This is a genomic window from Tardiphaga sp. OK245 (genome assembly GCF_900108575.1).
Classification (GTDB): Bacteria; Pseudomonadota; Alphaproteobacteria; order Rhizobiales; family Xanthobacteraceae; genus Tardiphaga; species Tardiphaga robiniae.
Genome location: NZ_FNWZ01000001.1, coordinates 57672 through 115342 on the forward strand (window position 1 = coordinate 57672; position 57671 = coordinate 115342).

A 57671-nucleotide genomic window follows, 5' to 3' on the forward strand; every position below is an offset into this window, starting at 1 on the left:
CGATGACTATCGCGCGAACCAGGACGGTTGCGCAGGCTCCGTCTCTTGGACGTGGGTCGCGCTCCGCGCTTGTCCATCGCCTGCGCCTGCGGCCCTTCATGGATAGTCGGCTCCCGCTCCAGCCCTTGAGCCTTAAGGGTCCGCCTATCTATGCGTTCGCGATGGCCCGCTCGTTCAAGAGCCCGGTTGGCGTGCTCCTCCCACTTTTGACGAAGTCGCTCGGTGCTCCCCTTTTCGCTGGTGCCGATGACCCGCCTATTGGTCTCGAAGTCCCTATCTCTCAGGACTAAGTGACAATGCGGGTTGGCCTTATCCTTACCTTTCTCATGGAAAGCAGCCAGCCAGGGCGCCCGCCCCTCGGTGATGTCCTCGGCATAACCACGGACAAGCTCCGCGCGTTGGGCACTGTCGAGCTCGCGAGGAAGGGCCAGCATGAGCTTGTCGATGACCCTGGCGTTCTTACGATCGGTGTCTTCGCACTGCCTTAGGTACGCCGCCATCTGTCGCGGGGATGCAGCTGGAATACGCTCGAAGCGCATCTGGCTCATCGCGTTCTTACGGGTGATGTAACCGATGTGGGCCGCAGCCGTGTAGGGCTGGGCCTGCGTGGACTTGCCGACAGGGCTATGGTGCAGGCTGTAGATAGCCACACGAAACTCCCTCGGGTGCGCCGGGTTTGCTTGCAAACCCATAAGTGCGCACTGCCGCCAAGCCGCCACGATAAACCACGCGCCCGCTCCACCGCAAGCCAATCGCAGAACCGCAGCCGCTGTGCCACCGATGCCGCCGCGAACGATGCTCCACGCCGCCGGTTCACCACTGTTACGCGACACCCGCCCAGAACGTTGCATCCGGCCCGACAACCTCGGATAGTGCGACTGGAATCTTCTCTTGGGGGCAAGATGAAGCACTACTCGCCAGACCGACCGGCCCGCTTCTATCAAAAGTGGCTTGGGGCAGACGATACCGAACCGCCGATTACGGACGAGGAGTTCACCCTTTTCCAACGCTATAGCGACGGCTTGCGCTTCGTCCCTAAGGACGTGGCAGATGCGCTCCCCCCATGGCCCTTCAGGGTCAAGCGCTCAACCAGGGCTGAGGTCCGGCGGTTTGTCAGCGACCCAAGGCTTCCGGCGGTACTCAAGCTCATCGAGCATGAGCGGGAGCGAGACAAACTGAACCGTAAAAAGCTGGATGAGGAGCGAGCTGCTGCCCAGGCCGCCGCAGCGTCCGAAGGCCTTCGTCACCGCCTCAAGTCCATCGACGAATTCCACGACAACCAGCTTAATGAGCGAAGCTTCCGGTTTGCCGACTTCCAGGGCTTGATAGGGTCCAGGTCGATTGAGCAAGCGACCACGCGCATGGCTTTGGATAGCTATAGCGAGCACAAGAAAAACACGCGGCAACTGAACCTCAGCCTGGCCCAACAAGGAGGCGGTCAGGCATCTTTTTGGTTTGGGATGCTGGCCAGCGCCGAAAACAAGATGCGCGATGACAGCAACGCTCGGGGCGTTGCCGCCGAACTCTCAAAGCTTGTGATACGGCGCTCCCTGGTCTCGATGGACGACAGCGAACGCGCGACGTTGCGCATGGCAGACGTCCTGGTGGCCCTCGGCCTCCTCACTGAGCAGGATTGCCTGGCTATCACGGTTCCGTTGGTCTGGAACGACGGGCAGTGCGATATCGCATTCGGGGACACCAGGACCGACTTCCGCGTCCGCGCAGCGATGCTTGAGAACCTCAAGCCGCTGGTGGCTTCCGGGCTTAGCACCGCTGCCGGTGCCCGTGAGCGCTTAAACCAGGCGGTTCGTACCGCCACGACTTCCTCAACCACACCGGCGGAGTCCCGCAATATTATTGAGCGCTATCTGTTTAGCGGCAACCGCTGGATGGCGGAAAGCGAAGGCCAAGCGCTGACTGCAAAGGCGGACTCTCCGACCGCATTGCGGCTTGGCACGTTTCCGGGTTCGCAGGTCGAGATGCTTTACGACCAGCGGGAGAGCCTGATTACCGTCGCGCCGTCCGGCGCTGGAAAATCTCAATCGCATGTCCTGCGGAACCTCCTCTATCTCCGGGCGCCCGCTGTGGTGCTCGACGTTAAGGGGGAGATGCTGCGGGGGTCTCGTGCTTGGCGTGAAAGCGCTGTCGGACCTACCTACGCATTCAACCCGCAATCTCCCGACACATCTATCCACTACAATCCGCTCGACGGCATCCGTAACGATCCGGAGCTCGCGTGGGAAGATGCACGTCGCTTGGCCGACCTGCTGGTGGTGCCTGCCTCCCAGAAGTCCGATCAGTACTTCGAAGCGCGCGCCCGCGACATGATCACCACCGCCCTGCTGCATGTCGCCCTGACGGAAGAAGGCCCGGACCGCAGCATGTCGGCGGTTCTTGACCGGCTCTACCTGTCGGACAGCGCCAAGATCAAGGAATGGTGCACGGACCTCGCCGATAGCGGCAATGCACAGCTGGAGCGGCAAGCCACCGCTCTGGAGGGAATGCCCGAGAAGCAACGCGAGAGCATTTTCGACTCCGCCCGCCGCCAGCTTGAGATATGGCAGTCACCGGCGATCGCGCGTATCAGCGCCGACTCCACCTTTGCACCCGGCGAACTGCGCGCCCAAAACGCGACCCTCTATCTTGCGGTCGCATTGGAGGACATCAAGAAGTTCGCATCGGTTCTGCGCGTCCTGATCGGCCAGACGGTGGCGGAGCTCTACCGCGAACCACCGGAGTCCAACACGGTCCCGGTTACGTTTTTCCTCGACGAACTGCCTCGGCTGGGCCGCATGGACGTCCTTGAAGAGGCGCTGGATGCCGGTCGCGGCTATGGCGTTCGGCTCTGGATGTTCTGCCAGAACACCGGCCAGTTGCAGACCACCTATCCAAATGCCCAAGGCATGATGAGCAACTGCGCGGTGCGCTGCTTCATGAATCCGGACGAGGATGCCGCCCGCTGGATCTCCGAGAACCTCGGCCAACGCCACGGCCTGCTTGATGGCCGCCGTAAACCGTTGGTCGAACCACACCAGCTCACCGGGACGGAATTCGCAAAACAGATTGTCGTTTTCTCGCGCGGCCAGCCCCCTGCCCGACTGGACAAGCGTCCCTCCTATGAAGACCCGGTATGCGTTGCCCGCATTGAAGGTGAGGACAAGCAGTCGGAGCCAGAGCGGCCGGAAATCGCCCGCGTCGCGGCCGAAGTCGAGGCGCTGCTCTCGCAAAAGGCCCCCGCTTCGGACGAGGCGACCATCTCATGGGATGCTATCGACACAGCGCCTAGCATTCAGACTGCTCCTACGCGCGCGGCAGCGCCTTTGCCGCAACAAAGCTTCCGACACCCTTTCAACAGACGCGAAATTGTCCTAGGCGCCGGTCTGCTCACGCTGGCGACCCTTACGACGGTGTGGGGGATGGTCCAGGCAGAGGAACGCCACAAGGTTCAGGCCGAGCTTGTCAATCTGCAAGCTTCGTTGGCGACGGGGCAGCAAGCCGCCTCGTCCTTCACCAATGAGCGCAACCGTATGGCGCAGAATGTCCGCATCGCTGAAGGCGAGCGCGACGAAGCCCGCCGAACGGCCGACGCCGCACGGAACGACCTCCAACGGGAAAAACAGGCTCACACCGCGACGCTCCGGGAATTGGAGTCCGAACGCAGAAGGCCGCAGGTAAGTGGCACCTCATCGTCTAGCGCGACTTCTCCATCCGGGCCGATCGTGACACTGATCACCAGAGAGACCGCCCCGGCGCCCTCGGTGTTTCCGCAGGTTGCGAACGCCGCGCCCATGGCCACGCTCCCCGCTCCCCAGGCAGCGCCTACACCTGCACCCGCCGCCGTCACGGATTGCGACCTGCTCGCGGCGAACCCCAATGACGCCCGGCGCATTGCCAACGGCGTGAAATTTCCCGAACTCCGCCGCAATCCGCAGCCTGCCATTGAAGCCTGCGACCGGGCTGTGAACGACAATCCGGGCGAGCTCCGGCTGCTTTATCAGAAGGCCCGCGCCTTGCACGCCGCCCGCGACGCGCGCGTCGTGCCAATCCTCGACCAGCTGATGGCGAGCCAATATCCATCCGCTTTCGACAACGCCGCGCAGCTTAAAGCCGACGCACAGCGATGGCCCGAAGCGGAAGTGCTCTATCGCCGTGGCATTCGTCTCGGTGACCCCGATGCGATGGTGGCTTTGGCGGATCGCATACGCGACAACAAAATTCCCACGAGGACGCCTGGGGAAGATGCCACACTCTACGACATGGCCGCCGCAGCGGGACACCAGGGTGCCAAGGATGAGGTCGCCAAGCGCAACGCTGGCAACGTCATTGGCGACGTGCTGATCCGGTCCATCTTGGGCAGATAGCCAAGGCCTCGCTTAGAGGCATGCAAGCCACCGGCGCGGACGGGCGAGCCGTCAAGGGCAGCTTGCTGCTCGTGCAACCCTTGACGGCTTGGGAAGGCCGCGCCATCCGACATCGGATATCTGTCGTATCAAACGACCTTGTTACTCGGAAGCAGGCAAAAAGGGCGGCTTGCGGCCAAACTGCGCCGTCGGGCAACTAAAGATCTTCCGCTTGCCAATTTCGGCGGCTGTCCGTTCCCGGTGTAACACTGCGGCATGATCTGGTTGGTGCTCTGGATAGTACACGCGGCGTGGCTTGCGCTGCGCATCAGCATTCTCATCCTCAAACACCTATTCCGGCTGACGCTGTCACTCTACCGCTGGGCAGGCCTTGGCACTGGCGGCGCCCTGGGCTCGGCGCGCTTCGCGACCAATTGGGAGCTGTTCTTGTCGGGCGCACGACGAGGACGTGGACCGATCGTCGGCCGGAAGGGCCGTTCTTTTTTGCGCTTCAACAGGGATGGCATGATCACTGTGTTCGCGCCTATGGGTGCGGGCAAAGGTGTCGGCGTGGTCATCCCGAACCTGCTTGAGTATCGCGGCTCGATCGTCTGCATCGACATCAAGGGCGAGAACAGCGCCATCACCCGCCGCCGCCGCGAAGAATTCGGGGGCGTCCGTATCCTCGACACCGCGAGCCCTGAAACCTCAGACCACTTCAATCCGCTGGATCCCATCCGCATCGGCACCTTCCATGAACGCGACGACGCCGAAGCGCTTGCGCGCCTCATGATTGTTCCGGATGAGAAGACCAGCCACTGGGACGCCAAGACCGAAGGATTGCTTGCCTGCCTCATTCTTTATGTGCTGCGCCTTGAGCCGGAGCGCCGCAACCTCTGCCACGTCCGCACTCTCTCCACCCTCCCACCGGAATCACTGAAGGAGCTATTGGAAACAATAAGTACCGAGGGTCCCCGCGCCGCCGCCGAAATCGCCGCCAGCTTCCTGTCGATGGATGGCAGCGAGGAATTCAGGAGTATCCTCTCCAACACGGAAAAAGCCACCCGCGTGTGGACGGCCGGTGGCCCCGCTGGCGAGATCAGCCGCGATTCCAACTGTGACCTCGGCAAACTCGTGCGTGAAACCAAGACCATCTATCTGGTCGTCGATGAAGAGAAGCTCGACATCTATGCGGGCTTCCTGCGGGTGACGGTCGGCAGCGTCATCAACGCGCTGGTGCGCGCCAAGAATCTGCCGCGCCCGAAACAGAAGGTCCTGCTGCTGCTCGACGAAGCCGCCGCCCTTGGCCACCTGGAGCCGCTGGAACGCGGCGTGGGCTATCTCCGCGCCTATTGCACGCCCCTGCTCGTGTTCCAGGACATGAGCCAGCTTCGCGCCATCTACCGCCGCGCCGGTTCGTTCCTGGCGAATGCCACCTGCAAAGTGTTCTTCAACGTCGCCGACCTCGACGCCGCCCGCTTCGTCTCCGAGATCATCGGCCAGACCACCTCGCTGTCACACAATGCGGGCACTTCTCATACTAATCTTGATCCCATCCGCCAGCAGCATTCCCTTGGACAATCCGAGACCGGCCGCTGGCTGCTTGACCCCTCGGAGGTCATGCGATTGCCGGGACGGCGCTCCATTATCATCTATCGCAGCGATATCCTGCGCTACCCGGTGCTCGCGTCGAAGGTCAACTATCGCTCGTGGCGCAACTGGCAATGGCGCGGAAAATACGACACCTGGCCTAGTCTGGCATCCAAACCCGCTCACGTCCGCGCGTGAGTCCCCGCAGGCGCCAGGCCGACACCCTGTTGGACCAGACAGTGCGCCTCACCAACTGACTCTCGCGGAATCCCAGCAACGCGAAGAAAAGAAGGTCGAGCTCGTTGAGCCAATAGGCGACCTCTGCCAACCGCTTCAGCGCATGCGCCCGCCGCGCGGCGTGGTCTGCCCGCGCTGGCGCCCGCTCCACCTCGCGGGTGATGTTCGCATAATGAATCTGCCGCTGGCGCAACTGTGCCATCTGCCGCTCGGCCCGAGCCGCCACCTTCGCATAGGACCGCGCATTGCGACTGAGCCGCTGCATGGTCCACTCCGCCCGACTGCCACGATCGAACTCGGCATAGCGTAACGCGCGTCGCTCCGCGACGCCCCCCGGCGCACGCTTCCGCTTCGGACCCACCTCACGCACCACGCTCTTCGGTGACCGTACGAGAGCAACCTTCTTGGCTTTAGGTCCGACATGAATTTCCGGCTCGCGCAGCAATGCGATGGCCTCTTTCCTGTTACCCTGATGCACAGCCTCGGCATGTCGCACCGACAAACTCCGGTGATCGACCCGCGCCGCATGCCCACTGCGCCCTAGCGCCTGGTTCTGGCACTCGGCCCACGCCTGGCGCCATGCGATCAGCATGGCATCACTGTTCCACGCGCGTGTTTTCACGCGCCGCAGGCCGTCCCTTCCCGCCTGCCGGAGGGTCAGCAGCACATGGACATGGTGATTACGCGGGTCATCCCCCTTCTCCACCACCGGCGCATGGATCGCAAAATCCGCGACCATCCCCAGCGATACAAACTGCTTCCGAACGAAGGCACGTACCAGCGCCAACCGCTCACCGTCTGTGAGCTCATGAGGCAGCGCCATGTTGATCTCTCTCGCGAGCTGCGCGTCCTTACGCACTTCCATGCGCTCTACGTAATTCCAGAGGCTCTCGCGGTCCAGCAACCATTCAGCCGCATCAGCCGGCGCGAGGATCTCGGCATGCACCACACCACGGCGGCGCCGGTAGTCAACCTCATGGCCTCGTCGCTCATCCTTCAACCGGGCCCCTGCCCGGTAGGCGGCCATGGCAACGACCGAGCGCCCCTCGGACCGTTTCACCGGCTGTGCCGAAAGATGATATGAAGCCATTCCCCTCCTAGATCCTAGTCGCGGCAGCGACCCTTACGGCCATTAGACACACATTTGTGTCGGCCGTGCACCTATGTCGCGTAGCGATGTATAAGTGCGCGTTTATACCAACGATCGTCTTTTCACCTGAATCCACCCATCGCTATTGAGTTCACGATCCGAAAGCCTAAAAAACTTATCTTCCTATCTCCGGGGCCTGACATCCACGGCGTTGCGAACGACGGTAAACAAACTGCTATTAGCTGAACGGGACTACACTCCGGTCAAGGCTTGCCAATTTGCCGTGAATACCGTTACTAGTAATCTACTCAAACCGAGCATTAACTTTGCGCTTTGATCGGACGCTAGGCCAAGTTGCGCGACGCGGACCATCCATTATGCATGGAGAGGGCTGCTCGGTCTTCGATTCCGCTGGCCGCCAATATATTGATCTATTTGCGTCAGCAGGAACGATCCTTCTGGGACACAATGCACCTGAATTCAATGACGCAGTGGCCTCCCAGCTTCGACGAGTTATCGGTAACGCCTACAGGAGCGAACTCAGGGATGAATTCATTTCAAAGCTTGCTCCGCTCATCCCTCGTGAACTTGATGAAGCCGTCCTACTAAGCACAGGCGGTGAAGCCGTCGAAGCTGCAGTTCACATAAGCCAGCTACTGACGGGCCGCATTGCTGTAGTCAGCATTGAAGGCAGCTATCATGGTCGCGGCGCGTACGCACGACACCTATCAAACCCCAAATTTGTGGGTACGCACCATCCGGAACTCGTTCCCGCATTGACCTTGCCTTGGGCCTTGATTGAGCAATCATTCGACGAGAGCCAATTTCTATTAGCCTTACATAGCTTTTTAGAAAGCGTAGAAGATCTCGGGTGCTCCAAAATCGCCTGTGTGGTCGTCGAACCAATACAAGGAACAAATGGAAATCGCCCCGTCCCGCGTCACGTGCTCCGGGGCTTAGCCAATTTTTGCCGCAGCACCGGCTCAATGTACGTCATCGACGAGTGCTTGACGGGCGGCGGACGAACTGGAAAATTCCTATCGATTGATGACGACCCAATCCCATCTGATTTTCTGCTGCTTGGAAAAGGGATCGGAAACGGAATTCCGCTATCTATCTTACTCACCCACAGCGACTACATTGACCACGTAACAAAGAATTTCACACTGGGCTTCTCCACGAGCTTTGGGGGGAACTTGCTGGCGATTAGCGCTGGAAATGTCACGCTGGACATGCTGTTTAGAAACAATCTTATTGCCAACGCTAGCGCAGTCGGAAAATTGCTACGCGATCGCCTCTCTGCGTTAATGAACGAATTCGAATTGTCGCGTGAAATCCAAGGCCGCGGCCTTATGCTCGGTTTCTGCACTAAAAATAGAAACTCTGATGCCGCTCGGTCAAGCGACGAACTTTTTCGCGCTGCAATCGAATTTGGATTATACGGAATATTTCAAAGTCCGTTTGTAAGAATTAACCCAAGTCTGACATTTGACGCGTCACTGGCTGAAGACACGACCATTCGGCTAAGAAAAGTGTTGGAGGCAATTTCTTAGAAAGCCTGGACAAAAGAGATGCTGTTGAAACCCTTAGGTAAAACCGTCCATCTGGGAATAGACTTGGGTGGCAGCGCTATCCGCGCCGCCTTGGTTCACGGAAGCGTTCTATTACCAAAGACATTCCAGCGAACTGACTACAAAGACGATGCTGCGACTGCACTCAATGACGTAATTGTTTATTATCTCGATCTCGCCAAGCGCTTAGATCTCGTCGTTGAGCAAATTGACATCGCGCTGGCAGGCAATATTGAACCAACTAGCCGCGTTATTGTTAGTTCACCAACGATCCCAAGCTTACGCGGCAGACATCTAGAAGATTTAGTCGAGAATTTTGCTGGGCTCACGATAACCGCGCATAATGATGCAAATGCACGAACGTTGGGCGAATGGCATGTTTCCGAAAGCCCGAAGACTGATAACTTCGTCGCCATATTCGTGGGCTCCGGCATAGGTGGCGGAGCAGTCTGCGGCGGAAAGCTTTTTCTGGGCGAGCACGGCGCCGCCTCCGAAGTCGGACATATCGCAGTCGAATACGAGGGATATCCATGCCCATGCGGAGGGCGTGGTTGCGTTGAACAGTATGCCTCTGGCACGGCAATTTTGCGAAGGGCCAACGACCTAGCGGGCACTTCGGACAGAGTTTCGTTTGAGACGGCACTTTCCTTGCTTCAGGCACTTAGGGTGAAGGATGCGATAGCAGTCCAAACCTATCGTGAAGCCGCTCAATGGCTATCGATGAGCTTAGCTAGCCTGATCAACCTTTATGATCCAGGGATCGTGGTCCTTGGAGGTGGCGTAATGGAATCGACCGATGGCTTCTTTGAAACTGTTGTCGAAGGCACTCGCGGGCGCCTGATGCCCTTGGCAAAGCAAGGTGCGCGATTTACACGAGCAAGCCTTGGCGACACAGGCGGAGTACTTGGTGCTGTCTTGATGTCCTATACCTAAGCCTTACTGGGTGCATTCTTAACTTTTGCGCATGGCCACGCTGATGAATCCAGAAGCCTTTAAGTATTTCGTCGCACGATTAAATGAACTTACACAAGAGCAACTTGCAACTGTCGCCAGCACATTAAGCGACATCCAAACGCCGGCGCCAACATCTGCATTTGTCTGCAAGCCATCAGCGCATGAAACGCTTGAGGACGACCCACTATTGGTGCGAGACGAATTTGAAGAACTACATTCTCCCCCGTCACATCAACCACCGCAATTACTCTTGCCGCAATCCAATGTGCATGGAAAGCGGGGCTTCACATGCGGAACGTTCGATTTATGCCACGCAGGTCATATTCTGATGTTCGAGGAATGCAAGACGGTCTGCGATTACCTAATTGTTGGACTACAATCTGACCCCACTCTAGATCGGGGAAGGGAAAAGAATAAGCCGATCATGTCAGTGGAGGAGCGTCTCATCATCCTAAAAGCAATCAGGTTCGTTGACGAAGTAATAGTATACGATACAGAAGCATCACTGCGGGAGATACTTACGCATAATACTATCAACATAGATTTACGAATTGTCGGCGCAGACTGGGATACTTCATCAATTGACCAAACTGAATTTGCATTTAATTGGTATTCCAACACGCGAAATCATAATTACTCATCGAGCAACCTCCGAAAACTTATTTATAGCTTGGAAAGCGAACGACATAGAACGGAAATAAGGGACTCAGTGCAGGAACAAAATCAGGAGAATGATTTCTGGACTATTCTTTCGGACTAGGGCGTGGACTCATAAGCCCGCAGCCAAATCCGAATGGCTGCGAGCTTTATGAAGGCGAGGTAATTTACGGCGAGCTTGTCATATCGGGTGGCGCGCCGGCATTGCTTTATCCTACTGAAGAAACGCTCCACCAAATTGCGTGCCCGATACAGATATGGGCTAAAACAGATTGGGTCCCTGCGATTTCGCTTCAGAGGAATGTTAGCCCACCGGCGAATGCCCTAATCCAGTCTGCATCGTACCCTCGATCAGCCAACAACATCGCGCCTGATTTTAGATCAGACAGCAGCTCGGTGACGAGCCGGTTGTCGTGGGCCTCACCGGTCGTCGGTTCAAGGCGAACCGGCATTCCGTTGCTATCGCCACAAGCGTGTATTTTGGTCGTCAGCCCACCTCTTGACCTGCCCATCAGCCTTGTTTCGGCCCCTCCCGCGCAGCCGCCGTGCTGATGTGCGCGGACAATGGAGGTGTCGATCACCTGGACAGACCATCATGGGTTTCCGCGAGGGCCTCCATGATCGAATCCCAGATTCCAGCTATCCGCCAACGAACAAACCGGTTGTAGCAGGTCGTGAAAGGCCAAAGGTCTCTGGAAGATCGCGCCATGGCGCTCCCGACCGCAAAACCCAAAAGATGCCGTTGAGGACCCGCCGGTCGTCGCCCCCCGGCACGCCGCGCGGCTTGTTCGAAAGGAACGGCCTGATGGCAGTCCACTCATAGTCCGTGAGTTCGTATCTCATGATTCGAGGCCCCGGTCCGGGAGCTTGAATCATGTCTATCTTGGTGTTCGTAACACCGAACTGCAGGTCGGAGATGGGTCGGATAGCGGACATGCCGCCGACATGCCAAAAGCGACGCGAATGACCCCGGGCCGACATGCTTGCCACCCCCGATACTCGCCCGCATGAACCAAACCGCAGGACCGGGCCACTAATGCACAGCAGTTTGGCCGGTTTCCATTGCCATCGCTTTCGGCTGTGGCACGGTTCGGACGTCACCTTGGCGGATTGAAATCGTCAATGCCCCTTCTCGACTTGCTCTACCTCGTTGTCGTCGAGCCGCTATTGCCGCTGCTGGCCGGCGCCGGCCTGTTCATGCTGACCCGTTCCCACTTGATCGCGGCAGGCCTTTCCGCCCTCGGCTTCGGCGCTTGGGGAGGCTTGTACTTCTCTCGCTTGTCACTAAGCGGCCCTTTGTCGGGCGCGCTCTACGGATTAGGAGTCGACGGCGTCACCAACGGGTTAGTGGCGTTGGCCGGCAGCGGCTACGTGCGCCTGATCGGAGCGGAGGCGCGACGCCTCGGCACGGAGCGGACGGCAATCGTGCACGCCGTCGGCATCGCCTTCGCCGCGACAGCATTTGTTCTGCTCTTTGTGACGCATGGCTCAGACAAGGTCGGGATCGGGCTCTATCTCTTAATGCTCGCGTGGTCGCTCGGGGCCGTGGCTGCAACCGGCAGCTTCGGCGGTGTCGTCGCCACGATGGCGTTGGTGATGGTCGCCATGGTGCATGGCATCTGGGGCGCCGCAATCGCCAGTGGTGTCCGCGATGCCGGCCAAGCCTATATCGCGATCTTTATCGTGCCGCTGATGCTGGTGCCCGTTCTCGCGACCGCCGCCTTTGGCAGGTGGCTCGGCGGCGCCCTCCAAGTGCGCGGAAGCCATGGGCGGCCAGGATAGGTGGGCCGCGCGGATTAATGTCGCCTGTTGGCACAAAAGGGGCCTGAGCCGATGTAGAGTCTGCAATGTGCCGAATACCGGAAACGGGTTGAGCTTGCTTGCGAACCTCAATTTATGAGTACACGCTCTAGACAGCCCCTTGCCTCTGTGAAACGTTAGTAGGCGTTCAGTGTACTTCAAAAAAATGGGGTAAACCGCATGTCGGGAAACGGGGCTAGTGTAGTTCAAGGGCTATCGGCATCACTCGCGCAGCAGACTGGTGTTACCGAGGCGGACGTGACGAAGGTGCTGACCGCATTGGGCGTTGATGCACTTATGACAAATATCGCTGAAACCGCAGGTCCGGAGAGACTAAAGACAATAAAGGTTGGAGAATTGCGTATCGCAGCAAAGCTGGCCAAGGGTGGCATGGCAATTTGATTGCCGCCAAGTACAACCTCGCAGCGCGGGTTATCGAAGCCGTTCCAAATGTTTTGGTTGATCTGACGTGTCCACTGCGGGCCACGTCCATTCAGCAATTACTTCGTGATCGCGACGACGGTCGCCGGGCTCGCGAAGACTTCCCGATGAACTGGGACGAGATAGAGAGTACGCTTTCAAATCCCGCTCGCTTCTCTATTCCCCTACTATCTTCTTCAATAGATCATCTGAGATCGATTACTCCGTTTGACAAGACGTTTCTTCGCAGCGCTAGGGACAGAATTATTAACGAGAAGGCCCTGCATCATCCATTGTGGGTCAAAACGACATCAGGAACGACAGGAACTCCGGTAGAAGTTCTTTTTGATGAGCTTCACTACTTCGATTATCTGCTACTGACGGCACGGAGGGTCGCCTTGCGCGCGAACGTATTCGCAGCTGAACAACCCTCAATGTTTGCAATCTATATCTCCGACAACCCAATAAGCGAAAACGAGCTTTGGCTCGATCCCTGGGGGGGAGGACTTCTCCAGTGGGTAACAGAAGCGGGATCAGTCGAAGCATTGAATGCGGTTGTCAATTTAGTGCGATGTCTGCGACCTGACGCTATTTCGCTTAGACCGAGTCTCCTAGAATTTTTACTTGAATTCGCAAGCAGCGATGATCTGTTTTCGGGATATTGCGGGGCCGCCATCGTCAGTGGCGCCAATCTGGATCCCGCCCTCAAGGCTCGATCGGCTATTTGTTTGGGAACTCCTATAATCGAAGCATACGGTTTGACTGAATTTGGGATCGTTGCATCAGAATGCAACAAAAGAAATGGAATGCATTTTGATCCAGATATCCTCGTGGAGGTGCTGGACGATAGCGGTGAGCTGTTAGACGACGGCCATGTCGGCCACATTGTCCTGACTAGCCTTCGAAATGAGGTAATGCCGTTCGTACGCTACCGAACCGGAGACCTGGGTCGTATCAGTCGAGCCATCTGCACATGCGGAAGGGTCACACCAAGACTAATCGAAGTTGAAGGGCGCACTGTCCAGAATTTTAGACTACTATCTGGCAAACTAGTTTCGCCTACTCGCTTCAACCAATTGTTCGAGATTGCACAAATTAGCGAATTCCAGCTAACTCAGCGGGGATTGAATGAATTTCACCTTCAAGTCGAGCTACACCACAACGTGGACGCCTGCTCAGACCAATTAGCATCTTTTGTTGAAGAGAAGCTCGGGGAGTCAGCCGAAATCACCGTAGCATTTGGTCCCGTTAAACTCCCTGGGGCAAAATTCGAGCGCTTTCGGGTCGAATTCGGTGGTAGCGTTTAACTAACATCCCTAGCGGCCTCGATTTTAACCGATGCATGTTTTACGGAAACTATCGGATCATGAAGATAATTGTAACAGGTGCTGCGGGCTTTGTTGGAACCAATTTTATCAGCTACGCCCTATCACACGGGGCTCAAGTTATTGGTTACGATATCAACGATGATTTTTTACGACTAAAAGATTCTGGCATCCGCGATCACATGAACTTCTCTTTTGTGCGATCAAATATCGCGATTGATCCAATTCAGATCGATAACTCGGTGACGCATGTAGTTCATCTGGCCGCGCTAGCCCACGTGGATTTCTCTGTTAGAAATCCCAATCTGACCATCGCCAACAATGTCAATTCGACTCTTACCGTGCTCGAAGCGCTTCGTAGCAACCCTCGCCCAACCATCTTTACTTCCTCTGTCGAGGTGTATGGAGGCTCAGATCATCGCATTTACACGGAGTCTGACGATCGTAGGCCCCTCTCGCCTTACGCCACCAGCAAGGTTTGTTGTGAAGACCTGTGCTCTCTATACAGAAATTCATATGGACTGAACGTAACGGTGGTCAGGTTGACCAACCTCTTCGGACCTTGGCAATCGCCAGATCGGGTAATTCCGCGCTCAATTGCACGACGTCTTTATGAGCTTCCGTTATTCGCGGATGAGGCAAGAACGCGAGATTTTCTTCATATTCATGAGGTTTGTCGCGCTTTTTGGCTCGCCCTAACGCGCAGCATACCCCACACAGTCCTGAATATCAGTTCAGGCATAGCCCGGTCGATACGAGACGCGGTCAGTCAAGTGGCCTCGCACCTTCCGGTTCAGATTTTAACGCTCGCTAATCCGGACGGACGCGGATCAAGTTTAACCTCGTCACCATCAGCAGCCGCACGCGCGCTGAATTGGAGACCGGAAGCCCAGTTCGATCGAGATCTGTTGCAAACACTGGAGTGGTACTCGACAAACACAGGATGGCTTAGGCAGTTCGAAGCGCAGATTAAGAGCAACCATGTAGGACCATTTTTGGTCGATTATCGGAGATTCGGCGATGAATAGAGCAATTGCGGTCGCCGAAGAATTGGCTCATTCAGTTCTGCGCCCAAATGCACCGCTGGTCGATCGGGCTGGCGATTTCCCGCGGATTAGCATCGACGCGATTCGAGATTCTGAACTTCTGGGGTTAATGATTCCTATCGAGCTTGGCGGCCTTGGCGCAAGCACAATGGAGTTCTCGCAGGTAATGCGCACTCTCGGCAACGCGTGCGCATCAACCGCCATGATCTTTTTGATGCACGTTACCAGCGTGAGCCCGCTAGTTGCACACTTCCGCCAAGCGCAACGAGATCGATTCTTATCCCGCATTGTCGCCGGAAAGTGTTTAGTCACAGAAGCAATAAGTGAGCCAGGATCAGGGTCGCAATGGTGGTCTCTTTCCAGCACAGCCGAAGCAATTGGAAGCGGCTATCGGATACGCGCGGACAAGAGCTGGGCCACTACAGCTGGCCACGCGGATCTCTATGTAGTCTCCACACGAGCTCCAGGCGCGGAAAGTGATAGGGATCATGCCGTATTTGTAGTCGACGCTAATCTACCAGGAATTTCTTTTGGAAGCTGGAGTGGCCTCGGTCTTTCCGGAAATATGAGCACCTGGATGAGGTTTGATACCCTCGTTGATAATGATGCCCTCGTTTTTGGGAAAGGGTCTGATGGGCTTCGCCAATACAATGAGGCGAACCAACCAATTTATCATTTGGGACTATCGTCTATATATCTCGGAATTGCCGAGGCAGCTCGTGATGCGACAATTGAGCGGGTTCGCAATCGCAAGTATCATGCCGACGCGGCGGGCTTTGGTACGAGTCTGAGTGACTATCCTACGGCCCAGACCCACGTTGGCGGAATATCGATAAAATTGTGGCAGCTTGAATCGGCCGTGACGGCACTTGCGAGATTGATGTCCACTCAATCGGACTTCGAGAAGATCGCCGTTCCTATGACCGCCACAAAAGTTGCGGCCGCAGAGACGGCCGTGGATGTTTGCAGAGAGTGCATGCTTGCGTGCGGCGGCTTGTCGTACGTCCGTAATGTTCTGCCTATCGAACGGCATTTACGCGACGCTTTAGCTGGATCGTTGATGGGCCCCACCGACGACTTTTGCAAAATGAAAATTGGAAAGATGCTTTTAAGGGATGAAAGCTATCACAAATTGTGATATAGGGAGTCTATGTCATCAATCGAAGAGATATATCAGAAGATTGAATTTGCGGGCGAGACGGCCCTGAGCAATCGTAATTTTGATATTGATCCTATCCCGACTGAAGGATCTTCTCGTTGGGGTATCAGTTTAATCTACAGACCGAAAACACTGGGAAGAGCGGTATTCGCAATTGGCGAGCAGTTAAAAGCGTCAATAGGCCCGCAATCGGTTCTCTACAATGAATCAAACATTCACCTCACGATCCGATCAATTGAAGGGTTTTCCGAGGAGACTCCTAGAGAGACGATTGCTGCATACGCCAAAAGCATCTCTCAGTACAAAAGTGTAATTCGAGAAATCGAAATTTCATTTCGTGGGATAGCCGTTACTCCCAGTGGGGTGATCGTCAAGGGATATCCGAATGAAAGCCTTCAGAAGCTTCGGGAGGCGGTCTTCCGCGAAATACCGGGCGACAGCATCAAAACGAAATCGGGAGAAGACTCTATTCAGAATATGCGGAAGACGGCGCATGCGAGCTTGCTCGTATACGAAGAGTCTCCCCTAGACGCAGACAAGATCAAAATCTTGGCGGCCAGATGGCGCGAGACGGCGTTTGGTATGGAACGCGTTGGTGATCTCGAAATCGTTCGTTATGTACGCAGGCCAGGATCGGTTCAGCTCGTTACTCTCGCAGAGATTTCGTGATGATGGTTGAATACCAAGCCGCTTCATCTCATATCGCAGATATCTTGTAGGAAAGTCAGTATATTCTGATGGCTGCAGAGCTGAATAGCATTGCTCAGCGATTCCTTGCTGCTCAAGCAATCGCAAAGCAAAGCGGCGACCTAATGAAACGTCGCTTTTATCAGCGCGATCCCTTTGAAATTTCCTCAAAGGGTCCTCAAGATTACGTCACCAGCGTCGATCACGAGGTAGAAGAGTTAGTCATATCAGGTCTTCGGGAAGCTTTTAGAGATGACACATTCATCGCGGAGGAGCGAGGCGGCACTTGCTCAAGGTCTCTTTGGGTTATAGACCCGATCGACGGCACAGCAAATTTCGCTCGACACATCCCGCATTTTTGCATTTCGATGGCTTATCTGATCGATGGAAAGCCGATCCTCGGAGTGACATTCGACCCGATCAGAGATGAGATGTTCACGGGAATTTCGGGTGGTGGCGCCTTCCTGAATGGCTTGAAGCTGCAAGTCTCGGCCGCTAGCGCGCTAGAGCACTCGCAGGTTGAAGTTGGATCAAGTCTTCATAGCGGGACGGATACCTCATTCGAACTTGCTCACCGTGTTGCAAATCTTGGCGCAGGAGTGACGAATGCTGGTTCGGGTGCCCTTGGCATAGCCTATGTAGCCGCTGGGCGGCTTGATGCATATTGTGAAACCCACATACGGGCATGGGATGTACTAGCGGGAATAGTGTTAGTCGATGAAGCAGGAGGGTTTTCTAGTGACTTCCTCGGTGGCAATGGTTTGACCGAGGGCAATCCGTTTCTCGCGTGTACTCGCGGACTGCAAGAAGTGCTTCTGAGCGCTACTGGACTTGGTATTTGAGGCTTATGTCGGAGGCGACGAGCACTACATAAAGCTTTGAAGGGTTAGTAGGGCCGACAGGGATATGCCGAGCACGCGACTGATCCCAGTATTTTGTTTCTTTCATTCGGTTTTAGCTGCACATCGTGAGGCCTCAAGACGCTCTCTCTTGAGGTTGTTTGCGCTTTTCTGATTTCGCTCGCCTTGCGAGCAAGTCAGGCCGAAGTCGAATTCAATATCGGCGGCGGGAAATTGCGCTGAGAAGCAAAGTTACTCAGATCAGTTGGTAACTCTCTACTCCGACACTTCCACTATACTCTTATGGATAACGTACTTAGTGCGGGCTGCAGCTCGCTACAGTTCGCCGATACAAAGATGGCAAGCAACACGAACGGCTTTAGTTTCGGACTACCGCAGTTTGACCAGGCAACACGACCGCAGAAGAGCATGATTGCGCTCGATGCCATCATTTCTTGAGCAGAAGACGATCTCTGTCGCCCCCGTTTACGGCTTCTGACCTTGCGTCTCTTCAGTTCAATGGGACCAAAAGCTACTTCTGTACTTAAACAGTTCAAAGAAGTTTGGAGTCCGTTCACCGAACTTCGGGCACCTATTGAGGAAGCACTTCGAACAAAATGCGGCCGCGCCCTGCTCGCCGAAGAGTATCGAAAAGAAGTCCCAGGATTTCTTCCTGCCACCGATGCGTTATGGTCCGCGACTGTCGCCTGTGACGCAGACCTTGAACCAGCCGGGAATTCCTAAAACTCTAAGTACTTGAACCTGCAAAATGTCTTGGGCCGAGTGGACACCCTCCCGACGGTGTCCACTCGCATGCGCGTATGCCGCCATTGATCCTAAGCTCCACGCGGTCGCAACACGAAGGTTGGGATACGAAGTTCTTCGCCCCCCTCTGCCGCGCGTCGCGTCTGGCGACTGGCAGTGAACGTGAGACAACGGCCGCCTGGAATGATCCTCTCGCTAGGGCCACAATCAGAGCGTGCGTCAAAACGACACACCTTTAGATTGCTAGTCTTCTTGACCACACGCATGCACCCGGTACGGTTGCTTCGACTTCCCGTCGAGCCATACGCCAAGACGATATCGATGCTTTTTCACGGTCAACCGTTCTGGGTTGCCTCCGATCCAATCAATTTTGCAATCTGCTTAGGATTTGTGACAATGGCTGAAGACAATAATCCCTGCGCTGCATACCAAGCTGCGCTATTGAACAAATCAAACGAGCTTAGCAAAACCCTCAAAGACAAGATCAAGTCCATAACAGGGAAGTATGAGCAGCAATTCGAAAAATTGCGAGATGACGGCCCTTCCCCTGATAATCCGGTAGAGGCTGGCGTCGATATCGATATCGATGTGACGTGGGACGTCGTAGTAATCAAACTAGATCTGCCCGAAGTAACAATGAAGCTCCAAGAGTGGAGCTTCGATGTGCCTCAGACGGAACTGGTACAACGCGAGATGGTCTTCCACACCCCGTCTGTCCGAATGGAAACAAGGAAGGTTGGACAATATCCGGAGTTTCACGGCTTCAGCGTTTCCTGGAAAGACATCCTTATTGATGTTCCCGTGACCTTTATGCAGGAGCAGAAGATCATCATGGGCATTCCGGAGTTCCGGATGGGGCGCGTCAGCGTGAAGCTGGACATTCCCGAGTTCACTATGAAAACTCAGGAGATAAAGCTGAATTTACCGCAATTCACGGTAAAGAGCATCAGTGCGGAGGTTCATAAAGTTGAAGAGCGGGCGCAGCGGTTACAGGGAGAGATGAAGACCGAGGTGGACGCCGGACGGAAAGAGGTCGCCTATAGCGGTGGAACGGAGATCACAAAGGCCACCAACACGCTATTCACCTGTCTTCGCACGAATATCCAAATGAAGAAGGATCAGACTCTAGCCGTTCTTGAGCCATCAATCGTAATGTTTCGCGACACAGCCACAAAGTTGCGGAGCATAAACTCCGACGAAACATCTGCTAGAGCGGCAGATATGGAAACTCAGCTCTCTGCTCTGCTTGAGCGAAAAATACAGATCGGGAAAGATTTCGAAAAACAAATCACGGGCCTCATAGATCAAGAAAAGCAAACGGTTGACGCCATTCTTGGCGGGCTGCGTGCGGCTTGAGTAAGCGACTATGAGCGATACTTATCAATCTAAGTCGCCAAAGCCATTCCAAGACCGCTTGGCTTGGACTGTCTTTCTCTGCTCATTCCTTGGCTGCGTTGTGCTTGGAGGTCTCATTATATTCAAATACGGCCCCGATGCTCCCACGAATAATGCAATGGACAAGGTATTTACCGGACTTGTCCCGTTGTTCGGCACTTGGGCTGGAACCATCCTTGCGTTCTATTTCGCTCGCGAGAACTTCGCGAGCGCAAACCAGAGCGTTCGAGAGCTGGTTACTCGTCTCACGCCGGACCAACAGCTAGACCAACTTTCGGTAAGGCAGGCGATGAAGCCACGCAATAGGATCGAGGTGCTCAACGCAACAGCGCCCGAAACCGATTTGAACGCACAACAGTTGAAAGACCTGTTCGATAAGGGAATTACGCGTATCCCGATTTTCGCGGATCAGAAGATCGCTTTCGTCGTGCATGAGAGCACATTCAACAAATACTTGGTGTCAAGACAGGCAACCACAGCCCGCCTCGATCTCAAGGAAGTGAAATTGGCGGATTTTCTCGCTCATAAGCTCGGCAATGAAGAAATCCGAAAAACGGCATCCCAATTTGCGATGACAAAATTAGATGCATCTCTTGCGGATGCGAGAGATGCGATGATGAAAGTCAACGGTGCTCAGGACGTATTTGTGACCGACAGTGGACTACCAACAGAGAGCGTGGTCGGCTGGCTCACAAATTCCGACTTCACGCGTGAATTGCGTTAGCTTTATACCGGTGCATGTATCGATAGCGGCGGCAGGAGCGCTTTCGCGCTTCTGCCGCGTACCGGCTTGGCTTATTCCGCTGCCTCCGCGTCTTCCTTGTCTGCCTTCGGCTCGCGAACGACCAGCCGGCCATCCATGGGCAGGCAGCTGAGCTTGATATTAAAGCCCTTGCCGTCCTCATGCGGCCAGGCTGCGCCGATCTTGGTCCAGTAGGCCTTCTCGCCTTCACCTTCGACCACGTAAACCGCAAATGGTTTCTGGCTCTTTTGGTTCGTCTTCATCGGACTATCTCCCGTTTGTTAGTCCAGCTGCGCCAATCGCGGCCGGACGGGAGTGCAAAAGGACTAGAGGTCATAAGCATCGGCGCAAGGAGGCTCCGGCAGAGGGACCCTCCGGGATACGGTTGGATGCCTTGCGCCGGGGCGCCTCGGTCCTAACTTCCCGTCATCACCGGCCGTGTATTGGAGCTAGCCCCACAACGGGATGAGGCCCTGAGACGAAGCAGGAGCCTGATAAAAAGCGGGTATCGCGGACGCTGGAGGAGAAGCTGCCCGCCCGGATCAAAGGGAAAGCCTTGCCCAACGGCGAGGAAAGCTGTGGCTTCACTTGCGGGTGGGTCGACCCGAACTGCCGGTCAACTAAGCTGGTTCCCGTGCGCCGAGCGCCGGACCCGAGGTGACCCAGGATGAAGAAAGCCGAGCCAGCGTCACCAAAGGAAGGCCAGCTCCATCGATGAGCATATTGCTCAGCAAATTCGCAGGATGCGGCTTGAGCAGGACATGCGTCAGGACCACCTTGGCGAAACCATCGGCGTCAGCTTCCAGCAGATTCAGAAATATGAACGTGCCACCAACCGGGTCAGCGCAGGCCGCCTGTACGAAATCTGCACGACACTCGATTTCCCGATCAGCCAGATTTTTGAGGGCATCAAGCCCAACCCGTCGATCAAAACTGCAAGAGCCGACAAACCCTCCAAATATGTCCGGCGCAGCACACGGAGCTCTATATTCAATAGCCTTGAAAAGACGTTCCTATTCAAGAAATTGCCAACCTCAAGTACTGCAAGCGCGTGACGATCATTCAAGTTATGTCGTTCGCGGTCGAACTTTTCTCGCCTGGAAGCAGGAGCAAGGTCACCATGCAAGCGACCAGCGATACCAAGGCAAGGATGAACAATACTGTGGGGCGCGCATACCACGGCACTCCCAGATAATAAGATCCGTAAAATTGCTCGAACTCTTTGGACAGAGCCGCCCCCAACTCATTGTTGAACGCGACGACAAACTGGCTTTCGTCCGCATCGATCTTGTCCAATGGCTTCTTCAGATCATCAATTTCGATGAGTCTGTTCGTCTTTTGATCGTATGATGCGGCCAGCGAACGAAGCTGCGTGTTTATGCTTCTTGCAAATCCGACGGATTTAGGAAACGCCGCCTTGGGCCCTTCTCCAGATTGGTATTGGAAACCTGCCAGCACGTTTATCGCTGAATTCAACTGAGCCAGCTGGCTATACATCCTGAATGCGATGTCCCGGCGACCTGCTGCTTCGGACTTGTCCCTGAACACGTGGAAAAGGCCATTCAACGCCACTTCCACTTCCGCAGTCGCGGTCAGAACCGTCTCTTTGCTCTTGATGGCAAACGAAGAAAAGTTGCGCGATTGCTCCCGGGCCGCGTCGAATGATCTGCTGAAAAGGTTGTAGCTAAAGAGGATAGCAGTCGAAAATGTTGCCACTACCGAAGCGAGAATTATCTTTTCAACGACTAATTCAATGAATTTCTGCTTTGTCACATACAGCCTCAGGGGTGATATGTAATCCGGTAATTCGGGATCCGGGCTTCCATAGTCAGAACAACGCGGCTGACTTGCTCGTACGGAAAGTGATAAAAAAACCGCTTATTTTCTGGAGGTTGATTGTACGCCGTCGGATCGGCCAACGAATTTCCGTCTCGATCATCGCGGCTCACCGTGATCGACCGGGGCGACCGGCCCGACCATTTGACCACCATAAGCGCCGCCCAGATGCTGGTCCCCGATGTGAGCTCACTTATCGTTCGGGAGTCCATTATCAACTGTTCGCTGAACGAGCGCTTATCGGGTGGTATTACATCCGTCTGATACAAAAGCTGCAGCCGCCCCCGACGCTGCAATTCATCAAAGCGCCTCGCCGTCAAACCACGGCAACTGTTCGCTTCTGCGTAGCTCCTGCTACCACACACGTCTTGAACGGTCGTCTTATAAATTTCGATGGTTGCAACGCCTTGAGCATAACAGTTGCTCGCAAAAAGCAGAAAGACAGCGGCAGACAGCACACGCACGTGATTGAGTTTCATCGTATATTCACCCCTGCTACCGACAGTTGAGCATTTTTCTGGCAAAACGCCAAGTCTGCCAATGACCGCGTGAGCAAGCTGACCCGACTCTACGCCCAGGCTCGCCGGGCAAATGTTCTCCCCATCAGCCTGGTCTTTAAGGGCATCAAGCCCGCCCCGTCGGTTAAAATTGCGAAAAAACAACAAATCATCCAAGTAAATTCAGCGCCTCACGCGGAAGTTTTAGATCCACCAGCCTCGATCGAAGATCGAGGCCGCTGCGTGCCCAAGCCACGCAGCGAATTTTTTGTATGCAAATAAGCCGAGACCGCAAGCGGTCCCGGCTTCGCCACCGACCACGGCAGAGCTACACTGCAGCTAGCGCCCTATTATCTAGGACATGCGGCAACCGCAGCACCACCGGCAACCAGCCCTTGTCTGCCAGCAACCGCTCGGCGGCTTCGGCCATGGCCGACTTCTTCAAGTCCGCCAGCTGGCTGGCCGCCTGCTCCGACACCCCCTCGCGGACGGCCTCGACGATCACCGTCTTGGTGACCTGCCCCAGATAATTGACGGCGGTGGGCTGCCAATGCGCCGCCATATCCAACGAGACCGCCTGTGCCAGCGCGTCAGCGTGTTTCAGGGTCGGAGACGAACCTCCCCGCAGCCGACCACGGGGTTTGCGAGCCCCGCTGGACGTAAGATAGTCTCTTAGACGACTACCCGATCGACGGCTCCAGATTTTGATCGGCGACGAGAACGCCCGTTTCTATCGTGTACAAAGCCGCCACGTCGCGGGCCTTCTCGCGATAGTCGTTGTACGCGACTGCGCCAACCAGAGCGGCAACGCCAACTGGCGCGGCGCCCGCAGCGAGAGCCTGTCGCGCGGCAACGGCTGCGTCGCGCAGCTTCTTCTCCTTGTCCCGAAGGTCTGCGATGGCCGTGTTAAGGTCCGTCATATTGGTCCGGGTCACGAGCTTGCCGCCGATGTAGACGGCCTGACTAAGGCCGACGATGCCCAACACTGTGTCCGGAATAACAAACGAACTGAGCTGGCCTATGCCTGCGGCGACCATGGCAAACGCGACGACCAGTGAGAACAAGAAACTTTGGTAACGATAGACGTCAAACTCGCCATTCGTCGTGAAAAAGTCACTCCAGACGGCTTGCGAGTTGTCGGCGAGATCGCGCCGTGCCTGAATCCAACCCCGCCGCAATAGCCACGCGTAGTTCTCGCCGGAAAGCGTGGTGCGGCTAGCGTCGGCGCCTTTGGCGACAGTTGCTCCCAGGCCGTTGATACCGAGCAATGTCAGAATGGTGCCGGAGAGCTCCGACAGCATGCCCGTCTTCAGCATAAACAGAACAATGAGCGCAAACACCAGAACAGAAAATAGCAAGACCTGGAATTTCGAGAGGCTTCCCTTTCCATCAGGTCCTGACGACAACTTCACTGGATTAAGCGCGCTCCAAAAGCGGGAGTATCTTTCGTCACGTCTGCGCAGCGCAAAACCGAGCATCAGATAGGCGATGAGGGTGACGCCGGTGCAAGCGACCAAGCTTTTCCAATACGGACTGAGTCTCACGTTGACTCGTGACACCCGTGCTGGTCCTGAGTATTCACCGCTGCATGTGTAGAGGTAGAGATCTGACTTCTGCCACCACCCGGCGTCGCTATCCCGCAGAGCTAAGCTGACGATGGTCTGATTAGCTTCTAGTTCACCGTCCTTGACGAGTTCATCGGCGGCCACCGCGCGCCGCGTGACGACATCCTGGCGCGTCAGGATGCGGCGATGCGTAGCATTGCGGTCGAGAGCCGCAAAGAAGCGCAGATTGTCGACGTAGGCGGTGCGTATGCCGACTTCGACGCGCTGAGCGGTCGGAAGAAACGTCGACGGCAAGACGATCGTATCGCCGACCGGATGCCGCCCGGACCCGAGCTCTACCGCAAATTCGCCCGGCTTCACGCATTGCTGCTGCGGATCGGGTTTGTCGGCATCCGGTGGCGTAACAACAGGAGGCTGTGCGCTGCCCTGCGCCTTGGCTTGCGGCGATGTGACCGCTTTTGCGTTCACTCCGGTCGCGTTACCGTCTCCTGCGGCCGCGCCCTGTGCCGCTGGCGCCTGTGCAGCGGCGCCCCCCAGCGACAACAGGCCGATGATCGCTGTTGCTGCCAGAACGGTCCTTGGATTCTTCATCAAAGTCCCCTCATGCAGGTCTATAGGGTCCAGAGACAACCACTTTTTCAATCAAGTGGTGTTTAAGCTCCTTGCCCTTGGCCGGAACAAAATGCGGCTGGCCAGGCTCTTTCATTTTAGAATTGTCGATCCAGTCCTCACGATCCGGCACGTTCTCAAGGCCGATGGCATAAATATCCACAGTATCGCCATCGATACGAATACGCAGGAAGTTGTTGTATCGGCCGATACGAAGCGCACTGAAGGAATCGTTGCGGCTCATCCGGAAACATAGACCGGTAATCAGCATATTCAGGCCGAAAATGGTGCTCCCGATAAAGAAGCCCACGACCCCCATTTCCACAAGCAATAACCCGAGCCATTTCCAGACGTACCACCACTGACCTGTGAGGGTGAAGGTCTCCCCATTAAACTGCGCAAAACAGTGGGCCGCCAGCAACACGGCAGCGACGTGCGCAGCCGTGTGACACAGGCTGGCGGTGACAACCGTTGTAGCTTTGCTGAGCTGGATATCGGTTTTCTTGACGAGAGCGCTCTGCGCCTCTGGGTTACTGTCAGGAAATTGATCGAGCCGTGATCTCGCCTTGAGAGTCTTGAAAAACGAGACCTTTTCCTGGTCGGTTGTATAAGACACGATGCCATAGCCGAGCAGCAACGCGACAATCGCGTACACGTCCCACTCGTCGCGCAAACCGACCACGACACCGATCACAAAGTAGATGACGCCCATCAGGATCGAGAAATCCCAGTTTTTGAAGGCGAATAGAAGATTACCCCAGATGAGCTTGCGGCTGACGTTCATCGACGGATAGACAGCGGCTTCCTCTGTCCCTGCTTTATTGGCAAGGTTCAACGTCCGCTTGGTTCCGCACCATCTGATGTCCGCCCTTTCCTCCAGCTGATGGGTCGGATGCAGGAAGGCGCCGCCGCCGCCCGACGTAATGAACTGTGTTCCGTCCTCAGTCGCATAACGGCTGTAATGATGGGTATCACCAGACAACAAGATCGGCACGGCGAAAGTCCGGTTCGCTTTCTTCGCTATGCCAATCGCGAAATCCATGATGCTCCACGAAGCGGTGTTGGTGTCGGTATAAAGCCAGCCAGGTTCCGCAGAACAAAGAATGATGCGCGAGTTATCTCCCATGACCTTCGCGATCTGCTCAAAGTAATCGGCTTGCGGTTGATCCATGTCCTCGGCGAGCTGAATGTCCGTGGCCCAGAGCCACCACGTTTCGGTGAGCTGTATGGCAAAGTAGCTGCGGCGCTGGCGCGAGCGCCAGGAGCCGAAGTGCGTCGGCTTCTCGCGGCAAAAATAGGCGAGGAACAATACGAGGCCGTCATACCAATCATGATTGCCGGGAATCGCAAAGATTGGCACACCGTGGTCGGATTTCCGGTCATGATCAGGAAACGCCCATTTGTAAGGCTGCTTCAGCTGATTGGCATAGGTCTGCTTGTCCGCAAGTGGATAGACTTCATCACCGCCCATGAGAAGAAACTGGCCTCTTGGCACCTCTTCTTTGTCGATTTCGAGCTTTTCGCGCGCGAGCAGGCTCGCGACCGCATATGTGCTGTCAAACCCGTCGCCCAAATCGGCAACAAAATCGAACCAGACCGGGCCGACTTGTGGGAGGATATTCTCGTCGCGCATGGAGCGTGCACGCTTTTCGTGAACCTTCGCATCGACGGTGTCGAGAGCGGCAACGATCAGGCGGCGGTCGGCGTACTGGCCGAACATAGCCGACGTCACGACATTATTGAGCAGCTTGATTAGTAGTACCGGGTTAAACCAGTGCACCATTCTCGGATAGGTCTTGAAATCGTCAAGCGGACGAATGGCCATTAAGTGCCCCCTTTTGCCCTCGCTCAAACCGCGCATTAATCAAGAATACTCGAATTACGAGTGCGGTTATATAGATGTCATCAGCTGTTCGCAATTCCCGGCGCCGGCGGACGCACAAGTGAGGAGTGAATCCGCGTATCCGGCATTGCACCTGTCGTCGTCATTACGATTCGACGGCTTCTGCGGGCCGGTGGTCCTTTCCGCGAGGGATCGTGACCGGAGGCTGGGAGTTCGGCCCGGCGCGCTTGCGCGTAGAGTCCGGTCAGCTACTGACGCGGTCCAAAAACAACGAATGCCCCCGAGAGGGCACTCGCGATCGTATTAAAGAAAAGCTCAGGACTCTTTGGATTCCTTGCGTTCCCGAATGACCAGTCGGCCATTCACGGGCAAAGCGATCAGATCGACATTGAATCCCTTGCCGTCATCATGCGACCAGACCGCACCAATCTTGGTCCAGAACGCGCTTTCCCCTTCCCCACTGACGACGAAGGCTTCGTGAGTCGGTTTTTTCGATTTGGTAGCCATTGTATTCTCCTGTTTGATGATGCCGCGAGAGACATGATCGGCCGGGAGATAGAAACGTTTCCTGTGCCGGCCTTTGCCGGCAAGCGGTGATGTCAGATTAGGACGTCAGGCAAACGCCCTCAATCAACGACAGCTTGACTGCCAATAACGAGCAGCCCCCGCGTAGCAAAAACAACACATAGGTCGGACATTTCCTGCATTAGAGGCAGCGAGCTGTCGCGCCCGTCCCATCAGAAGACGCTCGATGTCGTGTGCCCTGCGGCGATTGTCGCCGGCGCAAGCTGAGCCCCGCCCTGCTTTCTGCCGCTAGCGACAAGTTGTTCGGTTGGGCAGCCTTTGGGTCGGACGGCCCCGCTGTCGCGCAACACCCCTGTCAGGAGGGAGTATGACAGTGTCATATAATATGGTATAAAGACCTAAAGGAGAGATGCCCATGCGTACCAGTAAACCCATATCGGTCACCCTCGGGCCGCAACATGCGAGCCTGGAGGCTCGACTTAAATCCGGCGAATACGGCTCGGCCAGCGAAGTCATGCGCTCGGCCCTGCGTGCTCTGGATCGCCAGGACGCGGCACTCGATGAAATCCTCCGTGCCAAGGTGAAGGCCTCGATTAAGGATGCGCGCCCGAGCGTACCTGCAGAGGACGTATTCAAACGCCTCCGCGCTCGCCACACCAAGAAGGTGAAAGCCTCCAAGCGTGGCGCTTAGGGTCTTCTTCAGACCGCAAGCCGAAGCAGACCTCATAGGCCTCTACGACTATATCGCTGAAGCAGCTGGCACCAAGATTGCGGGCGGGTACATCGATCGGATCGAAGCGGCGTGCATGGCGCTGGCAACGTTTCCCAAACGCGGCACGCTCCGCAATGACATTCTACCTGGCCTGCGCACCATCGGATTTGAACGCCGGGCGACCATCGCCTTTCGGGCGCTTAAAACGCGCGTCGAGATCGTCACGATTGCATATGGTGGCCGGGATTTCGAGCGCGAGTTGCGATCTGCGGAAACCGATTGACGCCCTATCCGGTCCGACATCAGCCGTTGCTCTCAAACGCAAACCGCAGCCGGTTTAAGCCGACTGCGGTTGTGCACGTGGACGTCGAACAGCGGATTGCTCCGGTAATCCTTCGAGGACGGCAATTAAACAACACACCCTTCTGAACCAACCTTCAAGACGAGATTTTGTGCAAAGGATCGACGCCTGCACACATGTTTCGGATGCACACAACTTTAGCTGGGCCCGCGCTTTCTCGATGCCACGAATACCAACGATCTATCTATTTTGGAGGTGTAAGGCCGCTTGCCGCCCATTTCGCAGCCGAAGATTTCATGGGGTCGATTGCGTCGCACTGCGGGCAAATTTTCATCGGCCTGCCTTTGGAATCTTCCGTTTCCACGAGCAGTGATTGGCATGCCTTACATCGCTGGACTGGCATTGGAGCCTCCTTACTTCGGAAAATAAAGGCAGCTCATGTGACCCGCAACTCTGAAATAAGCGCGGTTTCCAATGTTCGCATACAAGGCCTAACGGCGCTCTATTTTCAGTCGGCCCAGCCTTTGAGAGCGAGCCTCATCCGCTGGGATAAGGGCAGAGGGAGCTGACAATGAAGATCCTGGGGACATCGGCGCTGCGCTTCCGTATAGATCGTTGTTGTCTTGATCGAGGAATAACGCCGTTGCACGGATGCTCCTGCCGCCAAAGTCCCCGCGCCAAACGCGTGTCGCAGCCCTCTCAGAATAGCCGAACGCCATTGATGCCCGCGTCGCCTATCACAACCTGATACGTCGCTAGCTGGTCAGACTAAATAACGGAATCACGCTGCTTTAAGTGCTGCACGGACAATTTCTGCTGCTGATCGCTGAGCCTGTGCCAAGCTCAATCGACCGGGTGGATCATAGGCTTTGGCGTGCCGGTGAAAGTTCGCACTCTCCTTCAATAATTTTATTGGCAGTCCTGTTGCCCAGGCCTGCTTCAACAGATTGTGCTCGCCCCCAAACATCTTCGCCAAATACTCAATTGCTATGTAAACCTCAAACCACCCGGGCTGGTTTGCAATGCAAGCGAGCACTTTCCGCAAGTCATCGGCGCCATTTAGGGCTCGAGCCAGAACCGCAGTCTGCTCTACCGGCACGCCGCGACGCGATTCCATCCGCGCATGGGCAGCCGGCGCAAGTATCGCCACCCCCCAGTTACCGTTTGCAGCTCGCTTGTGAATGCTGCCGGCGAGCCGAATCGGCACGCTTCGATGGTCATCAACAAACAACACGCCGTTCATCACATTCAGGATCGCTTGAGCTTCAGAGGCAATCTCAAACTCATCGGCGAGGCTTCCAAGGCGCTCCGAGATCATGACCCATCTTGGCGCACCGGCGTTCATGCTTATCTGCATTATCCGACCATCGGCAACCTCAGAAAAGTATTGCGATGCCGCCAACAGGTCGTTCTCGTCTCCTTCGACGGAAACTGCCCAAATTGTGTTTGCCCGAATGATCTCGCTCACGGCATCTAGTCCTTCTTGGAAAATTCCGGGAGATAAGCCAAGGTGCCTTCTTTGGAAGACTCCGCTTCGCGAGCATTTGTGCACTACAGATAAAATGGACTCCACGGCTACCAGAGAAAGCCTCGCGGTGCAGGATATCGACAATACCGTATTGCAGGCCCGCTAACTAAATCGCGTCACACTGTAACAGTGTCAATCCCAGCCCAGGTGCCTGTTATTCCCGTCGGCAATCATCATTAGTCGCCTCGATCTTCGCGGCGACTCGCCCACGCGTTCAAGAATATCTGCACCGCCTCAATATCGGCCTCGGGCTGCTTACTTTCCTGCACAATTCGCTCAAGCTTCATTTTAAAGATTGAAGTATCAAAAAGATCGAAATCATGCCCGATCTGTGCGCGAACATTTCGACGTGATACCCGATCTCCTAATCCACCGAAGCCCCCGAGACCTGTTGACCATGATTCACCAGTGAGGCTCTTTGCAATGATAACCAGGGCTGCATCATCCTGCATAATTTCGTTAAGCCACGCTTTTACTTCTACACCGCCATCATCGCTGAAATCACGCCACCGATAGATGTTGTACATCAAATCACCTTCGCGGAGTAGCGCGCCGCTCTTCGCGGCCTGCCGCAACGCCTCAATGGCGCGGTCCTTAAGTGTTGGAATTGCGTCTTCGGTGACAAGGCAAGTCGAAAGGTCCACCGAGCGACCTTCTCGTGGCAGATAATCATCTACGGCCGAGGACACAAAATCGATCAGCCACCCAATAGAGGCCACTTCCGTTGCGTTGAGATATAGGGTTGTCTTCTCTTCGAGGGAAAAACGATCCGCGGTGACGCGGCGGATTAACCAATGAACACGGAGCTTGGTATTTGCCATCGCGAAACCCCGCTCGTCATCTTCCCCGCGGGTAATGTCATCCACGACAGAGAAGAGTGCACATAGGAAATCTTGAACCTTCTCTCGATCAATCTCCTTTCCATGTGAGGTCAATTCATCAAGAACGACCGGAACCATGGACTTTCCACTTTTGCGAAGCTGATTGCGCGCACGATGCAACCGTTCCCGAACAAACGTTTGATCGTTCGAACGCGCTATCAATTCATTCAAATCGGCCGTGGATATAGTCTCGTCGCTCAGCGACATCCTGAAATACGTATCGAAGTGCTTGGACAGGCAAACGCGCCGTTCCCCGTCCCAAATCTCGGCAAAGCCTGCGCCGTAGCTGGTGTCTTCCAGAGCAGGAAATAGCCGCTGAAGGATGACGCGTAACATCCCGTTCTTGCCTTCCGGGATACCGTTCAGGAGCGGCAGAAACTTGGAACCATCTCGATGGTTGGCTTGGTCGATCGTTGTTTGCCCCGTTACAATCTCGCGATTACGCCGTATAGCAGCGAAAAGTAGCGGCTCGTAGAGCCGCAGGGTCTCTAGAACAACATAGTCTGCTCGGCTAATTTCGTTCGCGACCGCCGGCCAGGTTACACTCATCGCGTTGATAAGCCGCGTAACGTGGCGGGGCGTGTTCATGAAGGGGACCACAGCATCATAGAAGAGGTTCATGAAGCGGACCATATGCTGCTCTGACGGCGAACCACAGACATCTTGGACCGCCGATAGCACCGCACTGTTCAGATCAGTCTGGCTTGGCGCGGGTAGCTCAAAGCTTGCCTGAATGATCTTTTCCAGGAAGTGCGGCCCTTCCGATGGATACCGCAGCTGCACGGCAGCATCAGCGAGTTGCCTATCGAAGACCAGTAAGTACATTACGTTGGGCAATCTGCCGACAGATTTGACCAGGCGAAAAATCGCCAATGCTTCATCGGGAGAGAGCCGGTCGATATCGTCTATGATGATGAGGAAACGGCCGGTCTGGTTTTCAAGAACTATCGATATCTTCTTGAAAATCTTCTCCAATGAGTCTTTCTCAGGGAAAAAGCGCTTTGCAAAAGCAGCGCCGCCTGAAACCAGAGCTCCAACCCCACCCGTTGTTGCGAGCGAAACTGCAGTTCCTATAACCGGACCAGCTTGTAGAATGTAACGCCCCAGTTCAGGAATAGCGTCTTTGATTTTGTGGCTAAGTGCCGGTTTCAAGGCTGTATTTAGCTCTTGAAGGAAAGCCAGCGCGATCGCTTCCTCGCCGCGATACCACCAGCATTTGAAATCGACGATGTTCAACGTTTCGTCCTTACGTGCATCCAATTCAGTGCGAATGAGATTGACCGCGCTACTTTTTCCCGAACCCCACGGTCCGTTGATAGCGATTGTGGTGCCTACCGGCTTGTCGATAGAAAGCAGACTCGTCGCGATTGCCTTAGCGAAGGGCGTAATACCGTATCGGTCGTCAATGGCTTTTTCGATCGGACTGTCGTTGAAGTATCTGGACATTTTTCCTCTGGCGGCCTTCTGTAAATCGCAGCGCAAAGTTGCCATATCTTTGGGGGGGGCGGGGCGGCCGCTCTCACCAGAGGGTACCGAAACCAGATCGACAATAGGCTTGTTTCGCCGGCTACATCCTGAAAGGGGCGCAACCGGCACAGCCGGTGGCACTTGCTGATGCAGGATTGGAATTTTACTGGTGCGGGCGGCCGGACTCGAACCGGCACAGGCCTTGCGGCCCCACGGATTTTCGTACCACTTCGGCTTTCGCCGCCGCCATCTGGCGTTTGTGGTCTGGACTATCCCTTCACCTTGGCACGAAGCTGTAGGTGCTGCCCGTCTAGTCTCTACACCTTCCCCCTGGCGGGGGCTTGGCTCGGGATTGCCAGTGAAGGTTTCCCCGACTTTGAGCAGTTCTGCACCCAGGGTTTCCCCCAGGGCACTCAATGACTTAAGTCCGATGCGTCTACCAGTTTCGCCACGCCCGCATGCCCCCATCTATACGGTGCAAATCGCCGGAGGCAAAGAGAATACAGTCCGATTCGCTCACGGATTAATCAGTTCACCGCAGTGTCGCCAGCTCGCCGCGGCGGATTTCCGCCACTTCCTTCTTCGGCGGCTTCTTTTTCCGGACGTTGATCGCACTGGCGTCAAGCACGTCCTTGATGTGGGCAGCGTAGTATTTCTCGATCATCTCGACGCTGGTCCGGCAATTCTTCGCCAGCATATAGATGTCGGCGCCTTCCATCAGGCGGAAGCAAATGTAGGTGTGACGCAGGCTGTAAAGCGTGCGGGGCCTGCCTTCGCGGTCAACCTTCAGGCCAAGCTCCACGAGGATCCGGTTGAACATCGCATGGTGCGACTTTGGGAAAATCCTGTCTGTGGGCTGAGGCTTGTTGCGCTTCTTCAAGCGCTCGAACACCGGTACGGCATTCTGCGTGCTCTTGCATGGTCCGTAGCCGCGCTTTCCGCGCACCTCGATTTCAAGGATGGTTTCACCGCTGCCCTCATCGTATGCGACGGTAACGTCGCGGTATTCAAGGCGCAAAGCTTCGTCTGGTCGTAGGCCGGTATTGCTCATGAAGAGCACGAGGTCGTGCAATTGCTCGCCCCACCAGCGATACTTGTTGTTCATCGGCTTCCGGGCCCTCCGCCCGGTCGCTTGGTAAAGCTGCCGGTATTCGTCGCGAGAGAACCAGGCCCGGTGCGAGATCTTGCCGTTCTTTCGGTATGGCTCTGAAAGGTCAGGAAGCGAATTGAGCCATTGATGGCGTAAGGCGGTTTTCAGGATCTGCCGTAGGCAAACGATCTCCTGGTGCATCGTCGTGCGGGCGGGTGGCTTTCCCCATCGTTCCTTAGCCTGCGCGATGCGATGCATGCGGTACTCGTTCACGAGGCCACCTGTGACCTCCGACAATCCCTTCTTGCCGAAGAAAGGAATGAGATACTTGCGCGCCCGACGTTCGTGGCCTTTGACGTAAATGGCGTTGCGTTGACCTTCCGTCAGCACGGGGAATTCTTCCAGGAACTTCTCTGCTGCGGCCTGGAAGGTCTTCTCCCTACGCTTGGCGGTGACCTTTTCCAGGTCCCCGCTGACTACCATCCCGCGTAGCTTCAAGTACCACTGCTCGGCGACTTCCTCGGCCAGCCGCAGGTCATCCTTGTTCGTAGCGGAACGGTACTGCTTCCCTTCAATCGTAGCTGAGCAATGATACCGGCCGCGCGTCCCGCGCCGGTATAGATGAACTTTGCCGCCAAGGATGATGTGGCTCTTCTGCTTATCGCTGCGCGCCGTCGCAATTTCCATGGCTTTGGCTTTCGTTAGCACGCAACGAATTTATTCCTCGCTACAGGCTCTGTGCTAACAATGTGCTAAGTTTATGGATCAGTCAACGTTCATTAATATACTGATATTGTTGTCATAATTTATAAGACGCGTGCTAAAATATGGATTTTAAGTCCCTTGCGTCTACCAGTTCCGCCACGTCCGCGCGCGTTGTTTCTTCTAGGCTTTTGGCCTTCCGGTCAACGCATGTTTTGCAGCTTTTCCGTCGTGTTCTGCAGACTGCACTGAGCCCCGCCAGCAACGAGTCATCGGGAATTGCGCGACATCCAGATTATTTGGCCTTGGCGATCTTGTCAGTCAGGTACTCATTCAGATCTCGAAAGTCCCTGACCGTCCATGCGAACGGAGGCAATTTCACGCCGTTTTCGCGCAAGGTTCTTGGAATGAGATCGCCGTTGGGACGGAGTATGACGGACGATACGATCACGCCGGGATAATCAAGCAGGCGCTTCTTGAACTCGGGTGTCGTGAGATCGAGTGCAGGCGGATTGCTCTTATCAGCCAAAGGCCCTGTGCCCTTAACGTCATTTCCGTGGCACATCGCGCAGCGGCTCAAGAAAATCCGCTCGCCATTCCTGTTGTCTGCAAGAGACATCGACGGCATGCAAAGCACGATCGCTAATGCAGCAGCAATGCCTCCCTTCCTAGGTATCATAGCGCCCGGCCTCCGAGATTGCGCAGTTTTATCGAAAGATGCGGGGTCTACCTTAGCGGGCTCTTAAGCGGGCGCACACTCTACTCACCTGACATGGAATCGCTTCGAAGGACCGAGTTGGTCCGCTCACCGACAATTTGGGTTCGGCTGCCATGGATCGTGCGCAAAAGACTCAATTTCCTTCGGGGTTCGCACCTTCGTCCGTTGTCGAGGAAGATGTTCCATCCTTCGATCCCGGCGCCAGAGGATTGCAGCGCGATCTGGAAGACCGACTGAAGCCGGATATCGAGCCGGCAAACCGCGGTTCGCCTGATCAGACAACGCCTCCGCGCTCATATAGCACCGTTCGGCGGGTGCTGAAGATCGCTGCCGGTCTCACCATTGTTGCCGTGTTCGGATGGCTGCCACTCAGGGCAATCCTGCAGACCTCCAGCGTGGAGGCGGTGGTCAACGCCAGACTCGTGACGCTAAGGTCGCCGATCGATGGCGAAGTCAGTTCGAAGTCCGGCCGTTCGACGTCGAGCGCAGTGAATGAAGGTGACCTCCTCCTTCGCGTCGTGAATGCACGGGGCGATCGAAATCGGCTGGATGATCTCAGACGACAGATGTCGCGACTGGACAATGAGCGCCCAAGTCTGGCGACCAAATTCACCTCGGCTCAAGCAGCGCAGCAAGATCTCGCGCGACAGGCCTCCCAATTCAGGGAAGGCCGTACCCTCCAACTGGAAGCGCGCATCGCTGAAATACAGTCGGTGATCGAAGCCGCTGCGTCCCGGCGGGAAGAGGCAACCGCCGCCGTAGAGCGAGCATCGTCGCTGATCAAGTCGGGCAGCGTCTCCAGCGTGGAATTCGCCCGCTTGACCCGGGAACAATCGGTCGCCCAGCAAACCGAAATCGGCGCCCGTCGCAGACTTGATGGCGCCAAGATCGAGCTCATTGCCGCGCAGAAGGGCACGTATCTGGGCGATAGCTACAATGACCGCCCAAGTTCGGTCCAGCGCGAAGAAGAGATGCGGCAACGTGCAAATGATCTCCAAGCCGATCTGGCGCATGCGAATGCCCAGATCGCGTGGCTCGCGAGCGAGATCGCGTCCGAGCAACTGCTTTATGTCAGCCGATCTGAAGCGGACATCAAAGCGCCCGTGACTGGCCGGATCTGGGAGATGATGACGTCGCCGGGCGAGGATGTCCGGGCCGGACAACCATTGCTGAAGCTACTTGATTGCAGCGGCGCTGTGGTAACGGCGAATGTCACCGAACGTGTCTATAACAGGCTCAGGCTGGGCGAGCAGGCGACTTTTGAGCCAAATGACGGCAGTCCGGCGATAGAGGGGTCGATCGTGAATCTCACTGGCGCGTCTGGTGCGCCCGCGAACCTGGCCATCAATCCCGACACGCTGAACAAGGAACCCTATCGTGTGACGGTCTCGATGCCCAATCTCGATACCACGGGCAAAGACTGCGCAGTCGGGCGCACGGGACGGGTCGTATTCAATCACGACACGTCAAAACCATGATCTCAGCCTTCGCACCAGGCATCGCCGCTCTCGGTGCTTGTCTCGCAATCACGCCGATGCTGAGGCGCGACAGCACGTTCGCCCGATCATTGATGACCGGGATATCCGTCATTCTGCTGATCCGATACTTCACGTGGCGTGTCACGCAGACGCTTCCGCCACCCGGCTTTACCGCCGACTTTTTCGTCGGGTACCCCTTCATGCTGGCGGAGGCTGCCTCGTTATTTGGCGTCTGCCTGTCGATGCTGTTTCTCAGCCGAACGATTGATCGCTCTGCCGACGTCGAGGTCGGAATAAAAAAAGCCGCGGCCGCCGCGCGGGTTCCGCTCGTCGATGTCTTCATCTGCACCTATAACGAGGAGCAAGCGATCCTCGAACGCACGATCATCGGCGCCACGGGACTGGACTACGGCAACTATCGTGTCTGGGTCCTGGATGATGGGCGACGGCTATGGCTCAAACGCCTGACCGAAGTGCTCGGCTGTCATTACCTGACTCGTCCAGACAATCAGCATGCAAAAGCAGGTAACATCAATCACGCTTTGCGCCATGTCGCTGGACTACAAAACAAACCGGATTTCGTTGCCATCCTGGATGCCGACTTCGTCCCTCTGCCGGAGTTTCTCACGCGCGCGACCAGTTTGATGGAAGACAAGACCATTGGCATCGTGCAGACGCCGCAGCACTTCATCAATCCGGATCCGATCCAGTCCAATCTGGCCGCCACCGAGGTATGGCCCGACGAGCAACGTTTCTTTTTTGATATTCTGATGCCGGCCAAAGACGCCTGGGGGGTGGCTTTCTGCTGCGGCACATCGTCGGTGATCCGCTTTTCAGGCCTCATGGAGATCGGTGGATTCCCGACGGACTCGGTGACCGAGGACTATCTCGTCACATTGCGTCTGAAGGAACGCAATTATCTCACGGTCTATCTGAATGAACGGCTTACGCTTGGATTGGCGCCCGAAGGCCTCAAGGAATACATCACCCAACGCGGTCGATGGTGCCTCGGCTTCATGCAAATCGTAAGAGGCCGAAGCGGGCCCTTTTCATCGCAATCAAAACTCGCCCTGATCGACCGGCTTTCGCTCGTCGACGCTTTCATGAGCTGGGCCGGGGCTTATGGAACGAAGATGCTTGGCCTGATCGTGCCGTGGCTCTATCTCCTGTTCGGGATCAAGGCGATTTACGCCGATCTCTCCGAACTGTTGACATACTTCCTGCCCTTCTACGTCTGGCACGCATTTACGATGACCTGGATTTCCCGTGGTCGTTCGCTGGCGATCATGACGGACGTCTCGCAGTACATCGCGGCGCCAGCGGTCCTGAAAGCAATCATCACGGGCCTGATCAAACCAAAGGGTCACAAGTTCAAGGTTACCGCCAAAGGTGGCGATCGCAATCAGAGGTTCATCGAGTGGCCGCTTCTGCGGCTTTATGGATCCGCGCTGCTGATCACCATGCTGGCGATCGCTTACGCTTTCATCATCAATCTGAAGGGAGAGAGTATTGCATACGGCGGACTGGCGCTTGGCTGGAGTTTGTACAACTGCGTCGTCCTCGCCATCGTGTGCTTCATCTGTATCGAGCAGCCTCGCCGTCGGAAAGCCGAGCGATTTGAGCGCAATGAGCCCGTCCTCATTCACGAGGACAGCGCCCCGCGGCTGGTTCGCATGGCAGACATCTCGATAACCGGCGCTCGCTTTATCGATCCTGCGCCGCCGCAGGTGGGGACTGTTCTCAAGTGCAACGTATACGGTCAGAATGTGTCGGCAACGGTCATGCGACGAACGAGCGATGGTTTCGGCGTTCGCTTCGAAGAAGCCGCTGCAACGCGAATTCGCGTCGTACGCGCCTTTTACGCAGGAGAATATGTTCGCGCTTTTCACGGTGTCCGAGCAGTCCCAGTTGGCAAAGCCTTACTGATGCGACTGTTCAATTAAATATCATACCCATATCGGCACGGCGCCAGAACAGCATACAGCCCCGCTACGCCCCCGCCAGCACGATACGAGCCCCTGCTTCCTCCATCAGCTTGCGTTGCTCCGCCGATGCACCGGCGCCCGTCACCAGCGTCCAGCGCGGCGGGAACGGCGCCCAGGCGTCCTGTTCGGCGCGGCCGAGCTTGCCGGCGTCGGCGAGCACGATGACCTCCTTGGCCTGCTGCATCATCAGGGACTTCAAGGCGACCTGATCGAGGTCGGCCTCGCACAACCCGCGGCCGCTCACGACACCGTCGGCGCTCATGATGGCGCGGTCGGCCGTCAGGCGCCGCAGTCCCTCGCTGGCCAGAGGTCCCATGGTGCTCATGCTGGTTGAGCGCAGCGCGCCGCCGAGCACTACGAGTTCGATGCTTGGTGCCTTGGCGAGAAACGGCAGCAGCGCGATATTGTTGGTGATGATGCGCAGGCGGCGCTGCAGCAGCAGCTTGCCGAAAGCGGCGACCGTCGAGCCGGCATCGAGGATCAGCGTGTCGCCGTCCTCGATCAGGTCGATCGCGGCCCGCGCGATGGCCTGCTTCTCCTTGCCCTGGACCGCGAAACGCTGGTCGAGCGTGGTCTCTGCGACATGGCCGGTGAGAATCGCGCCACCGTAAGTACGGCGCACCGCGTTGTTCTTCGAGAGATGCTGCAGGTCGCGCCGCACGGTGGACCCGGACACACCGAAGCGCCGTGCGAGATCGTCGACATCGATCTCGCCGGCGTTCAGGGCGTCCAACAGGCGGGCGTGCCGCTCCTTGCTCCGCATCGACATGGATGTCCCTGCCCTCTCATCACACTTGTCGTTCCGGGGCGTCGCCGCACCTTCGCGGCGACGAACCCGGAACCTTGTCATGGCTAGAGCACAACGGGATTCCGGGTTCGCGCGCAAGAGCGCGCGCCCCGGAATGACAGCCGGTATCAGGCCGCCTTGGCGCCCGGTGCGAGATCGACCGCCTGCCGCAAGGCCTCGAGAAGGCTGCGCTCATCGGCGATGCCCTTGCCCGCGATATCGAAGGCGGTGCCGTGATCGACCGAGGTACGGATGACAGGAAGGCCAACCGTGATGTTCACGCCGGATTCCAGACCCAGCACCTTGATCGGGCCATGGCCCTGATCGTGATACATCGCCACCACCATGTCGTAGTCGCCGCGGCCGGCGAGGAAGAACAGCGTGTCGGCGGGCAGCGGACCGCGGACGTCCCAGCCCTTCTTCTGACAGGCTTCGACCGCGGGCGTGATCTTCTCGGCTTCTTCGCCATAGCCGAACAGGCCGTTCTCGCCGGCATGCGGATTGATGGCGCAAACGCCGATCTTCGGATTCTTGATGCCGGCCTTGACCAGCACTTCATGGCCGCGGGTGATGACGCGCTCGACCAGGCCCGGCTCGATCTTCTTGATGGCATCGATCAGGCCGATATGCGTCGTCACGTGAATGACGCGCAGCTTCGGCGACACCAGCATCATCGACACTTCAGGCGTGCCGGTCAGATGTGCGAGCAGTTCGGTATGCCCGGGATATTTGTGACCGGCTGCATGCAGCGCTTCCTTGGAGAGCGGTGCGGTGCAGATACCCTGGGCGATACCGGCCTGAACGATCTCGACGGCCTTCTCGATGAAGCGGTAAGCCGCCTCGCCTGCGATCGGGGAGTTCTGCCCGAACGGCAAATCGTCGGGAACGATCTTCAAGTCAACGCATTGGACGTTCTTCGACGCAAAATTCGCAGCCTTTGCATCGCTGAGCGAGTCAACGCCGATCCTGGCGCCGACGATCTCGCCGGCCTTGCGCAGGCGATTGGCATCGCCAATCACCAGCGGATTGCACATCGCGAGCATTTCCGGATGCGCGAAGGCCTTCATAATCACTTCGGGCCCGATGCCTGCGGGATCGCCCATGGTGATCGCAATGGTCGGACGGGTCATGTGAAGCTTCCTTGAGTTCGGACGATGTGAAGACGTTCGCGAATTTTGATCAGGCTGTTCTCGTCGCCGAAGGCGCCGGCCTTGGTGGCGATCGGCACGGACAATGCGCCGAGCGTAAGCCCGAGCGAAACGCCGGGCTCGATCTCGTCCGCCAGACGGATGCCGTTGACACCGAAGCGCGACAAGAGTGCTGCGGCAGTCTCGCCGCCAGTTGCTGCAAAGGCGCCGATGCTGGACGCCACGGGCATCAGCGCATCGGCAAGATTCTGCGCGAGCTGCGGGCCGAGCGACATTTTCGGATTGTCGTCCATCACGATCTCAACCAGGACATCGCCGCCTGCGGTCAATCCTTCGGTCACGCGTGCAGCCAGCGCCGCCTGCCCTGCCTTGTCGCCGAGCAGGACTTCCGGTGTGACCGGCAGATGGGTCACGGTGCCGCTGGCGACCAGCTTGCGCGCTGCAGAGCGCGACGCGCCGGCGAGCGAGCCGACGACAATCAGCGTGCCGTAGATGCCGGGCGGAATTTCCAGCTTCTCGGCAGCACTGGTGTCATCAAGCGCCGCCAGCGCATGTGCAAGGCCCGCGCTGCCGATGAACACTGTCGCCGGTGAAATCTTCAGACTGGCTTCGGCGATCAGATGCAGGTCGTGCTCGGTCTCCGCATCGCAGATCGCAACGACGCTGTCGCCGGACGCGATACGCGCAAGGTGAGTCTCGAGATGCCCACCGCGGATGATTTCGAGCAACACCTTCTCGCTGCGAATACCAGCCGATGCCAATACATCAGCGATGTCGGCATTGTCGTAGGTGTGATCGCGCTTCCAGACCTCGGCTTCCTCAAGCGGACGACCATTGACGACGACGCGGCCATCGATGGTGGTGCGGTTGGTCGCCGGAAAGGCTGGCGCGAAGATGCCGAAGGCCGAACCGGACTGCGCCTTGAGATGCGCGAGCGCAGCCGCCGTCTCGGAGGCCGGCTGGCCGCGCAGCGTGGAGTCGATCTTCTTGAACAGGAGCCGATCCGGCTCCATCAACTGTTGCAACACGTCGGCGTGGCGACGCGCAGCGGCCTCGGCCGTCAGGCCGCGGCTCGCTGCATCATAGGAGATAACCGGATGCTGGCGATCCCCGGCACTTGCGACGTCGCCCCAAGTCACGGCAGCCGCAAGGCCCCGGCGACCGAAGGCGATGGCGCAGTCCGCTGCACCGGTGAGATCATCGGCGAGGATCAGCCAGCGTCCCGCCATCTTAGTGCCCAGCCACTGGTGCGGGTGATGCGATGCTTGGCGCGGCAGGCGTCGTCGCCTCCGCTTCCGGCTCGACATCACGGCCGACGATGCCGGCAACCCACGAGGTCAGGATCGGCGTCAGGATCGCCGTCACGACCACGCAGGCCGCGATGAGGATGGTCGCCGGGCCGGCAGCAGCCGCATAGGCCGGATTGGCCGCAGCGACGATCGCAGGCACAGCCGCCGCATTGCCGGCGGTCGACGCCGCAGCAACACCCGCAACGCCGTTGCCGCCGGTGAGACGGTCAACGAAGAACAGCGGGATGCCGGTCACGATCACGACGGCAACGCCCATGCCGACGCCGAGCAGACCTGCCTGCCAGACCTGCGTCAGGTTCAGGCCGGTGCCGAGCGCGAAGGCGAAGAACGGGATCATCACAGGCACAGCCTTGCTGAGGAAGTCGCGCAGTTCGCGGTCGAGATTACCAAGGATCATGCCGGCCACCAGCGGCAGGATTGCGCCGACGAGCGCGGGCCACTGGAACGACGACAGACCGGCAACGCCGAGCGTCACCATGGTGAGGAACGGACCGCTTTCCAGCGTCATGATGCTATAGGCACCCACGTCGCGCGGACGGCCATACTGGCCCATCAGCGCCATGTAGAGACCGCCATTGGTGTCGTTCATGGCGGCGACGATCGCCAGCGTCGACACGCCTGCGAAGATGCCGGCGGTGACCGGCGCTTCACCGAGGAAGCGGCCGAAGATCAGGCCCAAGATAATTGCGGTACCGACCTTCACGATCATCAGGGCGCCGCCCTTCTTCACGATGTAAGGCGTCGCCTTGAAGTCGATGCTCGCGCCCATGCACACATAGAACACGGCGAGAATGCTGAGAGCGCCGCCGGAGAACAGCGCGCCGGTGAAGGAGCCGAAGAATTTCGGGGTGTTGGGGGCAAAGGTCGCGAACAGCGCGCCGATCAGCAGCGGCACCGTCATCATGCCGCCCGGCACCTTCTCAATCGCCCGCTTAATTGGAATCTGCATGGTCTATTTCCTTCCCGCGCCGTGCGCATCACTGATTATTCTGCGCAATTTCCCTCAGGAGCCCCTGCGCACACTGCCCGATATGCGCAAATTACGCAGACATCAAACACTTTTTGCGCAAATTGCGCAATTTCTAAAAATTAGTTAAACGATCAAGGTATGTTTGTAAGCCATCCAAAGCGAGCGGTTCGCTGACCGGAACGTCGCGCCTCATGGCGCACGGAAGCGAACGCAAACAGGCGGCAACGGGGGAGCCGTTGCCGCCTGTTTGGCCGTCAGATCGGACGTCAGAGATCGAGAACCAGACGATCCCCAGCGGAACCTGCCACGCAGACCAGCAGGCTGCGTTCGCGCTCCGCCGGCGACAGCACGCGGTCGCGATGCACCGGCTGTCCTTCGAGCCAGTCCACCTTGCAGGAGCCGCAGATGCCGCCGCAGCAGGATGCCGGCACGTCGATGCCGATATCTGTCAGCGCTGACAGCATGGTCTGCCCTGCGGCCACGGTGATTTCCCGCTTCGACTTCGCCAGCGCGAGCACATAGGGCTTCGCGTCGGGGTCGACCGGCAGCGGCGGCGGCACAAAGCGCTCGATATGAACGCGATCGGCCGGCCAGTCGCGCGACGCCTGTTCGAAGTCGTCAATCATGCCGTCGGGGCCGCAGCAGGCAAGCGCGACATCCGACAACGGCCTGCCAACCAGTGCCGCGATATCTGGACGCCCGCCCGCAGACGTATCGTGGATCACCACATGACCGGACTTGCGCAGCGGCGCGAGCAAGTCGGCCAGCGGCGGCTCACCGCGCGCAATCATGTGCAGCGTGAATTTCGAACGGCCCATGCGCTTGAGCCATGCCGCCGCCGACAGGAACGGCGTCACGCCTATGCCGCCACCGATGAAGGTGAAGCGCGTCACATCCGCAGATAGATCGAGCCCGCCGCGCGGCAGCGTCACGCCGATGGTGTCGCCGACCTTGACCGCGTCATGCAGCACGATCGAGCCGCCCCGCCCTTCGGCCTCGCGTTTCACTGCAACGACATAGCGCTTGTCATCGGCGGGATCGTTGCAGAGCGAGTAAGTCCGCACCAATCCACCGGGCAGATGCAGATCGATATGTGCGCCCGGCCGGAACGGCGGCAGCTCCCAGTGATCGGGATCGACCAGCGAGAACAGCTTGATGCCCCGGCCGCCATCCTCGATCTTGTCGACGATGGTCCTGACCCTGGTGATCGGTACCGCGCTCATTGCACGTTCCGCACGGCATCGCCGACGCGGACGGTGCCGCCCTGCAGGATCCTGCAGTTGAGGCCAGAGCGATTGATCAGCGGATCGAAGATTGCCTTGCCGGTGATCTCCTCGATATGTCGGCACGGGATCGACAAACGCGTCGACTCCAACAGCGTCTCGCCGAGCCAGAACTGGCGACCGACCAGATGCGTCAGCGGTACGCCGGATACGGTGACATTGCGGCGATGCTCCTCGGGACCGAGATCGATATTGTGATCGCGCTTCAGGGCTACCAGCGTCTCGTATTCGAACAACGTGACCTGACGCCCCTCTTCGGGCTTGTGCGAATAGAACCCCTCCTCGCGGCCGATCATGTAGCGATCGCCCTCGATGCCCTTGCCGGCAATCAGTGTGAGTTCTGGCATTTCACGCATCGGCAGGAAAGCGCGCGGCGTGATGTGAAGATAGCGCACCACGCCGGTCCATGACGGGACCACAGCAGTGGATGCGGAAGTAACGGTATCGAGCATTGCATTCGTCCTTGTAGAGGCTTGGGCGACACATCGCTCCGTCATGGCCGGGCAAAGCGCGAAGCGCGGCTTCGCTGGATGTCCCGGCCATCCACGTCTTCATGCGGTCAAAGACGTGGATGCCCGGCATGCGCCGGGCATGACAAAGACTGCGTTCAGGTCAGTTCCTTGTTCGCCATTTCCGGCGCAAAGGACGTCGCAATCGCGGTGATGCAGGCGCAGAAGATCAGGAACACCGACACCGGCCAGGTCGCACCGGCCCAGGTCATCAGCGACGCCGCGATGAGCGGGCTGAGACCGCCAGAGATAGCCGCTCCGACCTGGAAGCCGAGCGAGGCACCGCTATAGCGCAGCTTCGCGGTGAACAGTTCCGAATACCAGGGCGCGCCGATGCCGAACATCACCATCTGGCCGAAGGAGATCGCGACGACGATGGTGAGGATCACGATGGTCGGATCGCGGGTATCGAGCAGCCAGAACATCGGGAATGCGAAAGCCGCGCAAAAGAGGCAGCTCGCATAGAACATCGCCTTGCGCCCGACCTTGTCCGACAGCCAGCCGAAGAACGGGATCGAGAACAGCGCAACGAAGGATGCGATGAAGGCGCCGTTCAGCACCAGCCCGCGCGACAGGCCGAGTTTCGACGTCGCATAGGACATGATGAACACGCCGGCGATGCTGGCATAGGCGATCTCCGAGATCTTCAGACCGACGGCGGTGAAGAACGGACGGCGGTGATACTTGAAGATGTCCACGATCGGCATCTTGGCGACTTCATTCTTCGCCTTGAGCGCGCGGAAGGCCGGAGTCTCTTCCATGCTCATGCGGATCCAGAGGCCGACGCCGACCAGCAGGATCGAGATCAGGAACGGAATGCGCCAGCCATAGCTCATGAAGTCTTCTTCAGGCAGTTGCGACACCAGCGCGAACATGCCGATGGCCGCGAGATTGCCGACGGGATTGCCGACCTGTACCATGCTGCCGAGGAAGCCGCGTTTATGTGTCGGACAATTCTCCACCACCATCAGCACCGCGCCGCCCCATTCGCCGCCAAGGCCGATGCCCTGCAGGAAGCGCAGAGCGATGAGCAGAATCGGCGCGGCGATTCCAATTTGTGCATAGGTCGGCAGCAGACCGATCGCGAATGTGCCGAGGCCCATCACCATGATCGTGATGGCCAGCATCGCCTTGCGGCCGACGCGATCGCCATAGTGACCGAAGATCGCCGCGCCGAGCGGACGCGCGAGGAAGCCGACCGCATAGGTACCGAAGGCTGCGATAGTTGCGAGTGCCGGATCGCCGGCAGCGAAGAACACCTTGTTGAACACCAGCGCGGTTGCCGCGCCGTAGATCAGGAAGTCGTACCATTCGACGGCGGTGCCGATCACGCTCGACCAGACGATCTTGCGCATGGCCGCATCGTCGGGATTCTCCGCCGTGGCGGTGACTGTATTGAATTCTTCTGCGACGGTCATGTTCACTCCTTCAAAAGACATGTTCAGTTTCAGGCGCGTGGGCTCGTTCCGTGCCGCGACATCTCGCGGCACAGTCCGGGTCTTCTCGTGAACTTTCGCTGTTGCTTCAGTCGCCTCAGCGCAGGCGGTGGTGACGCCTAAGGAATGGCAGCGATTCCCTAGAGAATCGCAGCGATGGCTGCGATCTCGACTCTGATCGAGGGATTGGCGAGCCGCGCTTCGACACAGGCACGTGCAGGCGATGCGCCTGCTGGCACCCACTCATCCCAGACCGTATTGAAAGCCGCGAAATCCGCGATGTTGGGCAGCCACACCGTGGCGCTCAGGATCGATGACTTGTCGGTGCCGGCTTCACCGAGCAGTGCATCGATCTTGGCGAGCACTTCAGCGGCCTGTGCTTCGACGCCGACAGACAGATCGTCCGGCACTTGTCCTGCGAGATAAACGAGACCACCATGAACAGTAGCCATGCTGAGCCGCTTACCGGGCTTCAAACGCTTGATCATATATCTGCCTTCGTGTCGTTTTCTGAGGACATATTCCCGTCATCAAAATCCAACAGGTTTACTGACAGAAATCAACGTCACGAAAATCGGCATCTGATGCCTAAATCGGCAGAGGGCAGCCGATGCACATAACGCAGGCTGAAAATCGGCATTTTCCGGCACTTTTGCCTAAATTATCCTTGCTCGTGCTGGAAATATCTGCAGCAATGTTTTCCTGTAGAAACACTCCGGCATCGCTCTGGAGCTCTTTCAAAGAGATCAGCGAGACGGCCCTTCCACCATCGCCGCGCGCCCTCTAAAAGAACAAGCACCTCATCAGGAGATCGACGTTGCTCGACGTCAGCAAGAATGCGGTTGGCTTCAACCTGCGCCAGCTGCGCACGACAAAGGGACTGACACTGGATCAGCTCGCCACCCAGAGCGAACTGACACGCGGCTACATTTCCCTCGTCGAGCGCGGCCTGAAAACGCCGTCGGTCAATGCGCTGCTGCGCCTCGCCGCCGCGCTCGATGTCAACGTCACCTATCTGTTCGACCCCAACCCGACGCCGGCCCCGCGCTACACGCTGTTCCGGCAGGACGAACAGCAAACGCCCATGCAGGACGACGGCGTCGATCTGCTGGCGCTGGCTGCGGGCCGCACACGCAAGATGATGGAGCCGTTCCTGATCCGGCCGCCGCTGAAATTCGCGCCGCGCGCATCGCATGCGGGCGAGGAGTTCCTGTTCGTCATATCAGGCAAGATGGCGATCAAGATCGAGGACGAAGAGATCGTCCTGAAGAAAGGCGACTGCCTGTACTTTTCCGGAGAGACCCCGCACTGGGTGCGCAGCATCGGCAAGCCCAAGGCCGATGTGCTGCTGGTCGTGTCCGCCGCCTCGCCCGAGCGCTGAGTTTCCTAGACGCGTTCAATTCTTCCGCTGAAAAGCGCGCGCGGCGCGACCTTCTTGCGCAAGGCCTGTGCCTGCATTTTGCAGACGCACATCGGCTCGCCCCTGCGCGTGGTGCATTTGCAGGGATAACCATAAGCAAATTCAATCAACGCATCGACGTCATGGGCCATGATCGCCTGCTCAACGCGCTCGTCATACGTCATGTGGCCATCTCTTCTTGCTAGCGGCTGCTGGCTGGGCTTTGCGCTTCGTTCCCATAGGCATGTCGAACAGATCGGGCGTGGGCGAGAGCAACTTTAAATCTGTTTATACCAACACCGCAGGACGGGCAAAGCCTGCCTCAAAACAAAAACGCCGGCCTGATCACTCAGGCCGGCGCTCTCTTATTCAAACCTGCCCGCCGCAGCGGCGCCGGTTACTCCTTCTTGTCGATGTTCCAGAACACCGGAGTGGCGGCGCCCGGCAGCACGCCGGTCAGCGACTTCCGCCATATGCTGGGGATCCGGTATTCGCCAAGCGGCAGATACGCGACCTGCTCGAGCGCACGGGCCTGGACTTCCGCAGCGGCAGCCTTCTGTTCCGCTGGCGTCGCTGCGCGCGCATACTTGTCGCGCAGTTCTTCGATCTTGGCGTCCTCGAACCATCCGAACCAGCCGCCATTCTTGCCGCGGCCCGACGTCGAGACGTTGGAAACCGGGTTAAGAATATCAGCAGCGACCCAATTGGTGAAGAACATGTTCCAACCGCCCTCCTTGACGGGCTTCTGGCTGGCGCGGCGCGTCACCACGGTCTGCCAGTCGGTGGCCTGCACCTCGACCTTGAAGCCGGCATCGCGCAGAAGCTGCGCTGCAACGATCGGCTGCGCCTTCAGCGACGACACATCGGTGGGCGCCATGATGACCACGGGAGTGCCATCATAACCGGATTCGGCCAGCGCCTTCTTGGCTTCCGCCATGCCGCTGCCCTTGACCATGGTTTCCGAACCGACGTCGGTGTCATTCGGCGTGCCGCAGCCGAACATGGCACCGCAGATCTTCATGTAGTCGGGATTACCGACCAGCGCATCGAGCACCGGCTTCTGGTTCATCGCGAGGAATGCCGCGCGGCGCACCTTGACGTTGTCGAAGGGAGGCAACAGGAAGTTCATACGCCCCAACGTCTGGTAACCGAGCTCGTTCAGAACCTCGATCTTGAGGTCCTTGTCCTTGACGAGAATCGGCAGCAGATCGTAGGGACCGTTCTCCATGAAATCGATGTCGCCGGACTGCAGCGCGTTCACCGCCGTCTGCGCATCGGGCATCGTGACCCATTCGACGCGGTCGACCTTGACGACCTTGCCACCGGCCGCCCAGCTCGCAGGCTCGGAGCGCGGCACGTAGTCCTTATTCTTCTCATAGACCGCCTTCACGCCCGGCTGGAATTCAGCCTGCACGAACTTGAACGGACCCGAACCGATCTGCTCCGGAATGGCCTTGCCGGCGGGCGTCTCGGCGAGACGCTTCGGCATCATGAACGGCACCAGCGACGATGGCTTGGCGATCGAATCCAGCACCAGACCGTAGGGCTCCTTGAGCGTCAGCACGATGGTCTTGGCGTCGGGGGCCTCGATGCTCTTGGTGAAGTCCATGAGCTTCTGGCCCATGCCGTCGTTACGACCCCAGCGTTGCAGCGATGCGGCGCAATCTTCCGCAGTGACAGGCTTGCCGTCGTGCCACTTCAGGCCGTCGCGCAGCGTGAAAGTATAGACCATCTTGTCATCGGAGACTTTGTACTCCGCCATCTGCGGCTGGACTTTGAAGTTTGCGTCCATCGCCAGCAACGTGTCGTAAACCATGTAACCGTGATCGCGCACGATATAGGCCGTGGTAATACCCGGATCGAGCACGCGCAGATCCGAGTGCATCACTGCGGTGATGGTCTTGCCGGCAGCATGCGCGGGCGACGACAGCACCGGCAGCGCCAGCGCAACGGCTACCGCCAGACCTGGTAGCGTCAATTTCGTGAAGGCCGCAGAACCCTGCCAACGTGACATGTAGGACATTCGATCTCTCCTGACTTGAAACTGACCATCGGTCGATGATTGCTTGTGCAACGCGATAGAAATTTAGGCGCCACCACGCGTTGGCTTTATCTTTTAGACATCAAAGACTTGCATCAAGCGTGATGCGCGTCAATCGCGTTTTCCACGCGCTACATCCACATGCTGCAGAATGCATTCCAATGCACATCGTCAATTGCAAAGGCAATTACCTGCTGCTGCCAAGTCACGCACGCAGTCAACGGCATGCTCGACCCCGCTGCACGCGACATGGCAATCATGGGTGCGACCATCGAACGCATCGCTCGAGGAGAGGTCATTCGCAAAAACAAGAACGCCGGCCTGATCACTCAGGCCGGCGTTCTGTTACTTCACACGAACCGCGACAGCGGCGCCGGTTAGTCCTTCTTGTCGATGTTCCAGAACATCGGAATGGCAGCGCCCTGGGTGACGCCGGTCAGCGAGGTGCGCCAGATGCTCGGCACCTTGTATTCGCCGAGCGGGATGTAGATGACCTTGTCATAGATCTCCTTCTGGATCTCGGCGGCGAGCTTCTTCTGCTCTTCCGGCGTGGTCGCACGCGCATATTTGTCGCGCAGCATTTCCAGCTCGGTATCTTCGCTCCAGCCGAACCAGCCGCCATTGCTCTTGCCGCGGCCGGAGGTCGCGACATTGCTGATGGGATTGAGAATGTCGGCACCGACCCAGTTCGAGAAGAACATGTTCCAGCCGCCTTCCTTGACGGGCTTCTGGCTCGGACGACGGCTGAGCACTGTCTGCCAATCGGTGGCCTGCACTTCGACCTTGAAGCCGGCATTGCGGAGCAGTTGCGCCGCAACGATCGGCTGCGCCTTCAACGTGGTCACGTCGGTCGGCGCCATGATCACCACCGGCGTGCCGTCATAGCCGGCCTCGGCGAGCAGCTTCTTGGCTTCCTCGACGCCATTGCCCTTCACAAGGCTTTCCGAACCGACATCCGTCGCATTCGGCGTGTCACAACCGAACACCGCGCCGCAGACCTTGTAATATTTGGGATCGCCAACCAGCGCATCCAGCACCGGCTTCTGGCTCATTGCCAAAAACGCGGCACGGCGAATCTTCGGATTGTCGAAGGGCGGGTTAAGGAAGTTCATGCGGCCGAAGGTCTGGAAGCCCAGAGGGTTAAGCACTTCGATCTTAAGCTCCGGATCCTTCGCCAGGACCGGCAGCAGGTCGTAGGGACCATTTTCCATGAAGTCGATGTCACCCGACTGCAGCGCATTCACCGCGGTCTGTGCATCGGGCATGGTGATCCATTCGACGCGATCGACCTTCACCACCTTGCCGCCGGCCTGCCAGTCGGTCGGCTCGGAGCGCGGCTTGTACTCCTTGAACTTCTCGTAGACGGCCTTCACGCCGGGCTGGAATTCCGACTGCACGAATTTGAACGGACCCGAACCGACCTGCTCGGCGATCGCCTTGCCGGCGGGCGTCTCAGCCAGACGCTTCGGCATCATGAACGGCACCAGCGACGATGGCTTGGCGATCGAATCCAGAACGAGGCCGTAGGGCTCCTTTAGCGTCAGCACGATGGTCTTGGCGTCGGGCGCCTCGATGCTCTTGGTGAAATCCATGAGCTTCTGGCCCATGCCGTCATTGCGGCCCCAGCGCTGCAGCGACGCGGCGCAGTCTTCGGCGGTGACCGGCTTGCCGTCATGCCACAGCAGGCCGTCGCGCAGGGTAAATGTATAGACAAGCTTGTCGTCGGAGACCTTCCAGTCGGCCATCTGCGGCTTGATCTCGTATTTCGAGTTCATGCCGAGCAGCGTGTCGTAAACCATGTAGCCGTGGTCGCGGACGATATAACCGGTGGTGATACCGGGATCGATCACACGCAGATCGGAATGCATCACTGCAGTGATGGTCTTGCCTGCAGCATGCGCGGGCGACGACAGCACCGGCAGCGCGAGCGCAACGGCGACCGCCAGACCGGGCAGCGCAAATTTCGTGAAGGCCGCAGAATGCTGCCAACGTGACATGTAGGACACTCAATCTCTCCTGACTGGAATCTGATCATCGATCGATGATCGATTATGCAAGGCGATAGAATTTTAGGCGCCTTCGCGTATTGCCTTTATCATTTAGGCTTCAAAGACTTGGCATCAAGCGTGATGCGCGTCAATCGTGTTGTCCACGCGATACATCCACACGGTGTAGAATGCATTGCAATGCACATTGTCGATTTGCAAAGGCGATTGCGCTGCTGCTAAGTCATGCGCGAACTCTCGCCGACAAACTCTCGCAATGTGCGCAGGCACGGAGCGCCTTGATCATCCGTGACGAAATTCTCATCCAAGAGGAATGACTTGATGAACCCCGCCGAACTCCCGTTTGATCTCGAGAACATGTTGCAGGGCCTGCGCATCTGGGTCGAATGCGAGAGCCCCACATGGGACGCGAATGCGGTCAACAGCATGCTCGACCTCGCTGCACGCGACATGGCAATCATGGGTGCGACCATCGAGCGCATCGCGGGACGTCAGGGATTCGGCGGCTGCATCCGCGCCCGTTTTCCACATCCGAAATTCGGCGAACCCGGCATCCTGATCGCGGGCCACATGGATACCGTTCACCCGGTTGGCACCATCGAAAAACTGAAGTGGCGCCGCGATGGCGAGCGCTGCTATGGCCCGGCGATCTGCGACATGAAGGGCGGCAATTATCTGTCGCTGGAAGCCATCCGCCAGCTCGCACGCATCTCCTATACGACGCCGCTACCGATCACCGTGCTGTTCACGCCCGACGAGGAAGTCGGCACGCCATCGACCCGCGACATCATCGAAGCTGAAGCCGCGCGGAACAAATACGTGCTGGTGCCCGAGCCCGGTAGTGCGGGCAACGGTGTCACCACTGGCCGCTATGCGATCGCCCGTTTCAATCTCGAAACCATCGGCCGGCCCAGCCATTCGGGCGCGACGCTGTCAAACGGCCGCTCCGCGATTCGCGAAATGGCGAAGAAGATCGTGCAGATCGACGAGATGACCGGACCGGACTGCACGTTCAGCGTCGGCATCGTGCATGGCGGACAATGGGTCAACTGCGTTGCCTCGTCATGCACCGGCGAAGCGCTGAGCATGGCCAAGCGCCAGGAGGATCTCGATGCCGGCGTCCAGCGCATGCTCGCTCTCTCAGGCACCGAGAATGACGTGACCTTCAACGTCACCCGCGGCGTCACCCGCCCGGTGTGGGAACCGAGCGCAGCGACCATGGCGCTGTTCGAGAAAGCCAAGGCCATCAATGGTCGCCTCGGCCTGCCCGAACTGACCCATGGCAGCAAGGGTGGCGGTTCGGATGGTAATTTTACCGGCGCAATGGGCATCCCGACCCTCGACGGGCTCGGCGTTCATGGCGCCGATATGCACACGCTCAACGAATATATCGTCGCGCAGAGCCTTGTTGATCGTGGCCGCCTGATGGCGGGATTGCTGGCAACCCTCGATTGATGCAACGTCGCCCGGTTTGCACATGCATCGCATGGCGCAAATCGGGCGGTGGCACAGGACTTGCTACCTTTACGTTTAAGTTTAGCGAACTTCGGGTTGAGGCAAGTTGCGACAGTGAATCATTGTTTCTCGAAAAATCTGTGTTTCTCGCGGACCATGACGACCAAGAGCAGCGAGCCCGTGACGTTTCCGGTTGACCGACGCGGTCCAGTTACGTTCGATCAACACCACCACTAGGAAAGCGCCATGCTCGGATACCTCATTCGCCGGATTCTTGCGGCCATACCCGTTATGGGTGTGGTGGCCCTGTTTGTCTTCCTGCTGCTTCGACTGACGCCCGGCGATCCTGCCGCGATCATCGCCGGCGATAACGCGACGGCCGAGCAGCTCGACCGCATCAGGACGCAGCTCGGCCTCAACGAACCGCTCTACACGCAGTTTTTCAGCTGGGTCTGGCGGCTGCTGCACGGTGACTTCGGCACCTCGCTGATCTCCAACGTGCCTGTGCTGCAGATGGTCAACCAGCGCATCGAGCCCTCTTTGAGCATTGCATTGAGCGTGATGCTGGTTTCGATCCTTGTTGCAATCCCGCTCGGCGTCATCGCCGCATGGAAACACGGCACATGGATCGACCGTTTCGTGATGGCGCTGTCAGTGATCGGCTTCTCCGTGCCGGTGTTCGTGATCGGTTACGTGCTGGTCCAGGTGTTCGCGATCGAACTGCGCTGGTTTCCGGTGCAGGGTTTCCGCAGCATCTCGCGTGGCTTCGGGCCGTTCTTTGAGCGCATCACGTTGCCGACCATCGCGCTGTCCTTTGTTTATGTCGCGCTGATCGCGCGCATGACCCGTGCGGCGATGCTCGGAGTGCTCGGCGAAGACTATGTCCGCACTGCGCGCGCCAAGGGCATCAACGAGAGCGGTGTGCTGTTCCGCCACGCGCTGCGTAACGCCGCTGTGCCGGTCATCACGGTGATCGGTACCGGCTTCGCACTGCTGATCTCCGGCGTCGTCGTCACCGAAAGCGTGTTCAACCTGCCCGGCATCGGTCGCTTGACGGTCGACGCCGTGCTGGCGCGGGATTTTCCCGTGATCCAGGCCATGATCCTTTTGACCTCGGGCGTTTATGTCGGGGTCAATTTGCTTATCGACCTTGCCTACGCACTGCTCGATCCCAGAATTCGTTACTAGGAATCTGTATCTGATGGCGATCGAATCCCTTCCCAACCCGGCCCTCCCCTCCCGCAGCGGTCCGTCGCTCGGCTTTCTCACCGCGACGCCGATTATCGCCTTGGCGACGATTTGCCTGACGCTGGTGATCCTGTCGGCAATCTTCGCACCGTGGCTGACGTCGCACGATCCGCAATTGCTGGCACCCGCCTTGCGGCTGAAGCCGGCCAGTTCGGAATATCTGCTCGGCACCGACGCTTACGGCCGCGACGTGCTGGCGCGCATCCTCTATGGAGGTCGCATCTCGCTGCTGATCGGCCTCGGCGCTGCCGTCACCAGTATTGTCATCGGCCTGTTCATCGGCCTGTTCTCGGGCTTTTTCAAATTGGCCGACGCTGTGATGATGCGTGTCATGGACGGCCTGATGGCGATGCCCGGCGTGCTGCTGGCCATCGCCGTCGTGTCGCTGTCAGGCGCCACCCTGACGACGGTGCTGATTGCGATCACTATTCCGGAAATCCCCCGTGTCGCGCGACTGGTGCGTTCCGTGGTGCTGTCGGCGCGTGAGGAGCCCTATGTGGAGGCGGCGATCTCGCTCGGCTCCAGCATGCCGAAGATCATGTGGAAGCATCTGATGCCCAACACGGTGGCGCCGCTGATCGTCCAGGGCACTTTCATCGCTGCATCCGCCATTCTCACCGAGGCGATCCTGTCGTTCCTCGGCGCCGGCATCAGCCCGGAAACCCCGACCTGGGGGAATATCATGGCCGAGGGTCGCGCCTTCTTCCAGGTCAAGCCATCGCTGATCTTCTGGCCGGGACTACTGCTCTCGATTGCCATCCTCTCCGTCAATCTGATCGGCGACGCTGCCCGCGATGCGCTCGATCCCCGCATGAAACAGCGTGAGGCCGGCAAGTGAGTGAACTAGTGAACCCCACCGTGAATACCCGCCCCATCGCACTGGAAATTGAAAACCTCGTCGTCGGCGTCGGCAAGAGCGGCGCCGGCAAGAAGATCATCGACGGCATTTCTCTCCAGGTGCGCCAGGGCGAAACGCTCTGCGTGGTCGGCGAAAGTGGTTCCGGCAAGTCGGTGACCTCGCTCTCCACCATGGGCCTGCTGCCGAGAGATTCACTCAAAGCCATCGGCGGCAGCATTAAGTTGGTCGGCGAAGATGTGCTGCAGGCTAGCGACCGGCGGCTGCGCGAGCTCCGCGCCACCACCATGGCGATGATCTTCCAGGAGCCGATGACGGCGCTCAATCCAGTCGTCCCCGTTGGCAAGCAGATCGACGAAGTACTACGCACCCACACCAGTCTCGGCGCCAGCGCCCGCCGTGCGCGCATTCTCGACATGATGGAGCAAGTGCGGCTTCCCGATGTGAAGCGCATCTTCGCGTCCTATCCGCACCGCCTGTCGGGCGGCCAGCGCCAGCGCATCATGATCGCCATGGCGCTCGTGCTGGAGCCGAAACTGCTGATCGCCGATGAGCCAACGACAGCGCTCGACGTCACCACCCAGGCGCAGATTCTCAAGCTGATGCGCGACCTTCAGAAGGATCACGGCACCGCCGTGCTGTTCATCACTCACGACATGGGCGTGGTGGCCGACATCGCCGATCGCGTCGCCGTGATGCGTCATGGACGGTTGGTGGAAACCGGAGCATTGAAGGATATTCTGAGCGCGCCCACGCAGGACTATACTCGTAACCTGCTGTCGTCGGTGCCGAGCCTCATTCCCCGCGCGGCTCGCGAGGAAGTGGGCTTCAATCCAGTCGTGCTCGAAGCGAATGAGCTCGGCAAGGTCTATCGCGAGCGTTCCATGTTCGGGAAACCACGCGAGGTCCACGCAGCCCAGGACGTCACGCTGACACTGCGCAAGGGCCGCACGCTCGGCATCGTCGGCGAAAGTGGCTCCGGCAAATCGACCGTGGCGCGCTGTATCGTCCGACTGATCGATCCAACCTCGGGCGGCATCCGTCTCGCCGGACGCGAAATCTCCGACCTGTCACGTCACGCGTTGCAGCCGCACCGCAAGAAGATACAGATCGTCTTCCAGGACCCCTATCGTTCGCTCAATCCGCGCATCACCATCGGCGAGTCCATTTGCGAAGGTCCGATCAATTTCGGCACCAAACATTCGGTGGCAATGGCCAGGGCGCGTGAATTGCTCGAACTGGTCGGTCTTCCACCTGACGCAGTGTCGCGCTATCCGCACCAGTTCTCCGGCGGCCAGCGCCAGCGCATCGCCATTGCGCGCGCGCTTGCCCTCGATCCGGAAGTTCTGGTGGCCGACGAAGCCGTCTCGGCCCTCGACGTCTCGGTGCAGGCGCAGGTGCTGCGGCTGCTCGACGACATCCAGACCCGCCTCGGCATCGCCATCCTGTTCATCACCCACGATCTGCGCGTCGCCGCCCAGATTTGCGATGACGTTGCCGTGATGCAGCATGGCCGGGTGGTGGAACAGGGCCCGGCAGCGGAAGTCCTCGCAAATCCGCAACAGCCCTATACGCGCCAGCTGCTTGACGCGGCGCCCGGACGAGGATGGGATTTCGCCAACTTCCGCGCGGTCGATGGCAGCACCACCGTGCCGGCGGCCTGAGCCCATACCGAAACTGACCCTGGATTCTGAATGACCCGTATCGCTGTCGGCGGCTTTCTGCACGAGACGAACACGTTTGCGCCGACCAAGGCGACCTATGAGGCCTTTGTACATGGCGGCGGCTGGCCGTCGATGACGCATGGCGCCGACGTCCTCAAGGTCATGCGTGGCATCAATGTCGGCCTCGCCGGCTTTACCGAGGAAGCCGAGGCACGCGGCTGGGAGCTGATTCCGACCATCGCCTGCGGCGCGAGCCCTTCGGCGCATGTCACCAGGGACGCGTTCGAGCGCATTGTCGGCGAGATGATTGACGGCATCAGGGCAGCGCTGCCCCTCGATGCGGTCTATCTCGATCTGCACGGCGCCATGGTCACCGAACATCTCGACGACGGCGAAGGCGAGATTGCGCGGCGCGTACGCGAGGTGATCGGGCCGGACATTCCGTTCGTGGTCAGCCTCGACCTGCACGGCAACATCTCGCCGGAAACGGTTGAGTACACCGACGCGCTGATCGCCTATCGCACCTATCCCCATGTGGACATGGCCGACACCGGCCGCGCCTGCGCACGCCACATGGACTTGCTGCTGGCCGGCAATCGCTTCGCCAAGGCATTCCGGCAATTGCCGTTCCTGATTCCGATCAGCTGGCAATGCACCAATGACGAGCCGACCAAGAGCATTTATCTGAAGCTGGCCGCGCTGGAACATGACCAGGTGCCAACGCTGTCGTTCTGCCCGGGCTTTCCTGCCGCCGATTTCCCGCATTGCTGCCCGAGCGTATTCGCCTATGGCGTGACACAGGCTGATGCCGACGCCGCAGCGGACACCATCGTCAAGCTGGTGATGGGCCACGAAGACGATTTCGACGGCAAGATCTACAGGCCAGACGAAGGCGTGCTGCATGCCATGGAATTGGCGAAGACCCTCACCAAGCCGGTCGTCATCGCCGACACCCAGGACAATCCCGGCGCCGGCGGCGACAGCGACACCACCGGCATGCTGCGCGCGCTGGTGAAGAACAAGGCGATCAAGGCGGCCACCGGCGTGATCTATGATCCCGCGGCGGCGAAGGCTGCCCATCAGGCCGGCGAAGGCGCTACGGTCAAACTCTCCATCGGCGGCAAGTCGGGCATTCCCGGCGATGCGCCTTATGAGAACACCTTCGTCGTCGAGAAACTCTCCGATGGCAAGTTCGTCGCCAACGG

Annotated in this window: 50 protein-coding genes and 1 pseudogene (2 of these 51 cut by a window edge); 26 read left to right on the forward strand and 25 right to left on the reverse strand. The window is 57.9% G+C overall.

Going from position 1 to position 57671, the window contains the following annotated elements; genetic code table 11:
- Positions 1–650, reverse strand: the 5' portion of a protein-coding gene (locus tag BLW80_RS29755; protein WP_170849531.1) for a MobA/MobL family protein. The gene continues 574 nt to the left of window position 1, outside the view; the window shows 650 of its 1224 coding nt (coding positions 1–650); it begins with the start codon at positions 648–650; the stop codon falls past the left edge of the window.
- A 252-nt stretch (positions 651–902) separates the two neighbouring features.
- On the opposite strand from BLW80_RS29755, the gene BLW80_RS00270 reads away from it, so the two are divergent.
- A complete protein-coding gene (locus BLW80_RS00270; RefSeq protein ID WP_170849532.1) occupies positions 903–4361 on the forward strand; it encodes a type IV secretory system conjugative DNA transfer family protein in 3459 nt (1152 codons plus the stop codon).
- Between the two features lie 255 nt (positions 4362–4616).
- The gene (locus tag BLW80_RS00275) at positions 4617–6128 is read left to right on the forward strand and encodes a type IV secretory system conjugative DNA transfer family protein (RefSeq protein ID WP_093756362.1); all 1512 of its coding nucleotides are present in this window, start codon (positions 4617–4619) and stop codon (positions 6126–6128) included.
- Here the strand turns inward: BLW80_RS00275 and mobQ are convergent.
- Positions 6091–7257, reverse strand: a complete 1167-nt coding sequence (gene mobQ / locus BLW80_RS00280; protein ID WP_093756363.1) for a MobQ family relaxase — start codon at positions 7255–7257, stop codon at positions 6091–6093. The genes BLW80_RS00275 and mobQ overlap by 38 nt on opposite strands.
- 377 nt (positions 7258–7634) lie before the next feature.
- Here mobQ and BLW80_RS00285 point away from each other — a divergent pair, with 377 nt between their 5' ends.
- Genes BLW80_RS00285 through BLW80_RS00295 form a run of 3 tightly spaced genes read left to right on the forward strand, consistent with a single transcriptional unit; the run spans position 7635 to position 10542 of the window.
- The gene (locus BLW80_RS00285) at positions 7635–8810 is read left to right on the forward strand and encodes an aminotransferase class III-fold pyridoxal phosphate-dependent enzyme (RefSeq protein ID WP_093756364.1); all 1176 of its coding nucleotides are present in this window, start codon (positions 7635–7637) and stop codon (positions 8808–8810) included.
- A gap of 18 nt (positions 8811–8828) precedes the next feature.
- Positions 8829–9761, forward strand: a complete 933-nt coding sequence (locus BLW80_RS00290; protein WP_093756365.1) for an ROK family protein — start codon at positions 8829–8831, stop codon at positions 9759–9761.
- Positions 9762–9792: 31 nt separating this feature from the next.
- On the forward strand, positions 9793–10542 hold the full coding sequence (locus BLW80_RS00295; protein WP_210185287.1) for an adenylyltransferase/cytidyltransferase family protein: 750 nt from the start codon (positions 9793–9795) through the stop codon (positions 10540–10542).
- On the opposite strand, the pseudogene BLW80_RS00300 reads toward BLW80_RS00295, so the two are convergent.
- Positions 10539–11282: pseudogene (locus BLW80_RS00300) on the reverse strand (IS5 family transposase). The gene BLW80_RS00295 and the pseudogene BLW80_RS00300 overlap by 4 nt on opposite strands.
- 279 nt (positions 11283–11561) lie before the next feature.
- Between BLW80_RS00300 and BLW80_RS00305 the strand changes: the two are divergent.
- The 9 genes from BLW80_RS00305 (at position 11562) to BLW80_RS00345 (ending at position 20599) form a co-directional block, all read left to right on the forward strand.
- A complete protein-coding gene (locus BLW80_RS00305) occupies positions 11562–12221 on the forward strand; it encodes a hypothetical protein (protein ID WP_093756366.1) in 660 nt (219 codons plus the stop codon).
- A 276-nt stretch (positions 12222–12497) separates the two neighbouring features.
- A complete protein-coding gene (locus BLW80_RS30145) occupies positions 12498–12641 on the forward strand; it encodes a hypothetical protein (protein WP_170849533.1) in 144 nt (47 codons plus the stop codon).
- Positions 12638–13966 carry a phenylacetate--CoA ligase family protein gene (locus BLW80_RS00315; protein WP_093756368.1) on the forward strand — a complete coding sequence of 443 codons (1329 nt, stop codon included), beginning with the start codon at positions 12638–12640 and terminating at the stop codon, positions 13964–13966. Before BLW80_RS30145 ends, BLW80_RS00315 begins: the two co-directional genes overlap by 4 nt.
- 59 nt (positions 13967–14025) lie before the next feature.
- Positions 14026–15012: an NAD-dependent epimerase/dehydratase family protein gene (locus tag BLW80_RS00320; RefSeq protein ID WP_170849534.1), complete on the forward strand. Its 987-nt coding sequence runs from the start codon at positions 14026–14028 to the stop codon at positions 15010–15012.
- Positions 15005–16168, forward strand: coding sequence for an acyl-CoA dehydrogenase family protein (locus tag BLW80_RS00325; protein ID WP_093756370.1), 1164 nt, complete (start codon positions 15005–15007; stop codon positions 16166–16168). The genes BLW80_RS00320 and BLW80_RS00325 overlap by 8 nt, the downstream gene beginning before the upstream one ends.
- A 12-nt stretch (positions 16169–16180) precedes the next feature.
- Positions 16181–16858: a hypothetical protein gene (locus BLW80_RS00330; protein ID WP_093756371.1), complete on the forward strand. Its 678-nt coding sequence runs from the start codon at positions 16181–16183 to the stop codon at positions 16856–16858.
- Positions 16859–16926: 68 nt separating this feature from the next.
- On the forward strand, positions 16927–17718 hold the full coding sequence (locus tag BLW80_RS00335) for an inositol monophosphatase family protein (protein ID WP_093756372.1): 792 nt from the start codon (positions 16927–16929) through the stop codon (positions 17716–17718).
- A gap of 1158 nt (positions 17719–18876) precedes the next feature.
- Entirely contained in the window at positions 18877–19836 is a 960-nt protein-coding gene (locus BLW80_RS00340) for a hypothetical protein (protein ID WP_139285765.1), read from the forward strand.
- Positions 19837–19993: 157 nt separating this feature from the next.
- Positions 19994–20599: a hypothetical protein gene (locus BLW80_RS00345; RefSeq protein WP_139285766.1), complete on the forward strand. Its 606-nt coding sequence runs from the start codon at positions 19994–19996 to the stop codon at positions 20597–20599.
- Positions 20600–20670: 71 nt separating this feature from the next.
- Here the strand turns inward: BLW80_RS00345 and BLW80_RS00350 are convergent, their stop codons facing one another.
- Positions 20671–20880, reverse strand: coding sequence for a hypothetical protein (locus BLW80_RS00350; RefSeq protein WP_093756375.1), 210 nt, complete (start codon positions 20878–20880; stop codon positions 20671–20673).
- 480 nt (positions 20881–21360) lie between these two features.
- Between BLW80_RS00350 and BLW80_RS00355 the strand changes: the two genes are divergently transcribed.
- On the forward strand, positions 21361–21672 hold the full coding sequence (locus tag BLW80_RS00355) for a helix-turn-helix domain-containing protein (RefSeq protein WP_093756376.1): 312 nt from the start codon (positions 21361–21363) through the stop codon (positions 21670–21672).
- A 7-nt stretch (positions 21673–21679) separates the two neighbouring features.
- Here the strand turns inward: BLW80_RS00355 and BLW80_RS00360 are convergent, their stop codons facing one another.
- From BLW80_RS00360 to BLW80_RS00385, 6 genes are all read right to left on the reverse strand, one after another.
- Positions 21680–22390: a hypothetical protein gene (locus BLW80_RS00360; RefSeq protein WP_093756377.1), complete on the reverse strand. Its 711-nt coding sequence runs from the start codon at positions 22388–22390 to the stop codon at positions 21680–21682.
- A gap of 8 nt (positions 22391–22398) precedes the next feature.
- Positions 22399–23127 carry a hypothetical protein gene (locus BLW80_RS00365; RefSeq protein WP_093756378.1) on the reverse strand — a complete coding sequence of 243 codons (729 nt, stop codon included), beginning with the start codon at positions 23125–23127 and terminating at the stop codon, positions 22399–22401.
- A 151-nt stretch (positions 23128–23278) separates the two neighbouring features.
- Complete coding sequence (locus tag BLW80_RS00370) at positions 23279–23518, reverse strand: hypothetical protein (RefSeq protein WP_139285767.1); 240 nt, start codon at positions 23516–23518, stop codon at positions 23279–23281.
- A 112-nt stretch (positions 23519–23630) separates the two neighbouring features.
- Positions 23631–25106: a hypothetical protein gene (locus tag BLW80_RS00375; RefSeq protein ID WP_093756380.1), complete on the reverse strand. Its 1476-nt coding sequence runs from the start codon at positions 25104–25106 to the stop codon at positions 23631–23633.
- A gap of 10 nt (positions 25107–25116) precedes the next feature.
- A complete protein-coding gene (locus BLW80_RS00380; protein WP_093756381.1) occupies positions 25117–26949 on the reverse strand; it encodes a metallophosphoesterase in 1833 nt (610 codons plus the stop codon).
- 333 nt (positions 26950–27282) lie between these two features.
- Positions 27283–27474: a hypothetical protein gene (locus BLW80_RS00385; RefSeq protein WP_093756382.1), complete on the reverse strand. Its 192-nt coding sequence runs from the start codon at positions 27472–27474 to the stop codon at positions 27283–27285.
- Positions 27475–27907: 433 nt separating this feature from the next.
- Here BLW80_RS00385 and BLW80_RS00390 point away from each other — a divergent pair, with 433 nt between their 5' ends.
- Together BLW80_RS00390 and BLW80_RS00395 are read left to right on the forward strand one after the other, a co-directional pair.
- Positions 27908–28183 (forward strand): type II toxin-antitoxin system ParD family antitoxin, encoded by a 276-nt coding sequence (locus BLW80_RS00390; RefSeq protein ID WP_093756383.1) that lies wholly within the window; start codon positions 27908–27910, stop codon positions 28181–28183.
- The gene (locus tag BLW80_RS00395) at positions 28173–28487 is read left to right on the forward strand and encodes a type II toxin-antitoxin system RelE/ParE family toxin (RefSeq protein WP_093756384.1); all 315 of its coding nucleotides are present in this window, start codon (positions 28173–28175) and stop codon (positions 28485–28487) included. The genes BLW80_RS00390 and BLW80_RS00395 overlap by 11 nt, the downstream gene beginning before the upstream one ends.
- A gap of 799 nt (positions 28488–29286) precedes the next feature.
- Here the strand turns inward: BLW80_RS00395 and BLW80_RS00400 are convergent.
- The 4 genes from BLW80_RS00400 to BLW80_RS00415 form a co-directional block, all read right to left on the reverse strand.
- Positions 29287–29973 carry a hypothetical protein gene (locus BLW80_RS00400; protein WP_093756385.1) on the reverse strand — a complete coding sequence of 229 codons (687 nt, stop codon included), beginning with the start codon at positions 29971–29973 and terminating at the stop codon, positions 29287–29289.
- Between the two features lie 236 nt (positions 29974–30209).
- Positions 30210–32798 (reverse strand): KAP family P-loop NTPase fold protein, encoded by a 2589-nt coding sequence (locus tag BLW80_RS00405; protein ID WP_210185289.1) that lies wholly within the window; start codon positions 32796–32798, stop codon positions 30210–30212.
- A 115-nt stretch (positions 32799–32913) separates the two neighbouring features.
- The gene (locus BLW80_RS00410) at positions 32914–34158 is read right to left on the reverse strand and encodes a tyrosine-type recombinase/integrase (RefSeq protein ID WP_093756387.1); all 1245 of its coding nucleotides are present in this window, start codon (positions 34156–34158) and stop codon (positions 32914–32916) included.
- Between the two features lie 310 nt (positions 34159–34468).
- A complete protein-coding gene (locus BLW80_RS00415) occupies positions 34469–34792 on the reverse strand; it encodes a c-type cytochrome (RefSeq protein ID WP_210185290.1) in 324 nt (107 codons plus the stop codon).
- Between the two features lie 212 nt (positions 34793–35004).
- On the opposite strand from BLW80_RS00415, the gene BLW80_RS00420 reads away from it, so the two are divergent.
- On the forward strand, positions 35005–36369 hold the full coding sequence (locus BLW80_RS00420) for an HlyD family secretion protein (RefSeq protein ID WP_093756389.1): 1365 nt from the start codon (positions 35005–35007) through the stop codon (positions 36367–36369).
- Positions 36366–38312, forward strand: a complete 1947-nt coding sequence (locus BLW80_RS00425) for a glycosyltransferase (protein WP_093756390.1) — start codon at positions 36366–36368, stop codon at positions 38310–38312. The genes BLW80_RS00420 and BLW80_RS00425 overlap by 4 nt, the downstream gene beginning before the upstream one ends.
- Before the next feature lie 46 nt (positions 38313–38358).
- Here the strand turns inward: BLW80_RS00425 and BLW80_RS00430 are convergent, their stop codons facing one another.
- From BLW80_RS00430 to BLW80_RS00465, 8 genes are all read right to left on the reverse strand, one after another.
- Entirely contained in the window at positions 38359–39123 is a 765-nt protein-coding gene (locus tag BLW80_RS00430) for a DeoR/GlpR family DNA-binding transcription regulator (RefSeq protein WP_093756391.1), read from the reverse strand.
- 146 nt (positions 39124–39269) lie between these two features.
- On the reverse strand, positions 39270–40271 hold the full coding sequence (gene pdxA, locus BLW80_RS00435; protein WP_093756392.1) for a 4-hydroxythreonine-4-phosphate dehydrogenase PdxA: 1002 nt from the start codon (positions 40269–40271) through the stop codon (positions 39270–39272).
- Positions 40268–41518: a four-carbon acid sugar kinase family protein gene (locus BLW80_RS00440; RefSeq protein WP_093756393.1), complete on the reverse strand. Its 1251-nt coding sequence runs from the start codon at positions 41516–41518 to the stop codon at positions 40268–40270. The genes pdxA and BLW80_RS00440 overlap by 4 nt, the downstream gene beginning before the upstream one ends.
- A 1-nt stretch (position 41519) precedes the next feature.
- A complete protein-coding gene (locus BLW80_RS00445) occupies positions 41520–42548 on the reverse strand; it encodes a 2-keto-3-deoxygluconate permease (protein ID WP_093756394.1) in 1029 nt (342 codons plus the stop codon).
- Positions 42549–42835: 287 nt separating this feature from the next.
- Positions 42836–43792 (reverse strand): PDR/VanB family oxidoreductase, encoded by a 957-nt coding sequence (locus BLW80_RS00450; protein WP_093756395.1) that lies wholly within the window; start codon positions 43790–43792, stop codon positions 42836–42838.
- On the reverse strand, positions 43789–44304 hold the full coding sequence (locus BLW80_RS00455) for an MOSC domain-containing protein (protein WP_093756396.1): 516 nt from the start codon (positions 44302–44304) through the stop codon (positions 43789–43791). Before BLW80_RS00455 ends, BLW80_RS00450 begins: the two co-directional genes overlap by 4 nt.
- A 155-nt stretch (positions 44305–44459) precedes the next feature.
- Entirely contained in the window at positions 44460–45716 is a 1257-nt protein-coding gene (locus BLW80_RS00460) for an MFS transporter (RefSeq protein ID WP_374725737.1), read from the reverse strand.
- A gap of 221 nt (positions 45717–45937) precedes the next feature.
- The gene (locus tag BLW80_RS00465) at positions 45938–46285 is read right to left on the reverse strand and encodes a RidA family protein (RefSeq protein ID WP_093756398.1); all 348 of its coding nucleotides are present in this window, start codon (positions 46283–46285) and stop codon (positions 45938–45940) included.
- Between the two features lie 329 nt (positions 46286–46614).
- On the opposite strand from BLW80_RS00465, the gene BLW80_RS00470 reads away from it, so the two are divergent.
- The gene (locus tag BLW80_RS00470; RefSeq protein WP_068736144.1) at positions 46615–47178 is read left to right on the forward strand and encodes a helix-turn-helix domain-containing protein; all 564 of its coding nucleotides are present in this window, start codon (positions 46615–46617) and stop codon (positions 47176–47178) included.
- Positions 47179–47183: 5 nt separating this feature from the next.
- Here the strand turns inward: BLW80_RS00470 and BLW80_RS00475 are convergent, their stop codons facing one another.
- A complete protein-coding gene (locus BLW80_RS00475) occupies positions 47184–47381 on the reverse strand; it encodes a hypothetical protein (RefSeq protein WP_089264937.1) in 198 nt (65 codons plus the stop codon).
- 212 nt (positions 47382–47593) lie between these two features.
- A complete protein-coding gene (locus BLW80_RS00480) occupies positions 47594–49219 on the reverse strand; it encodes an ABC transporter substrate-binding protein (protein WP_093756399.1) in 1626 nt (541 codons plus the stop codon).
- 159 nt (positions 49220–49378) lie between these two features.
- Between BLW80_RS00480 and BLW80_RS00485 the strand changes: the two genes are divergently transcribed.
- The gene (locus BLW80_RS00485) at positions 49379–49618 is read left to right on the forward strand and encodes a hypothetical protein (protein ID WP_093756400.1); all 240 of its coding nucleotides are present in this window, start codon (positions 49379–49381) and stop codon (positions 49616–49618) included.
- Here the strand turns inward: BLW80_RS00485 and BLW80_RS00490 are convergent.
- A complete protein-coding gene (locus tag BLW80_RS00490) occupies positions 49615–51234 on the reverse strand; it encodes an ABC transporter substrate-binding protein (RefSeq protein ID WP_093756401.1) in 1620 nt (539 codons plus the stop codon). The genes BLW80_RS00485 and BLW80_RS00490 overlap by 4 nt on opposite strands.
- 330 nt (positions 51235–51564) lie before the next feature.
- Between BLW80_RS00490 and BLW80_RS00495 the strand changes: the two genes are divergently transcribed.
- The 5 genes from BLW80_RS00495 to BLW80_RS00515 form a co-directional block, all read left to right on the forward strand.
- On the forward strand, positions 51565–52698 hold the full coding sequence (locus BLW80_RS00495) for a M20/M25/M40 family metallo-hydrolase (protein ID WP_093756402.1): 1134 nt from the start codon (positions 51565–51567) through the stop codon (positions 52696–52698).
- A gap of 246 nt (positions 52699–52944) precedes the next feature.
- On the forward strand, positions 52945–53886 hold the full coding sequence (locus tag BLW80_RS00500) for an ABC transporter permease (RefSeq protein ID WP_093756403.1): 942 nt from the start codon (positions 52945–52947) through the stop codon (positions 53884–53886).
- Positions 53887–53899: 13 nt separating this feature from the next.
- Positions 53900–54784: an ABC transporter permease gene (locus BLW80_RS00505; protein ID WP_093756404.1), complete on the forward strand. Its 885-nt coding sequence runs from the start codon at positions 53900–53902 to the stop codon at positions 54782–54784.
- Positions 54781–56466 (forward strand): ABC transporter ATP-binding protein, encoded by a 1686-nt coding sequence (locus BLW80_RS00510; RefSeq protein WP_478115233.1) that lies wholly within the window; start codon positions 54781–54783, stop codon positions 56464–56466. The genes BLW80_RS00505 and BLW80_RS00510 overlap by 4 nt, the downstream gene beginning before the upstream one ends.
- A gap of 30 nt (positions 56467–56496) precedes the next feature.
- Positions 56497–57671, forward strand: partial view of a M81 family metallopeptidase gene (locus BLW80_RS00515; RefSeq protein ID WP_093756405.1) — the 5' portion only. It continues 349 nt past the right edge of the window; the window shows 1175 of its 1524 coding nt (coding positions 1–1175); it begins with the start codon at positions 56497–56499; its stop codon lies beyond the right edge, outside the window.

Bases quoted from the DNA above. Each gene is read 5' to 3' on its own strand.
- BLW80_RS00270 (WP_170849532.1), top strand. From the start codon at position 903: ATGAAGCACTACTCGCCAGACCGACCGGCCCGCTTCTATCAAAAGTGG.
- BLW80_RS00275 (WP_093756362.1), top strand. From the start codon at position 4,617: ATGATCTGGTTGGTGCTCTGGATAGTACACGCGGCGTGGCTTGCGCTG.
- mobQ (WP_093756363.1), bottom strand. From the start codon at position 7,257: ATGGCTTCATATCATCTTTCGGCACAGCCGGTGAAACGGTCCGAGGGG.
- BLW80_RS00285 (WP_093756364.1), top strand. From the start codon at position 7,635: ATGCATGGAGAGGGCTGCTCGGTCTTCGATTCCGCTGGCCGCCAATAT.
- BLW80_RS00290 (WP_093756365.1), top strand. From the start codon at position 8,829: ATGCTGTTGAAACCCTTAGGTAAAACCGTCCATCTGGGAATAGACTTG.
- BLW80_RS00295 (WP_210185287.1), top strand. From the start codon at position 9,793: ATGGCCACGCTGATGAATCCAGAAGCCTTTAAGTATTTCGTCGCACGA.
- BLW80_RS00305 (WP_093756366.1), top strand. From the start codon at position 11,562: ATGCCCCTTCTCGACTTGCTCTACCTCGTTGTCGTCGAGCCGCTATTG.
- BLW80_RS00320 (WP_170849534.1), top strand. From the start codon at position 14,026: ATGAAGATAATTGTAACAGGTGCTGCGGGCTTTGTTGGAACCAATTTT.
- BLW80_RS00325 (WP_093756370.1), top strand. From the start codon at position 15,005: ATGAATAGAGCAATTGCGGTCGCCGAAGAATTGGCTCATTCAGTTCTG.
- BLW80_RS00330 (WP_093756371.1), top strand. From the start codon at position 16,181: ATGTCATCAATCGAAGAGATATATCAGAAGATTGAATTTGCGGGCGAG.
- BLW80_RS00335 (WP_093756372.1), top strand. From the start codon at position 16,927: ATGGCTGCAGAGCTGAATAGCATTGCTCAGCGATTCCTTGCTGCTCAA.
- BLW80_RS00340 (WP_139285765.1), top strand. From the start codon at position 18,877: ATGGCTGAAGACAATAATCCCTGCGCTGCATACCAAGCTGCGCTATTG.
- BLW80_RS00345 (WP_139285766.1), top strand. From the start codon at position 19,994: ATGGACAAGGTATTTACCGGACTTGTCCCGTTGTTCGGCACTTGGGCT.
- BLW80_RS00350 (WP_093756375.1), bottom strand. From the start codon at position 20,880: ATGAAGACGAACCAAAAGAGCCAGAAACCATTTGCGGTTTACGTGGTC.
- BLW80_RS00355 (WP_093756376.1), top strand. From the start codon at position 21,361: ATGCGGCTTGAGCAGGACATGCGTCAGGACCACCTTGGCGAAACCATC.
- BLW80_RS00375 (WP_093756380.1), bottom strand. From the start codon at position 25,106: ATGAAGAATCCAAGGACCGTTCTGGCAGCAACAGCGATCATCGGCCTG.
- BLW80_RS00380 (WP_093756381.1), bottom strand. From the start codon at position 26,949: ATGGCCATTCGTCCGCTTGACGATTTCAAGACCTATCCGAGAATGGTG.
- BLW80_RS00385 (WP_093756382.1), bottom strand. From the start codon at position 27,474: ATGGCTACCAAATCGAAAAAACCGACTCACGAAGCCTTCGTCGTCAGT.
- BLW80_RS00390 (WP_093756383.1), top strand. From the start codon at position 27,908: ATGCGTACCAGTAAACCCATATCGGTCACCCTCGGGCCGCAACATGCG.
- BLW80_RS00410 (WP_093756387.1), bottom strand. From the start codon at position 34,158: ATGGAAATTGCGACGGCGCGCAGCGATAAGCAGAAGAGCCACATCATC.
- BLW80_RS00415 (WP_210185290.1), bottom strand. From the start codon at position 34,792: ATGTCTCTTGCAGACAACAGGAATGGCGAGCGGATTTTCTTGAGCCGC.
- BLW80_RS00420 (WP_093756389.1), top strand. From the start codon at position 35,005: ATGGATCGTGCGCAAAAGACTCAATTTCCTTCGGGGTTCGCACCTTCG.
- BLW80_RS00425 (WP_093756390.1), top strand. From the start codon at position 36,366: ATGATCTCAGCCTTCGCACCAGGCATCGCCGCTCTCGGTGCTTGTCTC.
- BLW80_RS00430 (WP_093756391.1), bottom strand. From the start codon at position 39,123: ATGTCGATGCGGAGCAAGGAGCGGCACGCCCGCCTGTTGGACGCCCTG.
- pdxA (WP_093756392.1), bottom strand. From the start codon at position 40,271: ATGACCCGTCCGACCATTGCGATCACCATGGGCGATCCCGCAGGCATC.
- BLW80_RS00440 (WP_093756393.1), bottom strand. From the start codon at position 41,518: ATGGCGGGACGCTGGCTGATCCTCGCCGATGATCTCACCGGTGCAGCG.
- BLW80_RS00445 (WP_093756394.1), bottom strand. From the start codon at position 42,548: ATGCAGATTCCAATTAAGCGGGCGATTGAGAAGGTGCCGGGCGGCATG.
- BLW80_RS00450 (WP_093756395.1), bottom strand. From the start codon at position 43,792: ATGAGCGCGGTACCGATCACCAGGGTCAGGACCATCGTCGACAAGATC.
- BLW80_RS00455 (WP_093756396.1), bottom strand. From the start codon at position 44,304: ATGCTCGATACCGTTACTTCCGCATCCACTGCTGTGGTCCCGTCATGG.
- BLW80_RS00460 (WP_374725737.1), bottom strand. From the start codon at position 45,716: ATGCGCAAGATCGTCTGGTCGAGCGTGATCGGCACCGCCGTCGAATGG.
- BLW80_RS00465 (WP_093756398.1), bottom strand. From the start codon at position 46,285: ATGATCAAGCGTTTGAAGCCCGGTAAGCGGCTCAGCATGGCTACTGTT.
- BLW80_RS00475 (WP_089264937.1), bottom strand. From the start codon at position 47,381: ATGACGTATGACGAGCGCGTTGAGCAGGCGATCATGGCCCATGACGTC.
- BLW80_RS00480 (WP_093756399.1), bottom strand. From the start codon at position 49,219: ATGTCCTACATGTCACGTTGGCAGGGTTCTGCGGCCTTCACGAAATTG.
- BLW80_RS00485 (WP_093756400.1), top strand. From the start codon at position 49,379: ATGCTGCAGAATGCATTCCAATGCACATCGTCAATTGCAAAGGCAATT.
- BLW80_RS00490 (WP_093756401.1), bottom strand. From the start codon at position 51,234: ATGTCACGTTGGCAGCATTCTGCGGCCTTCACGAAATTTGCGCTGCCC.
- BLW80_RS00495 (WP_093756402.1), top strand. From the start codon at position 51,565: ATGAACCCCGCCGAACTCCCGTTTGATCTCGAGAACATGTTGCAGGGC.
- BLW80_RS00500 (WP_093756403.1), top strand. From the start codon at position 52,945: ATGCTCGGATACCTCATTCGCCGGATTCTTGCGGCCATACCCGTTATG.
- BLW80_RS00505 (WP_093756404.1), top strand. From the start codon at position 53,900: ATGGCGATCGAATCCCTTCCCAACCCGGCCCTCCCCTCCCGCAGCGGT.